General features: G+C 62.6%; 63 protein-coding genes and 2 pseudogenes (1 of these 65 running past the window's edge). 30 read left to right on the top strand and 35 right to left on the bottom strand.

The window, feature by feature from the left end; genetic code table 11:
- A protein-coding gene (locus EN885_RS05140; RefSeq protein WP_245493006.1) for an NAD(P)/FAD-dependent oxidoreductase crosses the window boundary here: on the top strand, nt 1-1,074 show its 3' portion. The gene continues 174 nt to the left of window position 1, outside the view; 1,074 of the gene's 1,248 nt are visible here — the last part of the coding sequence; its start codon lies off the left edge, out of view; the stop codon is at nt 1,072-1,074.
- A gap of 99 nt (nt 1,075-1,173) precedes the next feature.
- Here the strand turns inward: EN885_RS05140 and phbB are convergent, their stop codons facing one another.
- Together phbB and EN885_RS05130 are read right to left on the bottom strand one after the other, a co-directional pair.
- Complete coding sequence (gene phbB, locus EN885_RS05135) at nt 1,174-1,899, bottom strand: acetoacetyl-CoA reductase (RefSeq protein WP_095487354.1); 726 nt, start codon at nt 1,897-1,899, stop codon at nt 1,174-1,176.
- A gap of 204 nt (nt 1,900-2,103) precedes the next feature.
- Complete coding sequence (locus EN885_RS05130) at nt 2,104-3,288, bottom strand: acetyl-CoA C-acetyltransferase (protein ID WP_095487352.1); 1,185 nt, start codon at nt 3,286-3,288, stop codon at nt 2,104-2,106.
- 298 nt (nt 3,289-3,586) lie between these two features.
- On the opposite strand from EN885_RS05130, the gene phaR reads away from it, so the two are divergent.
- Nucleotides 3,587-4,198 (top strand): polyhydroxyalkanoate synthesis repressor PhaR, encoded by a 612-nt coding sequence (phaR, locus tag EN885_RS05125; RefSeq protein WP_095487350.1) that lies wholly within the window; start codon nt 3,587-3,589, stop codon nt 4,196-4,198.
- A 94-nt stretch (nt 4,199-4,292) separates the two neighbouring features.
- Here the strand turns inward: phaR and EN885_RS05120 are convergent, their stop codons facing one another.
- Nucleotides 4,293-4,736 carry a hypothetical protein gene (locus EN885_RS05120; RefSeq protein ID WP_127205831.1) on the bottom strand — a complete coding sequence of 148 codons (444 nt, stop codon included), beginning with the start codon at nt 4,734-4,736 and terminating at the stop codon, nt 4,293-4,295.
- Between the two features lie 172 nt (nt 4,737-4,908).
- Here EN885_RS05120 and EN885_RS05115 point away from each other — a divergent pair, with 172 nt between their 5' ends.
- From EN885_RS05115 to EN885_RS05105, 3 genes are all read left to right on the top strand, one after another.
- Nucleotides 4,909-5,493 carry a TetR/AcrR family transcriptional regulator gene (locus tag EN885_RS05115; protein WP_245493005.1) on the top strand — a complete coding sequence of 195 codons (585 nt, stop codon included), beginning with the start codon at nt 4,909-4,911 and terminating at the stop codon, nt 5,491-5,493.
- Between the two features lie 202 nt (nt 5,494-5,695).
- Nucleotides 5,696-6,478, top strand: coding sequence for a 3-hydroxybutyrate dehydrogenase (locus tag EN885_RS05110; protein ID WP_095487344.1), 783 nt, complete (start codon nt 5,696-5,698; stop codon nt 6,476-6,478).
- Nucleotides 6,479-6,525: 47 nt separating this feature from the next.
- Nucleotides 6,526-7,656: a patatin-like phospholipase family protein gene (locus EN885_RS05105; protein WP_127288401.1), complete on the top strand. Its 1,131-nt coding sequence runs from the start codon at nt 6,526-6,528 to the stop codon at nt 7,654-7,656.
- Nucleotides 7,657-7,670: 14 nt separating this feature from the next.
- On the opposite strand, the gene EN885_RS05100 is transcribed toward EN885_RS05105, so the two are convergent.
- Entirely contained in the window at nt 7,671-8,270 is a 600-nt protein-coding gene (locus tag EN885_RS05100; RefSeq protein ID WP_095487342.1) for a TetR/AcrR family transcriptional regulator, read from the bottom strand.
- Nucleotides 8,271-8,387: 117 nt separating this feature from the next.
- On the opposite strand from EN885_RS05100, the gene EN885_RS05095 reads away from it, so the two are divergent.
- The 5 genes from EN885_RS05095 to EN885_RS05075 all read left to right on the top strand — a co-directional run bounded on the left by EN885_RS05095 (nt 8,388) and on the right by EN885_RS05075 (nt 16,166).
- Complete coding sequence (locus tag EN885_RS05095) at nt 8,388-8,849, top strand: (2Fe-2S)-binding protein (RefSeq protein WP_095487340.1); 462 nt, start codon at nt 8,388-8,390, stop codon at nt 8,847-8,849.
- Nucleotides 8,850-8,851: 2 nt separating this feature from the next.
- Complete coding sequence (locus EN885_RS05090) at nt 8,852-11,125, top strand: xanthine dehydrogenase family protein molybdopterin-binding subunit (RefSeq protein WP_095487338.1); 2,274 nt, start codon at nt 8,852-8,854, stop codon at nt 11,123-11,125.
- Nucleotides 11,126-11,525: 400 nt separating this feature from the next.
- On the top strand, nt 11,526-12,707 hold the full coding sequence (locus tag EN885_RS05085) for an efflux RND transporter periplasmic adaptor subunit (protein ID WP_095487673.1): 1,182 nt from the start codon (nt 11,526-11,528) through the stop codon (nt 12,705-12,707).
- A 2-nt stretch (nt 12,708-12,709) separates the two neighbouring features.
- Complete coding sequence (locus EN885_RS05080) at nt 12,710-15,886, top strand: efflux RND transporter permease subunit (RefSeq protein ID WP_128241728.1); 3,177 nt, start codon at nt 12,710-12,712, stop codon at nt 15,884-15,886.
- A gap of 121 nt (nt 15,887-16,007) precedes the next feature.
- Nucleotides 16,008-16,166 (top strand): DUF3309 family protein, encoded by a 159-nt coding sequence (locus EN885_RS05075; RefSeq protein ID WP_077375416.1) that lies wholly within the window; start codon nt 16,008-16,010, stop codon nt 16,164-16,166.
- 70 nt (nt 16,167-16,236) lie between these two features.
- Here the strand turns inward: EN885_RS05075 and EN885_RS05070 are convergent, their stop codons facing one another.
- Entirely contained in the window at nt 16,237-17,202 is a 966-nt protein-coding gene (locus EN885_RS05070; RefSeq protein WP_095487334.1) for an NAD-dependent epimerase/dehydratase family protein, read from the bottom strand.
- 94 nt (nt 17,203-17,296) lie between these two features.
- On the opposite strand from EN885_RS05070, the gene EN885_RS05065 reads away from it, so the two are divergent.
- The gene (locus tag EN885_RS05065) at nt 17,297-18,208 is read left to right on the top strand and encodes a LysR family transcriptional regulator (protein ID WP_128241727.1); all 912 of its coding nucleotides are present in this window, start codon (nt 17,297-17,299) and stop codon (nt 18,206-18,208) included.
- Here EN885_RS05065 and EN885_RS05060 read toward each other — a convergent pair.
- The 4 genes from EN885_RS05060 to EN885_RS05045 all read right to left on the bottom strand — a co-directional run bounded on the left by EN885_RS05060 (nt 18,166) and on the right by EN885_RS05045 (nt 21,350).
- A complete protein-coding gene (locus EN885_RS05060) occupies nt 18,166-19,362 on the bottom strand; it encodes an MFS transporter (RefSeq protein WP_128241726.1) in 1,197 nt (398 codons plus the stop codon). The genes EN885_RS05065 and EN885_RS05060 overlap by 43 nt on opposite strands.
- Nucleotides 19,363-19,469: 107 nt before the next feature.
- Nucleotides 19,470-20,141 (bottom strand): DNA alkylation repair protein, encoded by a 672-nt coding sequence (locus EN885_RS05055; protein WP_127206704.1) that lies wholly within the window; start codon nt 20,139-20,141, stop codon nt 19,470-19,472.
- Between the two features lie 76 nt (nt 20,142-20,217).
- Nucleotides 20,218-20,526, bottom strand: coding sequence for a DUF1244 domain-containing protein (locus EN885_RS05050; RefSeq protein ID WP_095487328.1), 309 nt, complete (start codon nt 20,524-20,526; stop codon nt 20,218-20,220).
- Between the two features lie 26 nt (nt 20,527-20,552).
- Nucleotides 20,553-21,350: an N-formylglutamate amidohydrolase gene (locus EN885_RS05045; RefSeq protein ID WP_095487326.1), complete on the bottom strand. Its 798-nt coding sequence runs from the start codon at nt 21,348-21,350 to the stop codon at nt 20,553-20,555.
- 287 nt (nt 21,351-21,637) lie between these two features.
- Between EN885_RS05045 and EN885_RS05040 the strand changes: the two genes are divergently transcribed.
- Together EN885_RS05040 and pyk are read left to right on the top strand one after the other, a co-directional pair.
- A complete protein-coding gene (locus tag EN885_RS05040) occupies nt 21,638-22,084 on the top strand; it encodes a DUF1036 domain-containing protein (protein ID WP_245493011.1) in 447 nt (148 codons plus the stop codon).
- Nucleotides 22,081-23,517, top strand: a complete 1,437-nt coding sequence (gene pyk, locus EN885_RS05035) for a pyruvate kinase (protein ID WP_128241725.1) — start codon at nt 22,081-22,083, stop codon at nt 23,515-23,517. The genes EN885_RS05040 and pyk overlap by 4 nt, the downstream gene beginning before the upstream one ends.
- Before the next feature lie 161 nt (nt 23,518-23,678).
- Here the strand turns inward: pyk and EN885_RS34090 are convergent, their stop codons facing one another.
- The 11 genes from EN885_RS34090 to EN885_RS04980 form a co-directional block, all read right to left on the bottom strand.
- Nucleotides 23,679-23,882, bottom strand: coding sequence for a hypothetical protein (locus EN885_RS34090; protein WP_095487322.1), 204 nt, complete (start codon nt 23,880-23,882; stop codon nt 23,679-23,681).
- Between the two features lie 130 nt (nt 23,883-24,012).
- On the bottom strand, nt 24,013-24,597 hold the full coding sequence (locus EN885_RS05025; RefSeq protein WP_095487320.1) for a hypothetical protein: 585 nt from the start codon (nt 24,595-24,597) through the stop codon (nt 24,013-24,015).
- Between the two features lie 114 nt (nt 24,598-24,711).
- The gene (gene ykgO / locus EN885_RS05020) at nt 24,712-24,837 is read right to left on the bottom strand and encodes a type B 50S ribosomal protein L36 (RefSeq protein ID WP_006327841.1); all 126 of its coding nucleotides are present in this window, start codon (nt 24,835-24,837) and stop codon (nt 24,712-24,714) included.
- Between the two features lie 189 nt (nt 24,838-25,026).
- Nucleotides 25,027-26,103 carry a 5-(carboxyamino)imidazole ribonucleotide synthase gene (locus EN885_RS05015; RefSeq protein WP_095487318.1) on the bottom strand — a complete coding sequence of 359 codons (1,077 nt, stop codon included), beginning with the start codon at nt 26,101-26,103 and terminating at the stop codon, nt 25,027-25,029.
- Nucleotides 26,100-26,597 (bottom strand): 5-(carboxyamino)imidazole ribonucleotide mutase, encoded by a 498-nt coding sequence (purE, locus tag EN885_RS05010; RefSeq protein WP_095487669.1) that lies wholly within the window; start codon nt 26,595-26,597, stop codon nt 26,100-26,102. The genes EN885_RS05015 and purE overlap by 4 nt, the downstream gene beginning before the upstream one ends.
- Before the next feature lie 102 nt (nt 26,598-26,699).
- Nucleotides 26,700-27,905: an aminotransferase class V-fold PLP-dependent enzyme gene (locus EN885_RS05005; RefSeq protein WP_095487316.1), complete on the bottom strand. Its 1,206-nt coding sequence runs from the start codon at nt 27,903-27,905 to the stop codon at nt 26,700-26,702.
- Nucleotides 27,906-27,929: 24 nt separating this feature from the next.
- On the bottom strand, nt 27,930-28,391 hold the full coding sequence (locus EN885_RS05000) for a RidA family protein (RefSeq protein WP_095487314.1): 462 nt from the start codon (nt 28,389-28,391) through the stop codon (nt 27,930-27,932).
- Nucleotides 28,392-28,427: 36 nt separating this feature from the next.
- Nucleotides 28,428-29,222: an amino acid ABC transporter ATP-binding protein gene (locus tag EN885_RS04995; RefSeq protein ID WP_095487312.1), complete on the bottom strand. Its 795-nt coding sequence runs from the start codon at nt 29,220-29,222 to the stop codon at nt 28,428-28,430.
- A gap of 4 nt (nt 29,223-29,226) precedes the next feature.
- Complete coding sequence (locus EN885_RS04990) at nt 29,227-29,877, bottom strand: amino acid ABC transporter permease (RefSeq protein ID WP_128241724.1); 651 nt, start codon at nt 29,875-29,877, stop codon at nt 29,227-29,229.
- Between the two features lies 1 nt (nt 29,878).
- Nucleotides 29,879-30,544: an amino acid ABC transporter permease gene (locus tag EN885_RS04985; protein WP_095487308.1), complete on the bottom strand. Its 666-nt coding sequence runs from the start codon at nt 30,542-30,544 to the stop codon at nt 29,879-29,881.
- Nucleotides 30,545-30,621: 77 nt separating this feature from the next.
- Nucleotides 30,622-31,497, bottom strand: coding sequence for a transporter substrate-binding domain-containing protein (locus EN885_RS04980; RefSeq protein ID WP_126104582.1), 876 nt, complete (start codon nt 31,495-31,497; stop codon nt 30,622-30,624).
- Between the two features lie 125 nt (nt 31,498-31,622).
- On the opposite strand from EN885_RS04980, the gene EN885_RS04975 reads away from it, so the two are divergent.
- Entirely contained in the window at nt 31,623-32,426 is an 804-nt protein-coding gene (locus EN885_RS04975) for an IclR family transcriptional regulator (protein ID WP_095487304.1), read from the top strand.
- Between the two features lie 33 nt (nt 32,427-32,459).
- Here the strand turns inward: EN885_RS04975 and EN885_RS04970 are convergent, their stop codons facing one another.
- Nucleotides 32,460-32,663 carry a YdcH family protein gene (locus EN885_RS04970; RefSeq protein WP_023797035.1) on the bottom strand — a complete coding sequence of 68 codons (204 nt, stop codon included), beginning with the start codon at nt 32,661-32,663 and terminating at the stop codon, nt 32,460-32,462.
- 240 nt (nt 32,664-32,903) lie between these two features.
- Here EN885_RS04970 and EN885_RS04965 point away from each other — a divergent pair, with 240 nt between their 5' ends.
- The 5 genes from EN885_RS04965 to EN885_RS04945 all read left to right on the top strand — a co-directional run bounded on the left by EN885_RS04965 (nt 32,904) and on the right by EN885_RS04945 (nt 37,589).
- Nucleotides 32,904-33,083 (top strand): YdcH family protein, encoded by a 180-nt coding sequence (locus EN885_RS04965; protein ID WP_095487303.1) that lies wholly within the window; start codon nt 32,904-32,906, stop codon nt 33,081-33,083.
- A gap of 344 nt (nt 33,084-33,427) precedes the next feature.
- Entirely contained in the window at nt 33,428-34,681 is a 1,254-nt protein-coding gene (ispG, locus tag EN885_RS04960; RefSeq protein ID WP_095487301.1) for a flavodoxin-dependent (E)-4-hydroxy-3-methylbut-2-enyl-diphosphate synthase, read from the top strand.
- 4 nt (nt 34,682-34,685) lie between these two features.
- The gene (locus EN885_RS04955; RefSeq protein WP_095487299.1) at nt 34,686-35,555 is read left to right on the top strand and encodes a lytic transglycosylase domain-containing protein; all 870 of its coding nucleotides are present in this window, start codon (nt 34,686-34,688) and stop codon (nt 35,553-35,555) included.
- Nucleotides 35,556-35,646: 91 nt separating this feature from the next.
- Complete coding sequence (locus tag EN885_RS04950) at nt 35,647-36,384, top strand: class I SAM-dependent methyltransferase (RefSeq protein WP_128241723.1); 738 nt, start codon at nt 35,647-35,649, stop codon at nt 36,382-36,384.
- A gap of 275 nt (nt 36,385-36,659) precedes the next feature.
- The gene (locus EN885_RS04945) at nt 36,660-37,589 is read left to right on the top strand and encodes a LysR family transcriptional regulator (RefSeq protein ID WP_128241722.1); all 930 of its coding nucleotides are present in this window, start codon (nt 36,660-36,662) and stop codon (nt 37,587-37,589) included.
- A 7-nt stretch (nt 37,590-37,596) separates the two neighbouring features.
- Here the strand turns inward: EN885_RS04945 and EN885_RS04940 are convergent, their stop codons facing one another.
- Nucleotides 37,597-38,514, bottom strand: a complete 918-nt coding sequence (locus EN885_RS04940) for a polyprenyl synthetase family protein (RefSeq protein WP_128241721.1) — start codon at nt 38,512-38,514, stop codon at nt 37,597-37,599.
- Nucleotides 38,515-38,592: 78 nt separating this feature from the next.
- Here EN885_RS04940 and EN885_RS04935 point away from each other — a divergent pair, with 78 nt between their 5' ends.
- From EN885_RS04935 to EN885_RS04925, 3 genes are all read left to right on the top strand, one after another.
- Nucleotides 38,593-39,363, top strand: coding sequence for a transglycosylase domain-containing protein (locus tag EN885_RS04935; protein WP_127288413.1), 771 nt, complete (start codon nt 38,593-38,595; stop codon nt 39,361-39,363).
- Nucleotides 39,364-39,500: 137 nt separating this feature from the next.
- Nucleotides 39,501-39,683, top strand: a complete 183-nt coding sequence (rpmF, locus tag EN885_RS04930) for a 50S ribosomal protein L32 (protein WP_006203806.1) — start codon at nt 39,501-39,503, stop codon at nt 39,681-39,683.
- A gap of 243 nt (nt 39,684-39,926) precedes the next feature.
- Nucleotides 39,927-40,328, top strand: a complete 402-nt coding sequence (locus EN885_RS04925) for a hypothetical protein (protein WP_095487289.1) — start codon at nt 39,927-39,929, stop codon at nt 40,326-40,328.
- A gap of 14 nt (nt 40,329-40,342) precedes the next feature.
- On the opposite strand, the pseudogene EN885_RS34085 reads toward EN885_RS04925, so the two are convergent.
- The 3 genes and pseudogenes from EN885_RS34085 to EN885_RS04910 form a co-directional block, all read right to left on the bottom strand.
- Nucleotides 40,343-40,451, bottom strand: a pseudogene (locus EN885_RS34085) (heme-binding protein); the annotation flags it as partial.
- Between the two features lie 2 nt (nt 40,452-40,453).
- Nucleotides 40,454-40,687 carry a hypothetical protein gene (locus tag EN885_RS04915; RefSeq protein WP_029348749.1) on the bottom strand — a complete coding sequence of 78 codons (234 nt, stop codon included), beginning with the start codon at nt 40,685-40,687 and terminating at the stop codon, nt 40,454-40,456.
- 80 nt (nt 40,688-40,767) lie between these two features.
- Nucleotides 40,768-41,295: a helix-turn-helix domain-containing protein gene (locus tag EN885_RS04910; protein ID WP_128241720.1), complete on the bottom strand. Its 528-nt coding sequence runs from the start codon at nt 41,293-41,295 to the stop codon at nt 40,768-40,770.
- A 100-nt stretch (nt 41,296-41,395) separates the two neighbouring features.
- Here EN885_RS04910 and EN885_RS04905 point away from each other — a divergent pair, with 100 nt between their 5' ends.
- Nucleotides 41,396-42,247 (top strand): alpha/beta hydrolase, encoded by an 852-nt coding sequence (locus EN885_RS04905; RefSeq protein WP_128241719.1) that lies wholly within the window; start codon nt 41,396-41,398, stop codon nt 42,245-42,247.
- A gap of 64 nt (nt 42,248-42,311) precedes the next feature.
- Nucleotides 42,312-42,968 (top strand): glutathione S-transferase family protein, encoded by a 657-nt coding sequence (locus tag EN885_RS04900; protein WP_095487283.1) that lies wholly within the window; start codon nt 42,312-42,314, stop codon nt 42,966-42,968.
- Nucleotides 42,969-43,043: 75 nt separating this feature from the next.
- Here EN885_RS04900 and EN885_RS04895 read toward each other — a convergent pair whose 3' ends face one another.
- From EN885_RS04895 to EN885_RS04885, 3 genes are all read right to left on the bottom strand, one after another.
- Complete coding sequence (locus tag EN885_RS04895; RefSeq protein WP_095487281.1) at nt 43,044-43,319, bottom strand: metalloregulator ArsR/SmtB family transcription factor; 276 nt, start codon at nt 43,317-43,319, stop codon at nt 43,044-43,046.
- Nucleotides 43,320-43,350: 31 nt separating this feature from the next.
- The gene (locus EN885_RS04890; protein ID WP_128241718.1) at nt 43,351-44,598 is read right to left on the bottom strand and encodes an MFS transporter; all 1,248 of its coding nucleotides are present in this window, start codon (nt 44,596-44,598) and stop codon (nt 43,351-43,353) included.
- A gap of 83 nt (nt 44,599-44,681) precedes the next feature.
- A complete protein-coding gene (locus EN885_RS04885; protein WP_126104587.1) occupies nt 44,682-44,876 on the bottom strand; it encodes a DUF1192 domain-containing protein in 195 nt (64 codons plus the stop codon).
- 191 nt (nt 44,877-45,067) lie between these two features.
- Here EN885_RS04885 and EN885_RS04880 point away from each other — a divergent pair, with 191 nt between their 5' ends.
- Nucleotides 45,068-46,081: an NAD(P)H-quinone oxidoreductase gene (locus tag EN885_RS04880; RefSeq protein ID WP_126104588.1), complete on the top strand. Its 1,014-nt coding sequence runs from the start codon at nt 45,068-45,070 to the stop codon at nt 46,079-46,081.
- A gap of 132 nt (nt 46,082-46,213) precedes the next feature.
- Entirely contained in the window at nt 46,214-46,354 is a 141-nt protein-coding gene (locus EN885_RS04875; protein ID WP_095487275.1) for a DUF1127 domain-containing protein, read from the top strand.
- A 193-nt stretch (nt 46,355-46,547) separates the two neighbouring features.
- On the opposite strand, the gene EN885_RS04870 is transcribed toward EN885_RS04875, so the two are convergent.
- Together EN885_RS04870 and EN885_RS04865 are read right to left on the bottom strand one after the other, a co-directional pair.
- Nucleotides 46,548-47,165 carry a LysE family transporter gene (locus EN885_RS04870; protein WP_095487273.1) on the bottom strand — a complete coding sequence of 206 codons (618 nt, stop codon included), beginning with the start codon at nt 47,163-47,165 and terminating at the stop codon, nt 46,548-46,550.
- Between the two features lie 127 nt (nt 47,166-47,292).
- Nucleotides 47,293-48,435 (bottom strand): helix-turn-helix transcriptional regulator, encoded by a 1,143-nt coding sequence (locus EN885_RS04865; RefSeq protein WP_128241717.1) that lies wholly within the window; start codon nt 48,433-48,435, stop codon nt 47,293-47,295.
- Nucleotides 48,436-48,813: 378 nt separating this feature from the next.
- On the opposite strand from EN885_RS04865, the gene EN885_RS04860 reads away from it, so the two are divergent.
- On the top strand, nt 48,814-49,509 hold the full coding sequence (locus EN885_RS04860; RefSeq protein ID WP_127288421.1) for a DUF1013 domain-containing protein: 696 nt from the start codon (nt 48,814-48,816) through the stop codon (nt 49,507-49,509).
- A 176-nt stretch (nt 49,510-49,685) separates the two neighbouring features.
- On the opposite strand, the gene EN885_RS04855 is transcribed toward EN885_RS04860, so the two are convergent.
- From EN885_RS04855 to EN885_RS04835, 5 genes are all read right to left on the bottom strand, one after another.
- Nucleotides 49,686-50,405 (bottom strand): YafY family protein, encoded by a 720-nt coding sequence (locus EN885_RS04855; RefSeq protein ID WP_095487267.1) that lies wholly within the window; start codon nt 50,403-50,405, stop codon nt 49,686-49,688.
- 73 nt (nt 50,406-50,478) lie between these two features.
- Nucleotides 50,479-50,889: a hypothetical protein gene (locus EN885_RS04850; protein WP_095487265.1), complete on the bottom strand. Its 411-nt coding sequence runs from the start codon at nt 50,887-50,889 to the stop codon at nt 50,479-50,481.
- 7 nt (nt 50,890-50,896) lie between these two features.
- The gene (locus EN885_RS04845; protein WP_126104589.1) at nt 50,897-51,262 is read right to left on the bottom strand and encodes a VOC family protein; all 366 of its coding nucleotides are present in this window, start codon (nt 51,260-51,262) and stop codon (nt 50,897-50,899) included.
- Between the two features lie 53 nt (nt 51,263-51,315).
- On the bottom strand, nt 51,316-51,918 hold the full coding sequence (locus EN885_RS04840; RefSeq protein ID WP_128241716.1) for a DJ-1/PfpI family protein: 603 nt from the start codon (nt 51,916-51,918) through the stop codon (nt 51,316-51,318).
- Nucleotides 51,919-51,995: 77 nt separating this feature from the next.
- A complete protein-coding gene (locus EN885_RS04835; protein ID WP_126104591.1) occupies nt 51,996-52,160 on the bottom strand; it encodes a hypothetical protein in 165 nt (54 codons plus the stop codon).
- Nucleotides 52,161-52,422: 262 nt separating this feature from the next.
- Here EN885_RS04835 and EN885_RS04830 point away from each other — a divergent pair, with 262 nt between their 5' ends.
- The 3 genes and pseudogenes from EN885_RS04830 to EN885_RS33830 all read left to right on the top strand — a co-directional run.
- Entirely contained in the window at nt 52,423-53,376 is a 954-nt protein-coding gene (locus EN885_RS04830; RefSeq protein WP_128241715.1) for a ring-cleaving dioxygenase, read from the top strand.
- Between the two features lie 66 nt (nt 53,377-53,442).
- Nucleotides 53,443-53,604 carry a hypothetical protein gene (locus EN885_RS04825; protein ID WP_023797063.1) on the top strand — a complete coding sequence of 54 codons (162 nt, stop codon included), beginning with the start codon at nt 53,443-53,445 and terminating at the stop codon, nt 53,602-53,604.
- 90 nt (nt 53,605-53,694) lie between these two features.
- Nucleotides 53,695-53,816: pseudogene (locus EN885_RS33830) on the top strand (IS630 family transposase); the annotation flags it as partial.

The raw sequence follows: 53,816 nt of genomic DNA, 5'->3' as shown, positions 1-53,816 counted from the left end.
TCGCTGGAGCCTCTCGGCGTCACGCAGCGGCTGAGCGAACTTGCGCTGAAGCTGCAGAATTTCGCTATTCGCGACCGCAATCGGGCGCTGCTCAAGCTCGATTTGGGCAAGCTTCCGTCGAGGCATCCCTATTTGATGATGCTGCCTCAGAACCTGACCGAGCAGGTGTTCGCCGAACGGATTGCCGCCCTTGGCGGCGTGGTTCACCGCATGGTCGAGGCCAAGGCGGTCGTTCAGGGCGTTGACGGCGCGCGCGTGACGGTGGTCGAGAACGGCCTCGAGAAACTGATAGCGGCGCGCTATGTCGTTGGTGCCGACGGCATTCACAGCCTGGTGCGTAAGTCGACCGGCATCGAGTTCGACGGCGCGGCCTATGACGCTTCGTTCGTACTCGCCGATGTTCGTCTCGACTGGCCGGTTGGGCCGACCGAAGTGTCGCTGTTCTTTGCACCAGCCGGGCTGGTGGTGGTGGCACCGCTTCCGGACGGATCATACCGGGTCGTCGCAACCATGGATGATGCGCCGGAAAAGCCCGAGGTCGCCGACATCCAGGCGCTGCTCGACAGCCGTGGACCGACCAAAAACAGAACCCGGGTGCTCGAGCTGTCGTGGAGTTCGCGTTTTCGCGTGCATCACCGCCTGGTCCGCTCGTACCGCAAGGACCGGTTGTTCCTCATGGGTGATGCCGCGCACGTGCACAGCCCGGCGGGAGGGCAAGGCATGAACACCGGCATCATCGACGCGGTCGTGCTTGGTCAGTTGCTTGGCGACGTGGTGAACGGCGTGCGCCCGGAAGCGGAGCTCGACCTCTACGAAGCGCTGCGGCGTCCTGCGGCCCAAGAGGTGCTTGAATTGGCGGGCACGATGACCGAGATGGCGCTTACCCGCAGTCCGGTGAAGCGGTTCGTCCGCAATCTCGTGCTTTCCGTGCTGAACCTCAACCCATTCCTGAAGCGTCGCATCGCCTTGAAACTGTCAGGCCTCAGCCGGGCGCCGCTTGCCCGCCTGCCCGCACACCTTCGCGCGAGCCAGGTCCGATCGCCCAGACCAAGCCTGCAGCCGAACCAGGGCTGAAGTTTGTCGCCTGACAGCCGCGATTATCCGGGCCAGCGTCGATCTTGCCCGTACCGGCCGCTGGAGTGGCAGATCAATTATCGGCGAGGAGCCGACGCCTCAGGCGATATACTGACCGCCATTGGCTGATATGGTCGAGCCGGTGATGAAGCCGGCATCGTCGGAAGCGAGGAAGACGACGCAGCGTGCGATCTCTTCCGGTTCGCCGAGGCGGCCGACCGGGATCTGCGGAATGACACGCTCGTTGAGCACCTTTTCATCCATCGCCCTGACCATCTCGGTGGCGATGTAGCCGGGGCAGATGACATTGACGGTGATGCCGGCCCGCGCCCCTTCCTGTGCGAGCGCCTTGGTGAAGCCGATGTCGCCGGCCTTCGACGCCGAATAGTTGACCTGGCCGGCCTGTCCCTTCTGGCCGTTGATCGAGGAGATGGTGATGACGCGGCCGAACTTGCGGTCGCGCATGCCGCCCCACAGCGGGTGCGTCATGTTGAAGACGCCCGACAGGTTGGTATCGATGACCTCTTTCCACTGCTCGCGCGTCATCTTGTGGAACATGGCGTCGCGGGTGATGCCGGCATTGTTGACCAGAACGGAAACCGGGCCGAGATCGGCCTCGATCTGCTTGATGCCGGCGGCGCAGGCATCGTAGTCGGCGACCGACCATTTGTAGACCGGGATGCCGGTCATCGCGTTGAATTTTTGCGCCGCTTCGTCATTGCCGGCGTAATTCGCGGCAACCCTGTAGCCGGCGTTTTTCAGTCCGATTGAAATCGCGGCGCCAATACCGCGCGACCCGCCGGTGACGAGTGCTACCTTTGTCATGCTGTCCTCCCCTTTCTTAATTCGTGCGTGGCAGGCGGGGAACGCTCTAACGGCGATTGAGCCCCGTTCGCCACCGACTATTTCACGGCTTGCCTGGTGCATGAACCCCGAAAATCGAAATCGATTTTTCGGAAAGGATTATGCGCAAGCTCAAAGTGCTACAGCGTGCGCGTCCCAAGGGACGCGCGGCGCTGTAGCCTGTCTTCACAGCGCTTCCACGCACATAGCAACGCCCATGCCGCCGCCGATGCACAGCGTGGCGAGGCCTTTCCTGGCATTTCTGCGGCGCATCTCGTAGACCAGCGTGTTGAAGATGCGGGCCCCCGAGGCGCCGACCGGATGGCCGATGGCGATGGCGCCACCATTGACGTTGACGATGGACGGGTCCCAGCCCATGTCCTTGTTGACGGCGCAGGCCTGCGCGGCGAAGGCCTCGTTGGCCTCGACCAGGTCGAGGTCGCCGACCGACCAGCCGGCCTTGGCCAGCGCCTTGCGCGAGGCGGGGATAGGCCCGGTGCCCATGATCTGCGGGTCGACGCCCGCGGTCGCCCAGGAAACGATGCGCACAAGCGGCGTGATGCCGCGTTTTGCGGCTTCGGCTTCGGTCATCAGCACCACGGCAGCGGCGCCATCGTTGATGCCGGAAGCATTGGCTGCGGTCACGGTGCCTTCCTTGTCGAAGGCGGGCTTGAGCTTGATCATCGCCTCGATCGTGGCGCCGTGGCGGATGTATTCGTCCTGGTCGACAATGGTGTCGCCCTTCTTGCCCTTGACGGTGAAGGCAACGATCTCGTCCTTGAATTTTCCGGCCTTCTGGGCGGCCTCGGCCTTGTTCTGCGAGCCGACGGCGAATGTGTCCTGGTCGTCGCGGGTAATCTGGAACTGCCGGGCAACGTTCTCCGCCGTATTGCCCATGTGGTAGCCGTAGAAGGCATCGGTCAGGCCGTCCTTGATCATGGTGTCGATCAGCTTGAAGTCGCCCATCTTGACGCCGCTGCGCAGGTGCTGCGCATGCGGCGCCATCGACATCGATTCCTGACCGCCGGCGACGATGATTTTTGCATCTCCTATAGCGATCTGCTGCATGCCAAGCGCGATGGCGCGCAGGCCCGAGCCGCAGAGCTGATTGAGGCCCCAGGCGGTCGCTTCCTGCGGCACGCCGGCCGCCATCGCCGCCTGCCGTGCCGGGTTTTGGCCTTGAGCCGCGGTCAGGATCTGGCCGAGGATCACCTCATCGACCTCCTTGCCGTCGACGCCGGCACGGGCGAGCGCTTCCTTGACGGCGACGGCGCCCAGTTCATGGGCCGGTGTGTTGGCAAAGGCGCCGTTGAAGGAACCGACGGGCGTGCGCGCCGCACTGGCGACGACAATGGCATTGGAAGCGGGCATGTTCTTCTCCAGACTTCAGGGGTCGAATTTGAGGCGCGGTTAGGGACTTTTCTTGCCCTTTCCGTGACCCAAGTCAAACCGGAAATGGGCATGCCGCCCATGCGCGGCAAGCAGGTTGCGCGTCGCCATGGAAACAGCCCGCCCGTTGCCGCGCAGCATATTTAGGCTGCCGTGCAGCATTAATCGATCCCGCACTGCACAAACCACTTGGAATTGTGACGCTTTTGCGCATATCCTTGAAAAGCGCAATCGTTACCGGCCGCTTACTCAAGTGCGCCGGTGTCCCGGGAGGATACTGATGGCCGCGAAAGACGAACCGATTATCATCAAGAAATATGCCAATCGCCGCCTCTACAACACCGGCACCAGCACTTATGTGACGCTCGAGGATCTTGCCGACATGGTCAAGAAGGGCGAGGAGTTCACCGTCCAGGACGCCAAAACCGGCGACGACATTACCCATCCTGTGCTGACCCAGATCATCTTCGAGCTGGAGAACAAGGATGGGCAGAACATGCTGCCGATCCCGTTCCTGCGCCAGTTGATCGCCTTTTACGGCGACCAGATGCAGATGATCGTGCCGAGCTTCCTCGAGCAGTCGATGATCGCCTTCTCAAAGGAGCAAGAACGCTTCCGCGAGCAGATGAAGGGTGCCTTGGGCAAGTCGCCGCTGGACATGATGAAGATCGCCACGCCGATCAAGGCGCTGGAAGAGCAGACGCGCCGCAACATGGAGATGTTCCAGAATGCCATGCGCCTGTTCACGCCCTTCCCACCCGCAGGCTCGAATGGTTCGTCTGCGCCGCCGGCAGAGCCGGCCAGGAAAGAAGGGTCGGAAAAACCCGATGACCTTCAGGAGTTGAAGGAACAGATCGCCGCCATGCAGCGCAAGCTCGACACCATGTCGTGATCACTGGCCGGACAAGGTCCGGCCGAAACCATCCTCTGCAGCCTTGTCAGAACATCTCCGCCTCGAATGAGGCAGAGATGCCATCCGGCCCACGCTATTTCGTCGTCACGGTCACCAGGGCGGTAACGGGTTTGCCGTCCACAAGGACGGGCTTGTGATGATCATCGGCAAGCAGGATGCCGATCACGTGCTTGCCGGCGGCATCCGGGCAATGGCCGAAACGAGCCTTGATAAGATCGCCGCCAAGGTCGCTATTCATGCTGTTGTATGGCCTGCCGGGGATGTTGCAACTGTCTCCGTCGGGATCGATCTTCATATGCACGTGGCCGCATTGGCTGTTGTCGCCGCATTTGCCTGCAGGAAGCAGCGTGAGGTTGCTCCTGACGATGACGCCTATCGCCTTTTCCGCATCATTGCCGAGCTCGATGACCGAACCGGCGGCCGGCCAAACAATTTCCAGGGTAGGCCGATCTTCGGCCTGGGCAGACCCGAGCAATAAGGAGAAAGCGAGGGCAGTCGTTGCGATGATGCGATGCATGGTAACCTCCGTTGTTGTGTAATCACCGATTACATATGAATCGCTCCGGAGCAAGAAAATAATCAGTGATTACATTTTGGCCTTGTGCTATTGGAAAGGCATGACCAGCACCACGGATTCCGGCGAAGCCGCCAACCCCAAGCGCTATCATCATGGCAATCTGGTCGAGGCTTTGATCGCTGCAACCGTGGAGATCATCGAAGAGCGCGGCGCGGAGCATGTGTCTGTGCGCGAGGCCGCAAAGCGTGCCGGCGTTTCGCCCGGCGCTCCATTCCGGCATTTTCGGTCGAAAACAGCACTGCTGACCGCAGTCGCCGAACAGGCCATGAGCCGGCTGACCGAGGCCGTTGCCGATGCGCAGTCAAAAGCCGACAGTGCAGATCCCATTGCGGCCTTCGAAGCAATCGGACAAGGCTATCTGGAATGGGCGATCAGCAATCCCACGCATTTCCAGATCATCAGTTCTCGAACGCTGATTGATTTCGACGCGTCGGACAATCTTCGTGATCAGAATGAAGCCATTCGCCGGAAGATGATCGACCTGCTGACCCAGGCGCAAAAAAAGGGTCGGCTTTCCCCGGACACCGACTTCGATCATCTGGTGCTTGCCGCACGTGCCTTTGTCTATGGGTTGGCGCGCATGGCGATTGATGGCCATTTTCCGGAGTGGCATCCGTCGGAGCAGCCGTCCCTCGCCGTGCGGAGGGCCCTGCGTCTTTTCATGAGCCAGATGACCATTTCCAAAACGCGGTCTTAGGAACACCCCAAAGAGGCTCCCCGGGATCGCTGACGAAACTGTTTTCACAGGGCCTGTCAGGCGCACAACTTCGACTGAGGCCGGCCTCTTCATGACAAAAATTTCATGTCGTCGCCGATCCGTGCCGCTGTTCTTGCGCGGCACGAGACATATATGCTGCACTGCAATATGCTTCCGTTAGCACCTACCGAAGGATTCCGCCTTGCCCAGCAGAAAAACCGCCATCGTCACCGGGTCTACCTCGGGCATCGGTCTGGCCATCGCCCATGCGCTCGCGGCGGAAGGCTACAACGTCGTCGTCAATTCCTTTTCCGACACGGCCGACGACCGGGCCATCACCGATGCGATCGCCAAACATCACAAGGTGAAGGCCGCCTATATCAAGGCAGACATGTCGAAACCGGCCGAATGCCGGGCGCTGGTTGCGAAGGCAGCCGAAACATTCGGTTCGGTCGACATACTGGTCAACAATGCCGGCATCCAGCATGTCGCGCCGGTGGAAGAATTTCCGATCGAGAAGTGGGATGCCATCATCGCCATCAATTTGTCGTCGGCCTTCCACACCATCGCCGCCGCCATCCCGCTGATGAGAGAAGCCGGCGGCGGCAGGATCGTCAACATCGCCTCGGCCCACGGGCTGGTCGCCTCGCCGTTCAAGTCGGCCTATGTCGCGGCCAAGCACGGCATCATGGGGCTGACCAAGACCGTCGCTTTGGAGCTGGCGCGCGACAAGATCACCTGCAACGCCATCTGCCCCGGCTATGTGCTGACGCCGCTGGTCGAGGCGCAGATCCCCGACCAGATGAAGGCGAACAAGATGGACCGCGACACGGTGGTCCGCGAGGTCATGCTCGAAAAGCAGCCGACCAAGGAATTCGTCACGGTCGAGCAGGTTGCCGCTGCCGCGGTGTTCCTGTGCTCGGATGCGGCAGCGCAGATCAACGGCACGCATATTTCGGTCGACGGCGGCTGGACCGCCCAGTGAATTTGGGCGCGCAAAACACATCTGGCCGACAAATCAAGGGCAACGCCATGACGACAAACGGCAAGGCGGAGGAGCCTAAGAAGATCAACGTCGCGCTGCAGGGCGGCGGCTCGCACGGCGCCTTTTCCTGGGGCGTGCTCGACCGGCTGCTTGAGGACGGACGGCTCGACATCGCGGCGGTTTCGGGCACCAGCGCCGGCGCCATGAACGCGGTGGCGCTGGCCGACGGCTTCGTCCGCGGCGGCGTCGAGGGCGCGCGGCGGAAACTCGACGATTTCTGGCGCGCAGTGGCGCTGAAGGGGCGGTTCAGCCCGGTGCAACGCATGCCGTGGGACGTGGCCTGGGGCAACTGGTCGATCGAGAATACGCCCGGCTATCTCTTTTTCGACACCATGTCGCGGGTGTTCTCGCCCTATGTCGCCAACCCGCTCGGCCTCAACCCGCTGCGCGACGTGATCGAGCAGGAGATCGATTTCGGCAATGTGCGCGCCTGCAAGTCGATGGAGTTGTTCATCTCCGCGACCAATGTCGAGACAGGGCAGTTGCGCGTCTTTTCCGATGGCGAGATCGACCTCGACACGGTGATGGCGTCGGCCTGCCTGCCGCAGCTGTTCCGCGCCGTCGAGATCAAGGGCGTGCCCTACTGGGACGGCGGCTATGGCGGCAATCCGGCGCTGTTCCCGTTCTTCAAGACGGCTGCCACCGAGGATGTGCTGTTGGTGCAGATCAATCCGGTGGTCCGCGAGGGGACGCCGAAGAGCGCCAACGAAATTCAGAACCGCATCGACGAGATTACCTTCAATGCCGGGCTGCTGCGTGAATTCCGTTCGATCGCCTTCGTCAAGGAACTGATCGCCGCCGGCCGGCTGCCGCATGGCGAATACCGCGACATCCGCATGCACCGGATCGATGCCGACGAGGCGTTCAAGGACCTGTCGGCGTCGTCCAAGGTCAATGCCGAATGGGCGTTCCTGACCTATCTGCGCGACCTTGGCCGCACCGCCGCCAGCGACTGGCTGGAGGAGAATTACGACGCCGTCGGCAAGCGGCCGACGCTTGATCTCTCAGGCGAGCTCGACGACGGCTTCAAGCCGGTGCGTGGTCCGGCACCGGGCCGGCGGGTCAAGGAGTTCCTCGCGGCACGCAAGAAGCCGGAGGCGGCGCGCCGCCAAGCCTGAGGCATTTGGAGACGTCAGCCTTTTTTCAAGGCTAGATCGATCACCCTGATCAGTGCGGCCGCCGCTTGCCGCTGTTCGTCAGGATCGCTGATGCGCGTCTTCATGCCTTCCAGCCCGTCGAGCAGCATGTCGGCCAGCAATTTTGCCGACAGGCCCTTGGCGGTGAGATCGACGCCATTTTCGACGGCCTCGTCCTCGATTGCGGTTGCGACATGCTCGACAAGGCCGCCGCGCCAGCATCCGACCAGATCGGCCACGCTCGATTTCATGTCGAGGAGTTCAGCGCCGTGCGGCGAGGCGTGGACGGTGCGCATCATCGAGATCAGCGCTTCGTCGATGGCCCGCGTCATGCGCTCGGCGAAGGCGCCGTCGCCGGCAAGCGCCGCTTTCGCCTGCTCGATCGAACGGCCAAGCAGCATCATGGCGATGGCGCGGTAGATGTCGGTCTTGTTCTTGAATTGGAGATAGAGCGCCGGCCGCGACATGTCGGCGGCCCGCGCAATGTCGTCCATGGTGGTGCGGGCGAAACCATAGGCCAAAAACACCTTCATCGCGCCGTCGAGGATACGGGCGCGTTTGGGGTCTATGTCGGCGATGTCTTCGATCTCGATCATGGTGCAACTTTATCCTGCAAAAGCTCTGTTGACAAAATAACGAAATTTGTCAAGATGTTTGAGGGACGAAGCGAGCGCTTCTCCCTTGGGCTGTGGACGACAACGAAGGGTATCCCCATGCGCCTCACCGTCGACGGGCAGGCATTCGATATCAATGCCGATCCCGAAATGCCGCTGCTGTGGGCGCTGCGGGATCTCATGGGCAAGACCGGGCCGAAGTTCGGCTGCGGCATTGCCGCCTGCGGCGCCTGCACGGTGCATGTCGACGGCCAGCCCGTGCGCTCCTGTTCATTGCCGGTCGGTGAGGTCACTGGCGCGGTCATCACGATCGAAGGCATCGGCACCGAAGGCAGACTGCATCCGGTACAGCAGGCATGGCTGGAAGAGCAGGTCGCCCAGTGCGGCTACTGCCAGGCCGGCCAGATCATGAGCGCGGTGGCGCTGCTCGACGAGGTTGCCGACCCGACCGATGCCGACATCGACAATGCCATGGGCGGCAATCTCTGCCGCTGCGGCACCTACCCGAAGATCCGCGCGGCGATCAGACGAGCGGTCGTCCTCAAGACGGCGGGGATCTGACCATGGCCAGTGTCGGAAAGATCGCCCGCCGCACGTTTCTCATCGGCGCGGCTGCCATCGCAGGCGGCGTCGCCGTCGGCTACTATTACTACCGCAAACCCTATCCGAATCCGCTGGAAGGCGATCTCGTCGCTGATGAAGCGACCTTCAATCCCTATGTGAAGATCGGCGCCGACAACACCATCACCATCGTCGCGCCGCGCGCCGAGATGGGCCAGGGCATCTCGACGACGCTCGCCGCCATGGTTGCCGAAGAGCTCGATGTCGGGCTCGACCAGGTCAAGGTCGAGCACGGCCCGGCCTCCTACGCCTATTACAACTCAGCGATCCTGGAAGAGGGCGGTCCGTTCGCCTTCTTCGACGAAAGCATGACCGCGGAAGTAGTGCGCGCCGGCATGGGCGTGGTCGGAAAATTCCTCGCCCTCCAAGGCACCGGCGGCTCGGCCTCGACGCGCGACGCTTTCCTGAAGATGCGGCAGGCAGGTGCCGCCGCGCGGCAGATGCTGATTGCAGCGGCCGCGCAAAAGCTCGACATAGCTGCCGCCGATCTGGAAACGGCGAATGGCTCGATCCTGCACAAGGCGTCGGGCAAGTCGGTGACCTATGGCGCTGTCGCCGCGACCGCTGCGACGATGGCGCCGCCTGCGGATGTCCGGCTCAAGGACAAAGCTGACTGGAAACTGCTCGGCAAACCGCAAAAACGCATCGACATGCCGGCCAAGGTCACCGGGGCGCCGATCTTCGGCATCGACGTGACGTTGCCGGACATGCTGTACGGGACGATCAAGATGAGCCCGCGCTTCTGGGCCAAGCCGGTCAAGGCGGACCTCTCCAAGGCCGGCAAAATGCCGGGCGTGATCAAGATCGTGCCGATCGAAACGAATTACGGCCACGGCTTCGGCATTATCGCCGAAAACACCTGGGCGGCATTCAAGGCGGCGGAGGCGATCGACGCCGAATGGGCCGATCCCGAATATCCGTTGGACAGCGCCGCCATTTCCGAGGTGCTGAAGCAGGCGCTCAGCACCAAAGGCTCGGTGATGCGCGACGATGGCGATGTCGATACCGCCTTCGCCGACGCGCCGCGCGAAAAGATCGTCGAGGCCGACTATACGGTGCCCTATCTGGCACATGCGACGATGGAGCCGATGAACGCCACGGCGCGGTTGAAGGACGGCGTCCTCGACATCTGGTGCGGCAATCAGGCGCCGACCTTGGTGCGCCAGCTTTGCGCCAGTGTTGTCGGCATCGAGCAGGACAAGGTCAACGTCCACACCACATTCATGGGTGGCGGCTTCGGTCGACGTGTCGAGGTGGATTATGCGCTCTGTGCCGCGCTGATGGCGAAGGAGACCGCAGGCCGGCCGATCAAGGTGATCTGGACGCGCGAGGAGGACATGCGCCACGACGCGTACCGGCCAGCCGCGATCGGCAAATTCCAGGCGCGGCTTGGCGGCGACGGCATGCCGGTCGCCGTCGACATGACAATCGCCTCGCCATCGCTGATAGCCAGCACCTTGCGCCGGCTGTTTCCCTCGATATCGCCGCTCGGCCCCGACAAGTCGATCGTCGACGGAGCCCATAACCAGCCCTATACGATCCCGAACTACCGGGTGACTGGCGTCGCCGCACCCGTCTCCATCCCTGTCGGCTCCTGGCGATCGGTCGGCAGTTCAATCAACGGTTTCTTCCATGAAGGATTTCTGGACGAGATCGCCGTCGCCGGGAAAACCGATCCAGTCGAATTGCGCAAGAAGCTGATGGCTGCCTATCCGGCAGCGGTGAAGGTGGTCGAGAAGGTCGCCGAATTGGCAAAATGGGGTGAGGCGCTGCCCGCCGGCAAGGCCAAGGGCATGGCGTTCACGCTGTCCTTCGGCAGTTGGGTCGGCGAGATTGTCCAGGTCGCCGACACGCCAGCCGGAATCCGCATTGAGAAGGTGTGGATCGCCGCCGATGTCGGCACCGCACTCGATCCTGGCATCATCGAGGCGCAGCTCATCTCCGCCGCCATCTATGGCCTGTCGGCGGCGATGGCTCAGGAAATCAGCTTTGCCGACGGCATGGTCGAACAGTCGAATTTTCACGACTACGATGCCATGCGCATCTCCCAGTGTCCGGCGTTCGAAGTCGCAATACTGGAGAATTTTCACAAGATGGGCGGCGTCGGCGAGGTCGGCACGCCGCCGGCGGCACCGGCACTCGCCAACGCCATCTTCGCACTGACCGGCAAGCGCATCCGGACACTGCCCATGTCGAGGGAGGTGACCTTCGCATGAAACTGGTTTCCACCATGCTGACAGCTGCTGCCACGCTGTTTCGATGGCGCCTTTCCCAACGGCACCGGAAAGCCGAACACAGAACCGATGATGGTCGACGCAACCAAGGGTTTGCCCGAGGAATGCGGTCTACACGGTACTCTTGCATCCGCGTTGCGCCGAGTGCGATGTCGCAGACGAACGGCCGCGCTTGTCCGGCGCGCCTCATGGCGGCGAGCGCGTCCTGCCCAGCGAAGTAATAACCCATCAACTTTTCTGACTATATTGCGGTGCAACTTTGATGTAGAAGCTCGTTCGCCGATCACGGCAAGTTGAACACGGCCTTGCGCGCACCCATATCGGCGACGCGCCGAGTTAGAAGACGCGGCCTGGCCGATTCCCGCGCACTGGAAAAACGATGATGCCGAAATACAGGTTTCACAAGCTTGCAGCCATTGTTGTGCTTGTCGGGTTCGCTGCCTGGATGGTGACGGGCGAGTTCTCGTCCGTCGGGAGCGCGTCTGCCGACAACAAGCCCAAGGCAGGCGAAGTCGAGCAGCCAAACACGGCTGACGCGGGTAAGCCCAAGCCCACTGAGGCAGAACAGCCAAAGGCAGCCTTACGCACCGTCGCGGTCATAACCCCGCCGCGGCGCACCTATGCGCGCGCCATCCGGATTTCCGGACTGACCGAAGCCGATAAGCGCGCGGTCCTGGCGACGCGTGTCGCCGGCGTCATCGACAAGCTGCCGGTCAAGCAGGGACAGCGCGTCAAGACCGGCGACCTCGTGCTGATGTTGGCAGCCGAGGAAAAGCTTTCGGCGGTCAGCAACGCCAAGCAGCTTTTGGTTCAGCGTCAGGCCGAACTCGATGCAGCGTTGCGGCTGATGAAAACCGGCAATCTGCCCAAGCTGCAGCTCGACACGGCCCGCTCCAACCTTACGCTGGCCCAGTCGCACCTGGAAGCCGCGCAGGCCGAGCTCGACCGCAACGAGGTGAAGGCGCCGTTCGACGGCGTCATCGACCGGGTGCCGGTGGAGCTTGGCAGTTCCGTGATGCAGGGCGGTGAGGTGGCGACCATTCTGAAGCTCGATCCGGTAATTGCCCGCGGCGAAGTCAGCGAACGCGATCTCGGCTTTCTGAAGAATGGCGACAAGGCAAATGTACGGTTGGTCAGCGGCCAGAATGTCGAAGGGACCGTGCGCTACATCAGCCGCGACGCCTCCTCCGCCACCCGCACCTTCCGCGTCGAGATCGCAATCCCTAATCCCGAAGGCACCATCCCAGCCGGGATGACGGCCGAGATCGCGCTGAGCGCGCAACCGACCGACGCCGTCATGCTGCCGCGATCGGTGGTCACGCTCGGCGACAAGGGCGATCTCGGCATTCGCGCCGTCGATAAGGACGACAAAGTCGTGTTCTTCCCGATCGACCTCGTCGACGACACGCCAACCGGCCTGGTGCTCGGTGGCATCCCTGCCGATGCGCGCGTCATCGTCGCCGGCCAGGAACTGGTGAAGGAAGGCGAAGTTATCAAGCCGGTCGAGGCCGATCAGGCGACCATTCAGAAGCTGTTGGGCGAAGCGACGGCCGGGACGCAATAATCATGGATATCGTCAAGCTCGCAATCAACAATGCCCGGCTGACCATTTCGGTCCTGATCTTCCTCATCCTTGCGGGTGCGGTCGCATATCAGTCGACGCCGAAGGAAGCGGAACCCGACGTTCCGATTCCGATGATGTATGTCAGCCTGATCTATCAGGGCATCTCGCCTGAGGATTCGGAACGCCTTCTGCTGCGGCCGATGGAAGCCAAGCTGAAGAGCCTCAAGGGTCTCAAGGAGATGCGCTCGGCCGCCTTCCAGGGCGGCGGCTATGTGCTGGTCGAATTCCATCCGCAGACGGATCTGGCGACGGCGTTGCAGGACACACGCAGCAAGGTCCAGGACGGTAAGGCCGACCTGCCGCAGGCAGCCGAGGAGCCTGTGGTTACCGAAGTCAACATCTCCGAGTTCCCCGTCATGGTCGTGACGCTGTCGGGCGAGGTGCCCGAGCGCGTGCTCACGACGGCGGCGCGCGAGTTGCGCGACCGCATCGAGGAGGTGCCCGGCGTGCTGGAAGGCACGCTGCAAGGTGCCCGCGACGACCTCGTCGAAGTCGTCATCGATCCGATGAAACTATCTTCCTACGGGCTTCAGCTCGAGCAGCTGATCGGTGCGGTCGGCGATTCCAACAGTCTTGTCGCTGCCGGCAACATCGAAGGGTCCGAAGGCAAATACGCGATCAAGGTGCCTTCGCTGATCGAGACGCCGGAGGACGTGGCGGCGCTTCCGATCGTCGCCGGCCCCAATGCCGTGGTGCAGGCCAAGGATATCGCCACCGTCCGCTCCACCTTCAAGGACGCCGAGACGGTGACCCGTCTCGACGGTAAGCCGGCGATCGCCATCGAGGTGAAGAAGCGCATCGGCTCCAACCTGATCGACACGATTGCCAAGGTCAGGGAGGTGTCCGACGCCTTCATAAAGACCATGCCGGCAGGCATGCATGTCACCTACACGCAGGACAAGTCGGTCTTCGTCAACCAGTTGCTCGGCGATCTGCAGAACCACGTCGTGATCGCCGTGATCCTGGTGTTCATCGTCATTCTCTACGCGCTGTCGGGCCGGGCCTCGGTGCTGATTGGCCTCGCCATTCCATCGTCTTTCCTGATCGGCATCCTGCTGTTGGCCATGATGGGCTACACGATCAACATGATCGTGCTGTTCAGCCTCATCCTGGCGGTCGGCATGCTGGTCGACGATGCCATTATCGTCACCGAATTCGCCGAGCGGCGCATGAGCGAAGGCATGCCGAAGGCAGAGGCCTTCGAGCTTGCCGCCAAGCGCATGGCCGGTCCGGTCATCGCCGCGACGATGACGCGCATCGCCGCCTTTTCGCCTCTGCTGTTCTGGCCAGGCATCATCGGCGACTTCATGAAATACATGCCGATCACGCTGATTGTCACGCTTTCGGCCTCGATGCTCTATGCGCTGGTCTTTGCGCCGACGCTGGGCGCCTTGTTCGCCAAGGCGCCGCCCCATGACGAGGACGACAACCGTGATGGCTGGTACATGGCCGTGGTCAAGCAGGCGGTGCGCTTTCCCGTCACCGTGCTTCTGCTCACCGTCGCGCTTTTGTTCGGTGTCGGCTTTGCCTATTCGAAATACGGCGCAGGCGTCGAGTTCTTCCCGAATGTCGAGCCTGACTACGGCCTGCTCTATGTGCACGCCCGCGGCAACCTTTCGCTCGCCGAAATGGATGCCTCCACAAAGATCGCCGAGGACCGGCTTCTCGGCTGGCCAGGCGTGAAGTCGGTCTATACCCGTGTCGGCAAGACGCAAGGCGGTGGCCAGGACATACCTGAAGACGTGGTCGGCGTGATCCAATACGAATTCGTCGACTGGCGCGAGCGCAAATCGGCGAATGCGATCCTGGACGAACTGCGCGGCGTCATGGCCGGCATTCCCGGCGTCGACGTCGAGGTTCGCGTGCCCGAGGCCGGCCCGCCCACCGGCAAGCCGATCCAGATCAGGCTTTCGGCCGTCGATCCGAAAGATCTCGACGACAAGGCGCGCGCGGTCGCCGCCCGCATTGCCAAGGTGTCCGGTGTGATTGACATTTCCGACGGCCTGCCGCCGCCCGGCGTCGACTGGGCGCTTGAGGTCGATCGCGCCAAGGCGGCACAATACGGCATCAGCCCGACCTCGGTCGGAACGGTGGTGCAATTGGTGACGAATGGGCTGAAGCTCAGTGAATACCGGCCAGCCGGGGCGGATGACGCCGTCGACATCAGGCTGCGCCTGCCGGAAGACCGGCGCACACTGTCGGCGCTCGACGATCTCAGGGTGCAGACCTCGCAAGGCTCGGTGCCGATCTCGAATTTCGTCGTGCGCAAGCCGGAGCCGACCGTCGGCATCCTCAACCGCATCGACGGCGCGCGCACGGTGGTCATCCAGGCCAATGTCGCCGCCGGCGAACAGGTCGCTGCTGTCCAGCAGCAGGTCACCCAGGCCGTCGCCGACATGGACCTCGGCAGCGGCATACGCTGGAAGCTCGCAGGCTCGAACGAGGACAGCGCGGAGGCCAGCGCCTTCCTCAGCAAAGCTTTCGGCGCCGCGATCTTCCTGATCTTCATCGTGCTTCTGGCGCAGTTCAACAAGTTCACCAGCGTCTGGCTGGTGCTGTCCTGCGTGGTCATGGCGACAATCGGCGTGTTCCTGGGACTTCTGATAACAGGGGAGACCTTCGGCATCGTCATGTCGGGCATCGGCGTCATCGCGCTGGCCGGCGTGGTGGTGAACAACAACATCGTGCTGATCGACACCTATGACCGGCTGCGGGAAGAGGGCTGGGATAAGGTCGAAGCGGTTCTGCAGACGTGCCGCGAACGCGCGCGCCCCGTCGTGCTGACCGCCGTGTCGGCGATCCTCGGCGTGCTGCCGATCGCCTTCGGCCTCGGCCTCGAAATCTTCCATCACGAGACGACGATCAACGCGCCGTCGACGCAATGGTGGATTTCACTGTCCTCGGCGATCGTCTTCGGCCTGTCCTTCGCCACCGTGCTGACGCTGGTGGTGACGCCGTCGATGCTGATGGTGTTCACCCGGGCCAAGGTCAAGCCCGGCGCACGGCGCGGCTGGCTCAGCCGCTTGTTCGGGCGCGGCAAGGGTGCGATCTCGCCGGAGGAGTCGACACCAGAGCTGGACGCCGAACCGGCGATCGCCTTCCCGAAGGCCGCCGAATAGGCCGATTTTGCTTGGAGTGCCGCGCGTCCATTGGACGCTCAAAGAAGAGGCCGCTCGGGAACAACCGGGCGGCCTTTAGCATTGTAGCGGTATAGTAGCACCTCATGGCGAGGAATCTCTCATGACGCTCAGCACCATTCTCATCATTATTTTGATCCTCATCCTGATCGGCGCAGTGCCGACGTGGCCGCATTCGCGATCCTGGGGCTATGGCCCTTCCGGTATCGTCGGCGTCATTCTGATCGTGCTGCTGGTGCTGCTGTTGATGGGCAGGATCTGAAGCCTTGTGCGTACGGCAAGCCGCGGAGGCCTATCGGCCGCCGCTGCTTCTCCTGATCAGGCATCTTCTGTCAGGCGGCGATCCGGTTGCCTCCTGCACCGGCGGTTGGAATGCCGATGTCGTTCAGGGCATCCGCGATGGCTTTATCCAGCTCCGTATGCGGGATCGTGCCAATGATGCCTTCCAGCCTTGCCGAGGTTAGCTGGTGTGGCTCGAAGCGGAGATAGGACATCGAGACGAGCTCGCGCCACATCGCCACGAACGGGCTGCCGGCGCGCAGCACCCACCACGGCATCGACGTTAGTTTCAGCGTGCGCCCCAGGGCCTGTTCCGCGGCCGCTTTGATCTCCAGATCGGTGACGGCGTGGCCCGGAAAGTTCAGCGCCTCGTAGGAGCCGAGCTTGTTGAGGTTTTCGGTCAATCCGACGAAAGCCTTGGCCAGGTCTGGCAGATAGGCCCATTCATGCACGAGATCGGCCGGTCCGGGGGCCGTATAGACACCCTTGTCCATCTTGGCGGCCACAATCAAATCGAACCACGAGCCGGTGCCGGTGCCACCAAAAAAGTCGCCGGCGCGCAGCAGAATGGTCCGCACGCGGCCCGCTTCAGCCTCGCGGCGAAAGAGGCCTTCCATGGCGACGCGGATGCGGCCCTTTTCGGTCGTCGGGAGAAATGGCGTGTCTTCGGTGATCACCGCCGGCATCGGCGAGCCGTAATTGTAAACGTTGCCTGGAGCGAGGTGCAATGCGTCGTTCGCCCGGCACGCGGCCATGACGTTCTCCGCCATCGGCAGGCACTTGCCCCAGTCGGTGTAGATCGGGTTGAGGCCGTTGAAGATGATGTCGACGCCTTCGGTGGCGCGGATAAGCGCTTCGCGATCAAGGCCATCGCCGGCGACGGCCGTGGCGCCGGTGAGCTCTGCCGGTATCCTGCCGCTGCGGGTGATGGCGCGGACATCGTAGCCAGCGTCGATAAAGGCCTTGGCCACCACGCGGCCGAGCCGGCCATTGGCACCCAGAATTGCGATCTTGGTCATTTTTCGTCTCCGTGTTTGCGTTACGTTCACAATATGATCTGCTCGCAAACGAATGGAAATTGACTGAATTTGGAGATCTGATATTCAGTTCTGAATGGAAATCGACTGGAACCTAATCAAGAGTTTCGTCACCGTGGCGGAAACCGGCAGCCTGTCTGCTGCCGCGCGCAAGCTGGCTGCAAGCCAGCCGACGCTCGGCCGCCATATCGCCGAGCTGGAGCAGGCGCTCGGCGTCACCCTGTTCCGGCGCGGGCGGCGCGGCTATGCGCTGACCGAAGCCGGTAGCACGCTCTATGAACGCGGCCGAGCGGTAAGCGAGCAGGCGAGCGCCTTTTCGCTTTTGGCACTGGGATCGGTCGAGGCGATCGAGGGCACGGTGCGGATTGCCGCCAGCGAGGTGGTGGCGGCCTATGTCCTGCCCGAGATGACGGCGCGGCTGGGTGCCGAGGAGCCCTGCATCGAGGTCGAGATTGTCGCGTCGAACCAGGTTGAGAACCTTTTGCGCCGCGATGCCGATATCGCCATCCGCATGGTCAAGCCGGCGCAGAACGAGCTGGTGGCGCGCAAGGTGACCGACATTCCGCTCCGCGCCTGCGCGGCAAAATCCTATCTCGACCGACGCGGTCGTCCGCTCAAGCCCGGCGATCTCGTCGGCCACGAGCTGATCGGCTTCGACCGCAGCGACGAGATCATTCGCGGCTTTGCGCAGTTTGGCGTCCCGCTCACCCGCAATGCCTTCCGCTTCAGGACCGACAACCAGATTGTGCTGTGGGAGGCGGTGCGGGCGGGAAACGGTATCGGTTTTGGCCAAGAACCGCTGGCCGACCGCGATCCGTTGGTGGAGACATTGCTGCCGGGCCTCGCGCTGCCGACGCTGCCGGTATGGCTAGCCATGCACCGCGACGTGCGCACCAGCGTGCGCATCCGCCGTGTCGCGGATTTTCTTTATGAGGAGTTGAAGCGCTATTCGGCTGGTGCTGCGTCGGGAGCGAATTCGGCGCGGTGAGCGAGCCCGGCCATCAAAAATACGACGACCAGCAGCCCCGACAAAGCGACGAAGATCGGACCGAAGCTTGAGTGCTCGGCGATGAAGCCGATTGCCGACGGCGCCACCAGAATGCCGGAATAGCCCATTGTGGTGACGACGCTCATGCCGGTGCCGGACGACATGCCTTCCTGGTTGCCGCCGGCCGAAAACAGGATCGGCACCATATTGGCGATGCCGAAGCCGCAGAAGGCAAAAGCCGCGATGGCGAGCCAGGGCGAGGGCGCCAGCCCGGCCACCAGCATGCCGGCAGCGGCGATAAGGGCCGAAACGCGCAGTGTCGTCACCGCACCGAAGCGGTTGCGGACGCCGTCGCCAAAGAAACGCATCACGGCCATGATGCCGGAAAAGGCCGCGTAGGCAAGGCCAGCGATGGCAAGATCGGCGCCGAGTTCCTGCTGCAGATACAGCGCCGCCCAGTCGAGCACCGCGCCCTCGGAGATCATCGTCATCAGCGCCATCAGCCCGACCAGATAGACCAGCGGATTTCCAGGCAGGGCAAATTTGCGCTGCCCGGTGCCCCTTGATGGTCCTCGGAGCGGCTTGTCCTCGGCGATCAGATAGCGGACTGCCACTGCAATCAGGGCGAAAGCGAACGCCGTCACTACGATCGCATGGGCGAGATGACCATAGTTCTGGATGGCGAACCCGCCGAGAGCGCCGCCGGCGAAACCGCCAAGGCTCCAGAAGCCGTGGGAGGACGACATGATGGCGCGGGACAACCGCCGTTCCACCACCACCGCATTGGCATTCATGGCGACATCCATGCCGCCGATCGAACCGCCGAAGATGAACATGGCGATGGCCGCAAGCGGCACATTGGGCGCGAGCGCCACAACCAGCAGGCCGAAGCTTCCGATGAGACCGAACCAGCGCAGCACGGTGCGCGACCCATGCCTGGAGATCAGGTGGCCGCACCAGGTCATCGCCGTGACCGCGCCGGCGCCGAACAGCAGGATCAACAGGCCGAGCGTGAACTTCGAGATGTCGAGCCGGGTCAGGAACACCGGGATCTGCGGCGCCCAGGCGCCGGTCAGAAAGCCGTTGGCCAGGAACATGGCCGCCACGGCCCATCGTCCACGAATGGCGGTCTGCATGATTTTTTGCGCGTGCATCGCGTAGAATCCGGTCTGAAAATGGCCTCGCGAGGCAAATTAGATCGATTCAATTTCCAGTCAAGCGCTCAGGGCTGAAAGTGCTTGGGCCAAGCCAAAAGCTTCCTTCATGGACCTCTCGTTCCCTCGCGTCGGCGAACCATCTCGGCGATCCACATCGGTGCGTAAGGTGGCGTGCAGCCGGGTGATGCAGGATAGTCGATGAAGACAGCGAGCCGTTCGCCAATCCCGATTGCTCGCGTTCGAAGTTTCGGGTGGTGAATGCCGATCTCGGCGAGGCAGTGGTTCATTGCCCATTGTTTCTGAGCAGGCGCCTTCCTCAGCTCCTTCTCAATCTGGTCGAGCAGGGCATCGAGATCGAGGCCCTCGGCGTTCCTGACGACCCTTTCGGTCGTCAGGCTCCAGCCTGCGCGACCGACAAGGTCGTCGCCGTCCTTCCAGCCCAGACGAAGTTCTTCGGCGTGGCGACCGGGCTTCACCACGTTCACGATGAACCAATCGAGCAGCTTGGGAGAGCGGATGTCGCTTATCATCGTGTCGAGCTCGGCCGCAGAGAAGGCCTTCGGCCTGCACACCAGGGTCGCGACAAGGCGCGCGGCGGTATCGCCTGTAGCCCAGAGCTGAAGTGCGAGGTCATGCTGGGTCTTCAATCGCTTGGCGAGAGCGCGAAGATGGGTGAGGTTCACACCGTGATCGTCGCCACGGCGTTCATTGGCCTCGCGCATCTTCGGATCTTCGAGCGCGGCGAGCTCGCGCAAGACGTCCTTGACTGTTGACATGATGCTCTCCTCCCTTCGCAGCGTTCCTCTCGCTTTGCGCTGACCGGCTCGGGCCGAACTCGGTCGTTCAGCGATCCTAATGATCTCTGGGGCGTCTTGCCTCGAACTCCGCCTTCTTGGCATCGGAGGCGTCAAGCTGGTTGAGCGTCTGCCATTCGGCATAGGGCATGCCGTAGATGATCTCGCGCGACTGGTCCTTGCTGAGATCGACGCCCTCGGCCTCGGCGGCGTCGCGATACCAGTTGGAGAGGCAGTTGCGGCAGAAGCCAGCGAGGTTCATCAGGTCGATGTTCTGCACGTCCGTGCGTTCGCGCAGATGCGCAACCAGCCGGCGGAAGGCGGCGGCTTCGAAATCGCGTTTTTGCTCGTCGCTGAGTTCGGTCATGTGTTCTTGGCCTCCTCGGGCTCTCCTTACAGCGGCCCGGTGCGCGAGCCGAATCGTTTGACCTGATGTATATCGGGACGGCTGTTTATCGCGTCAACGATCGGCGCCAGCCGTTCGGCCCAGGCGCCTGCATTCTTCCGATCGGCGATCAGATCCTGGCGGATTTCGATCAGCGCATGAGCAAAGCCGTTGACGATGGCATGCCTGAACATGGTGTCGCCACGTAGCGCGCCGTCATAAGGCTCGTTATCGCCGACGACGAGGTCTTTGTCGGCGGCCAGCATATCGATCAGCGGTCGCGCCACTCGGTCGTCGCGATCCCACAAGATACCGACATGCCAGGGGCGCACGAAGCCCTGCATGAACTGGGTGAAGGAATGTACCGAAAAGATGAAGGGCGCACTCGCGGAAGCCTGGGCCACCGAGGCGATCATTGCGCCGACCGCATCGTGATAGGGCCGGTAGAAGCGATCGATCCGCCTTTCACGTTCTTCCGGGGCGAGCGGATAATTTCCCGAAATGACGGTGCCGTCATAGAGTTGGCGGATCAGCGTAGGATCGTCCTCGCCGCGATTGGGGTCGATCAGAAGCCGCGAAAAGTTGGCGAGCACCGCCGGCACGCCGAGCAAAACGGCCAGCTCGCGCGTCACTGTCTCGACACCGATGTCGTAGGCGATATGGCGGTCGAATTCCGCCGCCGGCAGGCCGAGGCTGCCATAGTCCTCCGGCAGGTCGCGACGAGCGTGATCGGCCAGGAGCACGATGCCTCTCTTACGGTCGCCTTCGACGATGTCGAAAGGCGCGAAAACTGTGGATCGGGTCATTGGCGGGAAATGGTCTGTTCGCTGGCTTCCGGGGAGGGTGGTATCGTCATTCCACGAAGAGGACGCGTGCGCAATGCCGTCGTTTGGCCACGGTTTCTACGGAAATCTGGCGGAAGGTGACAGACCATGCGCCGGAGCCTTTCTAAATCGATTGGAATTGAGCAAAAGGGCGCGTTGACATGCGCCCGGACTTTTCCGAAAAGGGGCGTTGAGAGATGCAAATGTGGTTCTTGAAGGGTTTCAGGATGGGTTCCGCCGGCAAGTCGCGCGTGCGCTACGGCTTCGCCATGCCGCTCCTGACCCTTGCCGTGGGCCTCGCCGCGATGGTTGCTGCCTCGCCCGCGCGCGCCGATTTCCGTGTCTGCAACGCCACGCAGAATCTGGTCGGCGTCGGCATCGGCTATCGCGCCAAGGCTGGCTGGATCACCGAGGGCTGGTGGCATATCGAGGGATCGAGCTGCAAGACGTTGATCGAAGGGCCGCTGTCATCAAGGTTTTACTATCTTTATGCAGAAGACGCCGAGCGTGGCGGGCGCTGGGATGGCCCGATGAACATGTGCGTGGCTGAAAAAGAGTTCAAGATCGCCGGCGTTGCCGATTGCGTCGCTCGGGGCTTCCAGCGCGCCGGATTCCAGGAATATGACACGGGCGAGCAGGCAAGCTGGATGGTCCAGCTGACCGATGACCCCGCAACGGGGGGCGCTCCAGCCGCCCCGGGAACAAACAGTCAATGAGACGCAGCCGCAAGGTCAAGATACTCGCCACCATCGGTCCGGCCTCCTCCTCCGAGGACATGCTGAAGAAGCTCTTCGAAGCCGGCGCCGACGTGTTTCGCATCAATATGAGCCACACCGATCATGAATTGATGCGCACACTTGTCGGTCGCATCCGCAACGTCGAGAAAGCGGTCGGCCGGCCGATCGGCATTCTCGCCGACCTGCAGGGGCCCAAGCTGCGGGTCGGCAAATTCGCCAACGGCAAGGAGGCGCTGACATTCGGCCAGACGTTCACGCTCGACGACAATCCCGAGCCCGGCAATTCGACCAGGGTCTATCTGCCCCACCCCGAAATCCTGAGATCGGTCGAGGCCGGTCACCGCCTTTTGATCGATGACGGCAAGCTCGAGCTGAAGGCGGTGAGAAGCGACGGCAAGGCGATCGTCTGCACCGTCGTCGCCGGCACCACCATCTCCGACAAGAAGGGCGTCAGCCTGCCCGACACCGACCTACCGGTCGGCGCGCTGACCGAAAAGGACCGCAGGGACCTGGATGCGGTGCTGGCCACCGGCGTCGACTGGGTGGCGCTGTCGTTCGTGCAGCGTCCGGAGGATCTGGCGGAAGCGCGCAAGATCGCGCGCGGCCGGGCACTCATCATGGCCAAGATCGAAAAGCCGCAAGCCGTCGCCCGGCTGGCCGAGATCATCGAACTTTCGGACGCACTGATGGTTGCTCGCGGCGATCTCGGCGTTGAAATGCCGCTCGAAGCCGTGCCCGGCATCCAGAAGCAGATCACCCGCGCCGCGCGCCGCGCCGGCAAGCCGGTGGTGATCGCCACGCAGATGCTGGAATCGATGATCACCGCGCCAGTGCCGACCCGCGCCGAAGTGTCGGACGTCTCGATCGCCGTGTTCGAAGGCGCCGACGCCATCATGCTTTCGGCCGAATCCGCGGCCGGCTCCTACCCGGTCGAGGCGGTGGCGATGATGAACCGCATCGCCAGCAAGGTCGAAACCGACCCGACCTATGCCGGCATCATCAATGCACAGCGCTCGGAGCCTGAAGCGACCGGCGCCGACGCCATCTCGCTCGCCGCCCGCGAAATCGCCGAGACGCTGAAACTGTCGGCGATCATCAGCTATACGGCGTCGGGCACGACCGGCCTGCGCGCCGCGCGCGAGCGGCCGCAGGTGCCGATCGTCGCGCTGTCGCCGATTGTCAACACGGCGCGGCGGCTGTCGCTTTTGTGGGGCACGCATTGTGTCGTCTCGCCCGATGCCATCGACCTCGACGACATGGTCGACCGCGCTTGCCGCATCGCTTTGGACGAAGGGTTCGGCAAGCCGGGCGACCGGGTCATCATCACGGCCGGCGTGCCGCTGAGGACGCCGGGCTCCACCAACATGCTGCGCATCGCCTATGTCGGTTCAGACGCCCAGATCAGGCGCTAGAGCAAATCACCCAAAGATGCGCAGCGATTTGGGTAAAAACAAAGACTTAAAGCGCGTCGCAAGAATCCAATCAAACGCGACGGCTTTAGGCCGCTCACGCCGAATTCACCAAGCTGAAGCCTCGCCTCGATGGGACTGGGAGCGTAGCGACTTATTGCCGATCAAGAAGGTGAGGCGACGGCGAGCACGATCGCGATTATCAGCAAGAGCGGTCCCATCCATTTGAAATGGCTGGGAAGGCGTGCCAGCCAAGTCTGTTGTCCGGTTTGGGGTTGGTTCGGCAGCTGAAAGAACCCGTAGCCGACGCCCGACATCCATAGACCGGCGCAAAACATTATGAATTCGTCGATGTAAGCTGCGATCATGATTGCCGAACCGCTCCAACCCTAGACAGGAAACCACACCTCGCGCTCACCGACAAGCAGCACTGCAAGAACGGCAGCAATGTTGAAATTGCCGTGGAGCGTCGCAGCCAGGCGCACTGGTCCACCGGCATCAAATCCCTTCGCCGGCAAGTTCTTCCGAAAGCGTGCCGACCTGATCCTGGGCGCTGCGCAGCATCGGATAGATGCTGAGCACGCGCTGCCAGGCTTCCAGCGCCGATTCCTTGTGGCCGGTTACGGCCATGATCTGTGCCAGGCCGGACAGCGCGCCGAAATGGCGCGGCTCGAGCTGCAGCGTGCGGTCGATGTCCGCCATCGATTTCCCAAAATTATTCATCATGAAATGTACGGTGGCGCGCCGGTTCCAGCCTTCCGCATAGGCCGGTTGCAAGGTCACCACCTGGTCGAGGAAGTCGAGCGCCACGTCGAACTTTTTCTCTTCGACCGCCTTTTGCGACCATTGCATCATCAGGTCGATCGAGGCGCTGCCGGATTGCACCCACTCGTTCGAGATGCGCGCGGCGATGCGCTCTGCGGCTTTTTCGTTGCGCTCGCGCTTCAGGTCGACAAACAGCTGGTCGAGCCTTGCCTCCCTGGTCGTGGCAATCGGAGGGGCGACCGTGTCCTCCGCTTGAGCCGGAGGTACGGCGGAGCCGAAAAGAAAAAGCGCCGCGAAGAATGCAAAACGAATCCGCATGGCCGAGAATCTAACCCCGGACGGCAGATCGTCAAACTGAATTTAGCGTGAGAGGGCCGGGAGGCCAGCAATTACATCATGCAAGCGTGGAGGCAGGCCTCCACGCGAAAAGACTCAGCCCTGGCGCGCCTTGTAGCGCGGAGCGGTCTTGTTGATGATGTACACGCGGCCCTTGCGGCGAACCAGCTGGTTGTCGCGGTGACGCGCCTTGAGCGCCTTGAGCGAATTCTTGATCTTCATGGTCTTGCCCGTCGGTCTGGGCCCGCTTGGGCCGAATTATTAAGGCGCGCTCGGAAAGCGCGCCTCTCAACTTGTGCGTGGCTCATAAACGAGGAGCCTTGCCCGTGTCAACCGCAGCATGCTTCATGGTGCGGCGGATTTTGAGTTTCTGCTCTATCGACGGCGTTAGAGCGGCGCCGTCCAATAGCCTCAGCGGCGACGGCTCATTCGCGTAAAATGGCCCATTTTGCGGCCGGGACGCGCCTCGGCCTTGCCATAGAGATGCAGCATCAGGTCAGGCTCGGCGAGCAGCGCTGGGACGCGCAGGATGTCGTCGCCGATCAGGTTTTCCATGACGCAGTCAAAATGGCGGCCGGGATTTCCCAAGGGCAGGCCGGCGACAGCACGAATATGCTGCTCAAACTGCGAGACGATGCAGGCGGCTTCCGTCCAGTGGCCGGAATTGTGAACACGCGGCGCGATCTCATTGGCCAGCAGCGCGCCGTCGGCAAGGACAAAGAACTCGATGCCGATGACGCCGACATAGTCGAGTGCGGCAAGTATCTCTGCTGCTGCTGCCTGCGCCGCAGCGGCGGTTTCGGAGCCTATCCTGGCTGGCAAGGTCGAGCTGTGCAGGATGCCGTCGCGGTGGACGTTTTCTGCCGGGTCGTAGGCTGCGAGCGAACCGTCTATGCCGCGCGCCGCGATCACCGAAATCTCGCGTTCGAAGGCGACGAAGGATTCGAGGATCAACGGCACGTTGCCCATCGCCTCGCAGGTGCCGGCAAAGCCGCCCGTTTCCATGTTGCGGAAGACACGCTGGCCCTTGCCGTCATAGCCCATGCGCCGCGTCTTCAATATGCCGCTGCCGTCGAACTTTTTCAGGGCCGCCGTCAATTCGTCGTCATTGTCGACGGGACAGAAATCCGCGGTGGGAATGCCGATGCCGTTGAGGAATTTCTTCTCTGCCACCCGGTCCTGCGCCACTTCCAGTGCGCGCGCCGGCGGATAGACCGGGACCGTGACGGCAAGCGCGCTGGCGGCCATGACCGGAACGTTCTCGAACTCGTAGGTGACGACGGCGCTGACTGCAGCCAGTTCGGCGAGCGCTGCCGTATCGTCGTAGGCAGCGGTGATCTGCCGGTTTGCGACCTGTGCCGCCGGGCAATCCGGCTGCGGTTCCAGCACGACCGTGCGGTAGCCGAGGCGGGCCGATGCCATGGCCAGCATGCGGCCGAGCTGGCCGCCGCCGATGATGCCGATGGTCGATCCCGCGGGCAGGCTCATGGCGTGTCCGTCGGCTCGGCGGCGACCTTGGCGGTCTGGGCGGCGCGCCAGGCGTCGAGCCGGGCAGCGAGCTTTTCGTCGGTCAGCGCCAGCACGGCAGCGGCCAGAAGGGCGGCATTGGTGGCGCCCGCCTTGCCGATGGCCAGCGTGCCGACCGGAATGCCGGCCGGCATCTGCACGATGGAGAGCAGCGAGTCCTGTCCGGAAAGCGCCTTCGATTCCACCGGTACGCCAAAAACGGGGAGCGGCGTCATTGCCGCCGTCATGCCGGGCAGGTGCGCCGCACCGCCGGCGCCGGCGATGATCACCCGAAGACCGGCCGCCTTGGCGCCCTTGGCGAAGTCATAGAGCCGGTCGGGGGTGCGATGGGCCGAGACGATCAGCCGCTTGTGCGGGATGCCCAGCGCCTCCAGCGTTTCGGCGGCGTGGCGCATCGTCGCCCAGTCGGACTGGCTGCCCATGATGATGGCGACGTCGGCGCGTTGATCGTCCAAGCTTCTGCTCCCGGCGGCAAAGGCGCGCATTAGCGGAATTCGGGATCGACGGCAAGGATGCGATGCCTCTACGCCCATTCGGGCGCATGGCGCCATCGTCACCTAATCCGGCCAGCGCAACGCGCCGGCGGTGTCCTTGCGAGCCGGCTTCATCGCATCCGCCGGGCGGTCGGTTGCGTTCAGCACAGCCTGCAGGCGTTCGGCGACGATCTCCGCCTCGCCGGGATGGAGATTGCACGGGTCGAGGAAGAAGTGACCGCGCTCGACCTCGTGGTTGCGCACGATAATAGGAGGCGAGCCTGCCGCCAGCGCCGAGGCAAGGCCGGCGGCGCTGAACCTGCTCTCAGGCGTAACAAACACCTGCAGGCGGTCGAGCGGATTGTCGGTCGGATCGGGAATAATATGCGCGGCGATGCCGGGCAGGCCCTGCAATGCCTCCTCCCACAGATGCAAGGCCGCATCCTCCCGCTTGCGGATGCCGGCGTGATCGCGACGCTCCCAGGCCTCCAGCGCGGCCATGGTGCCGGCGATGCTTTCCTTGCCGACCTTCATCGCCCGCGCAACGCCGCGATTCTGGAGATAGGCAGCACGCACCAGATCCTTGCGCCCCGTCACGATGCCGCTAGTCGGTCCCGAGAGGAATTTGTGCCCGCTATAGACGACGATGTCGGCGCCGCGTGCGAAAAAGCCGCGCAGGTCGTATTCCGAGGCGGCGTCGACGATCACCGGGACGCCCTTGGCGTGGCAGATCTCGCAGAATTCCTCGAGCGAGAGCATGCCGTATTGCACTGTGTGATGCGCAACGACATAGAGGCCGGCCGCGGTGCGGTCGCGGATCGCCTCGCGCACATGATAATCCTGCGTCACGCTGACCGTGCCGGCCGGTACGGCCTTGGCCCCGGCAAGCCGGATCGACTGGTCGATCGGCGCGCCGTAATTGACGATGTGGCCGAGCTGGACGATGACCTCCGACTTGAGGCCCTCGGTATCGTCCGGCAGCCGCTCGATCGCCAGAAGGTTGGTGCCGGTCATCGTGCCGGCAATCGCCATGGTGATGCCGCTGGCGCAGCAAGCCGTGACGAAGCCGGCCTCGCCCCCTGTGAGGCGCGCGACGATCGTGCTTGCGGCGCGTTGCAGATCGTCCATCTCCACCCACTGCGACGCGATTTCCGACATCGCGGCGATCGCTTCCGGGACGATGATCGAGGCACCGAGCGCCGTCATCGTGCCGGAAACGTTGATGATCGGGCGAAGGCCGAGTCGTTGACGAATTGTCGTGTTGGAGCCGTTTTCGGAATAGGTTTTCATCTCTAGAGGTCCCGTTGGTAGACGTCAGGCGGCGGTCTCGACGACCGCCTCGATTTCGACCGTGATGTTTCCCGGCAAAGAGCCAACACCGATCGCCGAGCGGGCGTGCCCGCCGATACTATCGAAGACTTCGGCGAAAAGATCGGAGCAGCCGTTGACCACCTTCGGATGGTCGCTGAAGGTCGGGATCGCGTTGACGAAACCCAGCAGCTTGACGACGCGCACGATGCGGCCGAGGTCGCCCGCTGCGGCATGCATGACAGCGAGCAGGTTCAGGCCGGTGAGACGGGCATGTCCATAAGCCTCCTCCACCGTGACGTCCTCGCCCACCTTGCCGGTGCAAAGCGTGCCATCGGCGCGCAATGGCCCCTGGCCGGAGAGGAAGATCAGCCGTCCGCTCTCGGCGTGGGTGACGAAATTGGCGATCGGCTTCGGCGGCTCGGGCAGCGTCAGGCCCAGTTCGGCGAGCCGGATGTAAGGCGACATGAAAAGGCTCCTTGCGACAGCTTTCGCCGTCCGATGTCAGAAATGCGAGGCGCGGAACCGCGCCAGAAAGCTGCGAAGACGTTCGTTGTCGATGTCCGCGCCCAGAATCTCGGCTGGCGGGCCTGCGGCGCTGACACCGCCATCCGCCATGAAGACGATGCGGCTCGAGGCGTCGCGCGCAAAGGCCATCTCGTGTGTGACCATCACCATGGTCATGCCGTCCTCCGCCAAGCTGCGTACCACCTCGAGCACCTCGCCGACGAGTTCCGGATCGAGCGCCGAGGTTATCTCGTCGAGAAGCAGGATTTTTGGCTCCATCGCCACCGCGCGGGCAATGCCGACACGCTGCTGCTGGCCGCCGGAAAGCTCGGCGGGCAGGCTGTCTGCCTTGTGGGCGAGGCCGACCCGGCCGAGCCAGTGCTCCGCAATCTGGCGGGCTTCGGCGCTGCTTTTGCCGCGCACCTTGCGCAGGCCAAGCATGATGTTGCCGGCCGCCGTCAGATGCGGGAACAGATTGAAACTCTGGAACACCATTCCGGTCTCGGCCCGCATCTTCGCCAGGTCGCGCTCACTGCGGCGCTGGCGTGTTCCCGTCTCGCGGAAGCCAACCTCCTTTCCGTCGATGCGGATGGAGCCGCTATCGTAGCTCTCGAGAAAGTTGACGCAGCGCAGCAGCGTGGTCTTACCACTGCCGGAAGGCCCGATGACAGTCACCACCTCGCCGCGTGTCACCTTTAGGCTGACGGAGCGCAGGACCTCGACGGATCCAAAGGATTTGGAAACGTCGCGGATATCGAGAAGCGCCGGATTGGCGGGCGGGGCGATGGACATCTTGCTATTCCCGGATGAAGGAGAAACGCCGCTCCAGCCGTCGGCTGGCCAGGGAGAGGGCGTAATTGACGGCGAAGTAGATGACTGCGCCGAGGATGTAGAGCGGCATCGCCTCGTAGGTGCGGCCGATGACCTGGTTGATGGCGTGCATCAGGTCGGTGATGCCCAGCAGCGAGACCAGCGCGCTGCCCTTTACCGCATCGGTGACGCCATTGATCCATGGCGGCAGGAAGCGCCTGAACGCTTGCGGAAAGATGACGTAGGCCAGTCGCTGGCGAAAGGTCAGCCCGGTCGCCATCGCCGCCTCGGACTGCCCCTTCGGTATGGAACCGACCGCGCCGCGCAGATATTCGATGACCTGGGCCGTCTTGAACAGGGTGAGCGCCAGCACGGCGGCCCAGAAGGACTCCAGATGGATGCCGATGGCAGGCAGGCCGTAATAGACGAAGAAGATGAGCACCAGGATCGGAATGCCGCGTATGGTGTCGCTGAAAATGCGCACCACCCAGCGCAGCGGCGTAGGGCCGTAGACAAGGCCGACGCCCATCATCACGCCGGCGACGAGCGACAACACCACGACAAGCAGCGACACCCACAGTGTCACGGCAAAACCCTGGGCTAGGAAGGGCAAGGCATAGGCGATCTGGCCAAGCATGTTAGTGGGCCGCCCTGAACCGGCGCTCGACAAGCCGAAGCGCATAGAGAAGCGCGTAGCCGGTCAAGAGGTACATCGCCGTCACCACAAGGTAGACCTCGACGATCCGGAAGGTGTTGAAGTTGATCCATTGGGCGCCGTAGGTGAGCTCGGGCACCGAAATGACCGAGGCGACGGACGTGTCCTTGAAGAGCGATATGAACGTGTTGGAAAGCGCGGGCAGCGTTATCCGCAGCATCGTCGGTAGGCGCACATGGAGCAGCCGCTGCCAGGGCGTCAGGCCGATCGCCTTGCCAGCGTCGATCTGTCCGCGCGGCACGGCTTCGAGCCCCGAGCGAAACACCTCGACCAGATACGCGCCGCTATAGAGCGACAGTGTCGCGACAAACGAGGTCTGGGCGCTGTAGGCGAGATCGACCACGGTCGGCAGGCCGTAGAAAACGAGATAGACAAGCAGGATCAGCGGCACGTTGCGGATGAATTCGACATAGGCGGCGATTATGGACCGGACGACGCGCCCGGCCGAGACGTACCAGACCGCCAGAACGAGCCCGATGACGATGCCGATGGCTATGGAGATCACGGCGAGCTCGAGACTGAGCAGCAGGCCGCCCCACAGCTTGTCGAAATGCCGCCAGATCAGGTTGAAATTGAGGGCGTAGCCCATGCGTCTGCCTCAGTGCCGAGGGCCGTCGAGGAGAAGGAGGCGGAAGGGCGCCGATTGCTGCCCTTCCGCCAGCTGCATCAGATGACCGGAAAACCGGGATGCCGGGCCGGCGGCTCCAGCCCGAAATAGTCCTTGAACGCCGCGTCGTAGAGCGCCGTTTCATGACCGAACATTGCCGTCGCGAAGGATGCGTTGACGAAGGTCAGCCAGTCGAGATCGCCTTGCCTCAGCGCCGCGCCGTAAAGCATGCTGAACCAGCTTTTGCCGGCATCGAAGTAGCGGTCCGGGTTGCGTGAGGCGAGCCAGCGCACCGTGGAAAGATCGACGGCGGCCGCGTCGACGCGCTTCGACTCGAGTGCCTGCAGCACGTTGGCCTGGGTGTCTATCTGCATCACCTGCGACTCCGGCAGGACAATGTGCACATTTGCCTCGGCATCGACATTCTGCAGGATGGAAATACGCGTTGCCGAACCGCCGGCAAGCAGCTTGTCGAAGGTCTTGTTCTCGGCGGTCGGAAGGGTCAGCAGAGCGATGCCTTCGACGTAATAGGGCCGCGAGAAGTTGATCAGCTGCGAGCGCTGGGCGGTCATGGTCATGAACTGGATCGAGATGTCGACCTTGTTGGTGGTCACATTCGGAATGCGCTGGGCCGGATCCTGCATGACGAAATCGACCATGGTCGGATCGTCGAAAAGCCCCTTGGCAAGAATGCGCCCCATGGTGATGTCCATGCCGACGAGTTCGCCGGCATCGTTCTCGAAGTGCCAGGGTGCGTTGGTGCTGCCGGTGCCGACGATCAGCTTGCCGCGATCGAGAACAGTACGCAGCAGGCTGTCCGGCGCCGCTTGCGCCGCCGCCTTCTGAACATCGACCGTTGCTGCTGCGCCCATCACTCCGGCCGTTGCAAGCCCGGCCATTTTCAGAAATTCACGTCTTTTGGATGTGTCGTTCACGGCGACCTCCTTCGTGTTGTGTTCCCCTTTGGATGAGCAAATGCGTCGTTGCAATGAACGTGATTGTCCCTTACAAGAGACGCATGTACTCTATACAAGACAGATACTAACATCAGGAGCCGGTAATGCAAGATGGCAATGCCTTGGCAGTTCGACCGGACGCCGGCCTGGACGAAGACAGGGCATCGGGCTCTCGCGAGAAGGGTCTCAACCGGGTGCTCCAGATCCTGGAGTTTCTCCACACGACCCAGCGTGCGATCGGGATTGGCGATCTCGCCAAGGCAGTGAATGCGCCTCGCTCGACGACCTACACGCTTGTGCGCTCGCTGGTCGATGCGGGCCTGCTGGAAATGGCCGGCGACGGCAATCGCGTCTATTTCGGAAAAAAGCTTTACCTCTACGGAATGGACTATGTGCGCGGCAACGACCTGCTCAGGAGAGGGCGGCAGGAGGTCGACAATCTGTCGCGCGAGACAGGCGAGACCTCTGAATTGTGCATGCTGCAAAGCGGCCGCTACACAATCGTCCATTCAAGTCCGGGCACCAGGCCGTTCCGGATCAGCTCGGCCACAGGTCTGCAGATCCCGCTTCCCTGGACCGCTTCGGGGCGGTTGCTTCTCGCCGGTTTCGAAAGGGCCGTGATCGAAGACATGGTGTCCGAAGACGATCTCGTCCTGCCAGACGGCCGCAGATTGCTGCTCGACGACTTCATAGAAGATATCGCCGTGGCTGGCGGTGTCGGCTACTGCGTGACCTCGGGTCTTGTCGACGCCTACACAAAATGCCTTGCCGCGCCGGTCTTTTCAGCGCCCGGCAAGGTCGAGGCGACGATATGCCTTGTGGTTCCCATCGACACTTCCGGAGAAAAGACCGACGATCTCATCGCCATGCTGCGCGAACGCGCTGCGAGGCTTTCGATCACAGGATGAGCAGGTTTGCCGAGTCGCCAAGTGGGAATTCGCTCACGCGATGATGTCGGGGATGATCCGGTCTTCCAGCGCCATCAGCCGGTCTTTCAGGAATAGTTTTTTCTTCTTCATGCGCTGGATCTGCAGCGGGTCGCAGCCCATGGCGATCATCGCGTTGATGGCCGCGTCGAAATCGGCGTGCTCTTGCTTCAGCCGAGAATATTCGAGGCGGATATCGGCCTGTTCCTGTTCGGACATTATCTACCGTCTGCACGTCTGCGGCGCCCAAAAATGGGCCTGATTGGGCGGGGCCGGGGGCTCTCTTGCACCGGCGCGCAGCCAATATCACATTTCACATTGTCGTGGAATGCTACCACGCAGCATTCGACATCGCTGCCCGATGGTGGCACACTGTCATTATGCCGTCACAGAAGCGAGCCTGCGGTGGACACGCCTTGACGGCTGCAATCGAGGAAACCATGAAAGGGAGAACCAATCATGTCTCTTGCATCCCATCTTGATGAGTTGCAGCGGAAACACGGCGACATCGAACGCGAAATCGATGACGCGATGAATCATCCATCAGTGGATGACCTCGAAATCGTGAATCTCAAGCGGCGCAAGCTGGCACTCAAGGACGAGATTGAAAAACTGAAAGCGAAACCGACCACGCATTGACGCTTTTCCTCGAATAGCTGCGCCGGTTTCGGCGCACGAGCATCTTTCCGGTGGCGGCCATGCCGCCGGAGCGCTGCTTCACACGACTCGGAGATGGTTCCGGCCGCCAGCGGCACGGATACGATGGGCTGTTTGTCTCCTCTCCCGTTATCGATTTGGTAGGTCTGCCTGCCTGTCGCCATTGACAAGCCATCTTTGCTCCTCCACCTCATGCCCGGACCTTCTACAGCGCCGCGCGCCCTTTCGGGCGCGCAAAGGACACTGTATTTTGATTTTTGCGCGTGATCCTTTCCGGAAACCGATTCCGGGATTCGGGGTGACGCGCTAACAAAGGGCAGCCGGCCATGACCGGATATTTTTCCTCTCCCTTCCCGCGCCGCACGTCGGTCGGTGTCGATGTCGGCGGCGTGATGGTCGGCGGGGGTGCCCCTGTCGTCGTTCAGTCGATGACCAACACCGACACCGCCGATGTCGACCAGACAGTCGCTCAAGTTGCGGCGCTGCATCGTGCCGGCTCCGAGATCGTGCGCATCACCGTCGACCGCGACGAGAGCGCTGCCGCCGTGCCCGCCATCCGCGAGCGGCTCGAACGGCTCGGCATCAACGTGCCGCTGGTCGGCGATTTCCACTATATCGGCCACAAGCTGCTCGCCGACCATCCGGCTTGCGCCGAGGCGTTAGCCAAGTACCGCATCAATCCCGGCAATGTCGGCTTCAAGGACAAGAAGGACCGGCAGTTCACTGATATCGTCGAGATGGCGATCCGGCACGACAAGCCGGTGCGCATCGGCGTCAATTGGGGGTCGCTCGACCAGGAGCTTCTGACCCGGCTGATGGACGACAACCAGCGCCAAGGCTTTCCGCTGACCGCGCAGGAAGTGACGCGCGAGGCGATCGTGCAGTCGGCGATCCTTTCGGCCGAAATGGCCGAGGAGATCGGTCTTGGCCGCGAGAAAATCATTCTGTCGGCCAAGGTTAGCGGTGTGCAGGACCTGATCGCCGTTTATACCGAGCTTGCCACCCGCTCCAACCACGCGCTGCATCTTGGCCTCACCGAGGCCGGCATGGGTTCAAAAGGCATCGTCGCCTCGTCCGCAGCGATGGGCATCCTTCTCCAGCAAGGCATTGGCGACACGATCCGCATCTCGCTGACACCGGAGCCGAATGGCGACCGCACCCGGGAGGTGCAGGTATCGCAAGAACTCCTGCAGACCATGGGGTTCCGGCAGTTCGTGCCGATCGTCGCCGCCTGCCCCGGCTGCGGCCGCACGACCTCTACCGTGTTCCAGGAACTCGCCCAGAACATCCAGGCGGATCTGCGCAAGAACATGCCGGTGTGGCGTGAAAAATATCCCGGCGTCGAGAACCTCAAGGTCGCGGTGATGGGCTGCATCGTCAACGGTCCAGGTGAATCCAAGCATGCCGATATCGGCATTTCTCTGCCCGGTACCGGCGAGACGCCGACGGCGCCGGTATTCGTCGACGGCAGGAAGGCGGCGACGCTGCGCGGCCCGTCGATTGCTGCGGACTTCGAGAAAATGGTCGCCGACTATATCGAGCAGCGGTTTGGGCAACTTGGCAAGGCCGCGGCGGAGTAGATCTATGCGGCTCCCTTGGGCGACGCCGGTCTTGCTTGGTGGGTTTGTCTTGCTTTGTGGGCTGGGCTGGGTGACAGCCGTCCAGGCCGATCCGCCGCGCCCCGCCAAACAACGACTGCTCGACCGGGTTTGCAACCTGATCGAGGCTCATGCGGACCAAAACGGCCTGCCCAAGGACTTCTTTGCCCGGTTGATCTGGAAGGAAAGCCGCTTCGATCCCAGTGCGGTCAGCCCGGTCGGCGCCGAAGGCATTGCCCAGTTCATGCCGGGTACAGCCAAGATACGCGGCCTCGCCAATTCCTTCGATATCGAGCAGGCCATCCCGGCCTCGGCAAAATATCTCGCCGAAATGAAAACCGGCTTCGGCAATCTCGGCTTGGCCGCCGCCGCCTACAATGCCGGTGAAAGCCGGGTGTCGCGCTGGCTGAGTTCTGGCGGTTTCCTGCCGATGGAGACCGAAAGCTACGTTCTGGACATCATGGGCGAGCCAGCCGACAGGTTCACCGACACCGCCTATGCCGGCACCATCCGGCCGCTCGATAAGAAAGCGAGCTTCGCGGTCGCCTGCCGCAAGCTGCCGGTCATCAAGTCCCAAACCGTGGCCATGGCGTCGATCAACATCAAGCCGTGGGGCGTGCAGGTGGCCGGCAATTTCCGCCGCGCCGCGGCGCTCAGTCAATGGAATGGTGTGAAGCGCCGGTTTCCGGCCTTGCTTAAGGGCCAAAATCCGGTGGTCAGCCGGGTGCGCTCGCCGATCGGCAGGCGCGGCATCTATGCGGTCCGGATCGGCGCCGACTCCAAAGCCAAGGCCGACAACATTTGCCAGAAACTGCAAAGCGTCGGCGGTGCATGCATTGTGGTGCGGAACCGGTGATGGGTACCGACCGATTTGCCCGACAAACCATCGAAGCTGCGCTTTGACTCCACGAATTCTGCTGCTCCACGGCTCCAACTCCAGGCCTTCCATGACCGACCGTCTCTACAGCGATCCCGACCTCGCCCAGTTCTACGATATCGAGAACGAAGGCGGCGTCGACTTCGACTATTGCGTCGGCTTTGCCAAGGGTGCCGGATCGGTTCTCGACCTCGGCTGCGGCACCGGGCAATTGGCCGCCGCGCTCGCCGATCGGCGTAATGTGACCGGTGTCGATCCGGCGCCGGCGATGCTCGACATCGCGCGCCGCCGAGCCGGCGGGCAGAGGGTCGACTGGGTCGAGGCCGATGCGCGAACCGTCCGGCTCGGACGATGCTTCGATCTGGTTCTTTTGACCGGGCACGCCTTTCAGGTGTTTCTGACGCCGAAAGATCGAGAGGCGGTGCTTGCCACGATCGCTGCTCATCTGACTCCCGATGGGCGCTTCATCTTCGACACGCGAAATCCAGCCACCGAGGAATGGCTCGAGTGGACGCCGGAAAGGTCCGAACGGGACCTGAGTCATCCCGGATTGAGCACCGTAAGAGCGTGGAACGATTTCCGGCGCGATCCCGCTACCGGTGTCGTCACCTACTCGACCCATTATGAAATCCCCGACAGCGGGCGGGTGCTCAGCGCCGAATCGAAAATAGCCTTCCCGACAAAGGAAAGCCTTGCGGGGATGATGGACCAGAGCGGGCTGGTCGTCGAAGAATGGCTCGGCAACTGGCAGGGCGAGCCGTATGGCCCGGCCTCGCCGGAAATCATCCCGATTGGCCGGTTGCGCTAGCCCGGACGTTGCTTCGCTCTGGGCGTTTTCCCATCTTTTGCGGTGACCGGTTGAGCACGCGGATAATCCGGAGACACCACCGCCCGATTGCGGCGCTGCGCTGACGACGTGCCCACCGATGCAGCTCGTGACCATCGCGCAGGTTTGGCTGTTCTGAACGCATCGCACTCTCCTCACCAGCATTTCGATGCTGAGGAGGGAATCATATTATGTATCGCAAATACTGATAATTGGTGATAATTTCCGTTCATCTGTGACGAATTGGAATAGATATCATGGACCGACAGGAAACGATGGGTGTGTTCCTGTCAGTTGTCGAGGAAGGCGACTTCTCGGCAGCGGCACGCCGGGTGCGGATGACCCCATCGGCCGTCAGCAAAATCATCGGTCGCCTTGAGTCCCGCCTTGGCGTGCGCTTGTTGCAACGCTCGACGCGGCGCATCAGCTTGACAGCGGAAGGCAGCAGCTATGCCGATAGCGCTCGCCGGATCCTGAACGACATCAAAGAGGCTGAAATCGCGATTCAACCCGGCGCAGAACCGCGCGGCCGGCTGCGCGTCAGTCTTCCGAGCGCCTTCGGCCATCGTCTAATCGTGCCGATGCTACCGGCTTTCATCGATCGCTACCCGGCCATTGAGCTCGAGCTGATGTTCACAGATGCGATTGTCGACCTGTTGGCTGAGGAAACGGACGTCGCCGTGCGCGTTGCCGCCCAGAGCGATTCCAGGCTGGTGATGCGGCGGCTGGCGCCCAATCACCGTGTCATTTGCGCGTCAGCTCAGTATCTCGAAAAACACGGCATACCGATGACGCCAGGCGACCTTCAACATCATACTTGCCTCGGCATCACATCACGCGGCGGCCTTAACATCTGGGAATTCGATGGCCCGGACGGTCCGCAAAGCATGCGTATCCGCAGCCCGATAGAGGCCAACAGCACGGAAGCCCTGCGTCGGCTGGCGCTCGCCGGTGTCGGCATCATCCGCATGTCGGAGATATTGGTCGGACCGGATATCAGGATAGGCAGGCTGACCGCACTGCTTACCGGATACAATCATCACGACGGACCGCCAATCTGCGCTGTTTATCCGCCTGGCCGGATCCTGTCGCCGCGTGTCCGCGTGTTCGTGGATTTCCTGGCCGAACAGTTCACCAATCCTCCTTGGCTACGCAGCGCGCCACAAGACGTCGGGAATACAGTTTAGAGCAGCGTCAGCTGTTGCGGGTCGCCACGAATGTCGCCGCTTGCTTCAGAAGCACGGCGGCTTCGCCATAGGGATCGAGCAGCGCGTGGGCCTGGTCGACGAGGCCTTGAAGCTGGTCCTGCGCCCAGTTCGCGCCGTGCAGCGCCACCAGCGTCGCCTTGCCGGCTGCTGCATCCTTGCCGGTCGCCTTGCCCATCTGGTGCGCGTCCGCCGTCAGGTCGAGCAAATCGTCGGCAAGTTGAAAGGCAAGCCCGATCGCCGAGCCGAACTCGGCCAGCCTTTCGCGGTCGACCGGTGGCGCGCCGGCAATGATTGCGCCCGCCTCGCAGGCGAAGCGCATCAGCGCGCCGGTCTTCATCGCCTGAAGCCGGATGATGCCGGCTTCGTCCGGCCCGATGCGCTCGGCCTCAAGGTCGAGCATCTGGCCGCCGACCATGCCGCCGGCTCCGGCGGCGCGGGCCAGCGCCAGCACCAGCGCCGCCCTTCGCTCGGCCGGTAGCATCGTCGCTTCGTCGGCAATGATGTCGAAGGCGAGCGCCAGCAAGGCGTCGCCGGCGAGGATGGCGGTCGCCTCATCGAAGGCCTTGTGCACGGTCGGCTGGCCACGGCGCAAATCGTCATCGTCCATGGCCGGCAGATCGTCATGGATCAGCGAATAGCAATGCACGCATTCGAGCGCCGCCGCCACGCGCAGCGCCGCCTCGCTGTCGGCGGAAAACAGCGCGGCGCTTTCCATCACCAGGAAGGGGCGCAGGCGCTTGCCGCCGTTCAGCACGCCATGACGCATCGCCGCCATCAGACGTTGCGGCCGCGCGATCTCGCCTGAAAGCGGGCGGCCGTCGAGGAGACGCCTGAGCAGCGCCTCGATCGGACCTGCGCGCGCGAGAAGCGCTGCCTCGAACGGAATTTGATCGTCTTTCGTCATCGCCGGGACCGGTAGCCGACACTCAGACGTTGCGCAAGAAGCCAAGCGCCATTATGCCGGGGCAGGGAGCAGCATGGATTGGGCGGCTTGGCGGAACCGATCGTCGATCACGAAACCGAAGGGTTGGACATGGTGAGGCCGAAACGCGGCAACCGCATCGGTCTCAAACGCTGGCCCCGGCTCTGGGTCCGGCGCGGCATCACCGTCGCCGTCGTGCTGGCGCTGATGCCGGTGGTGTTGACGTTTCTGTATCTGCCGCCGTTCGTGCATCCGGTGTCGACATTGATGCTGAAGGATCTGGCGACGTTTTCCGGCTATGACCGGCGCTGGGTCTCGATCGACGATGTGGCGCCGGCGCTGGCGAATTCGGTCATCATGTCGGAGGACGGGCAGTTCTGTTTCCATCGCGGCATCGACCTTGGCGAGTTGAGGGGCGTCGTCGACGACGCGCTGGCCGGCGAGATGACGCGCGGCGCATCGACCATCACCATGCAGACCGTGAAGAATCTCTATCTGTGGTCGCGGCCGCTGGGCTCGGTCCGGAAAGTCGTCGAGCTGCCGCTGTCTGTCTATTTTGACATGGTGATGTCGAAACGGCGCATCATGGAAATCTATCTCAATATCGCCGAATGGGGGCCGGGCATCTATGGCATCGAGGCCGCCGCCCAGCACCATTTCGGGGTTTCGGCAAAACGATTGTCGCGTCGCCAGGCGGCACTGCTTGCCGTCACCTTGCCGAACCCGATCGCGCGCAACCCGGCGAAGCCCGGACCGGGGCTGAGGCGGCTGGCTGCGCTGATCGAGCGGCGCGCAGGCCGGTCCGGCGCCTATATCGGCTGCCTGCGATAGCTTAAAAAAATTCGCGACGGCGCTGGCCAAAACGGCGCAGGGCGTGTATAGGCACCCGACTTTCTCAGATTCCGGCCCTGACGCGGCCCTTTCACGAGGGCAGCCGGGGCGTTTTGACCATGTAGTGGAGCATATCCATGGCCGTACCGAAACGAAAAACCTCTCCGTCGAAGCGCGGCATGCGCCGTTCGGCCGACGCATTGAAGGCCCCGACCTATGTCGAGGACAAGAATTCCGGCGAGATGCGCCGCCCGCACCATATCGACCTGAAGACCGGCATGTATCGCGGTCGCCAGGTTCTGGAGCCGAAGGAAAGCTGAGACAGCTTTCGACGGTTTGTGACTACCGAAGGACCGGCCATCGCGCCGGTCTTTTGCATTTTGGCGCTGAGGATCGCTCACCGAACCAATTTCAGCCATCCAGCAACCGTTTAGGATGTCAGCCGGGCCGGCTGACATTGTTATTTCGCACCGTCTTTGTCCGTGTTCGCGGTCGCATACGAAAATTCTTGACGGCGAACGCCGGGCGCATACTACAGAGGGCAGTCCAACCGGAGCCGCCTGATGTTCGGTGCCATCCCGCTGCTGATCGTGCCCTTCGTCCTCTATAATCTCGGGCTTCTGGGAATATTCGGCGGTGGCGACGACCCCTGGGCAAGCGAACTGGTCTCGATCCGCATGATGTCGGGCGGGGTGTTCTCGCTGACGCTCGGCGATCTGATCGTGCTGATCGGGCTAATCCTCTTCTTCGTCGAAATCGTGAAATCGACGCGCACGACGAGCGCCTCGATCATGGACCACCTGCTGTCGACCTTCGTCTTCGTGGCGTTCCTGGTCGAGTTCCTGCTGGTGAAGGGCGCGGCGCACTCGGTTTTCTTCACGCTGATGGTCATCGCGCTGGTCGACGTTCTCGCCGGCTTCTCGGTGTCGATGCGAGCGGCCACCCGCGACATAAACATGAACTAGACTTGAGGCCGGCCTTAGCCGGAGGCGGCGGTGAAGCCTGCCGCCTCGATACCGGCGATGGCCGCCGCTTCATCATTGCCGGAAATGCCGGCAGCGCCGACGACGGCGCCGGTCGCGAACCAGCTCTATTTTTTCTTGGCGCGCGCCGGCTTCTTCACCGGAGCAGCCGGCGCATTGGCGAGGTCTTCGGCTTCCTTGGCGAGGCGCAGCGCCCGCAGTTTGTTGGTCTTAATCTGGCGGGCGTCGCTCTCGGCGACATATTCCGCCATCGCCTTCTGACGAACCGTGGCTGCCTCTTCCTGCTTTTTGAAACGCAAATCAGCCCGCGCGCGGGCAGTATCCTTAGAGTTCTCAACCAAGGGCTTTTCCAATCCCGTAAATTATAGTTTTCAATGCCTTTAATAGCAGAGCCGGCCTGCGATGGGGAAAAATAAGTTGGTCAGGCGCGGGGATCGCAGCCGGTGCCCGACGCCTTTCGGGCGACAACCGCCTTGTATCCAGCCTGCAAGGTCGCACGCACGGTGGCGTCCGGCGGCGTGTCGGAAGGTGTGCCCAGATGTTCGTGGCGCAGCTCGTCCATGAACTTCTCCCACATAGGCGGGCCACCCTTTTCCAGAAGCTCGGCGCGGATCGAGAGTTCTTCGCTGACCGGCAGCCAGACGCGACCCCAGGCGCCGAGATGCGCCAGGATCGGCACCAGCGTTATCGCCATTTCGGTCAGGGAGTAGATCGCCTTCTGCTTGTGGGTGGGATCGTCGGCCCTGGTCAGCATGCCGAGCTCCATCAGCCGCTTCAGCCGATCGGCGAGGATGTTGGAAGCGATGCCTTCCAGCGACCCGTTGAGCAGCTCGCGAAAATGGCGTTTGCCGCCGAAAATCATGTCGCGAAGGATGATCAGGCTCCACCGGTCGCCAAACACTTCAAGCGACAGGTTGATCGGGCACCCAGACCGGCGATCGATGCTCATGCGATTCTCCGACAGAAACCGGTTGCATTATCATATCGGTTTTATTATTGTGCAACTGATTGCAAAATGCAATCGGTTTTGCAAAAAGGAGACGGCGATCATGATGAAGGCCGCGGAACCCGAAATCGCATCCCAGACGTTTGGCGATCCCGCGCATCCACCGATACTGCTGATCATGGGCGCCATGGCTTCGATGCTCTGGTGGCCGGAGGCGTTTTGCCGGAAACTGGCCGGCAAGGGTCTGTTCGTGATCCGCTATGACAATCGCGATACCGGCCGTTCGACCAAATATGCACCGGGCGAACCGCCTTACACATTCGACGACATGGCGGACGACGCTATCCGCGTGCTCGACGGTTACTGCATCGCGAAAGCGCATGTGGTCGGCATGTCGATGGGCGGCATGATCGCGCAGCTTGTGGCGCTGAAGCATCCATCGCGGGTCATCTCGCTTACGGCGATCAGCACTTCTCCCGTGGGAACCGACACGTCGCATCTGCCTGGGATGACCGAGGTCTATAGGAAACATTCGGCCGAAGGCGCTGATGTCGATTGGTCGGACCGTGACCAGGTGGTCGACTTCATCGTCAAGGACGCGCACGCGATCGCCGGCACCGCGCATCCCTTCGACGAGAAGCGGATGAGGGCGTTTGTCGAACAGGATTACGACCGATCCGGCGGCTTCTTGAGCGCGACCAATCATTTCATGCTCAAGAGCAGCGAGGATCGGGGCGGCGAGGACGGGAAGGGCCGCCTGCACGAATTGAAGGTTCCGCTCCTCGTGATCCACGGCACCGATGATCCGATCTTTCCGATCGAGCATGGCGCCGCTCTTGCCGAAGCAGTTGCCGGCGCGAAGCTTGTCCGTATCGAAGGCGGTGGCCACGAACTGCATCCCGACGATTGGGCCGTGATCGTCGATGCCATCGTCACCCATACCCATGCCAGGTAGGTAGCAGGCCGAACCTCGATACCGCCCGTCCGCGAGGCGAACCACCAAAGGAACGAACAAAACAATGTCCCTGACGATGCATCTTCATCCGCTGGCGTCCTTCTGCTGGAAGCCGCTGATCGCGCTCTATGAGAACGGCACGCTGTTCACGTCGGTCGTCGTCGATCTCGGCAATGAACAGTCGCGCGCGGCGTTCCTGAAATTGTCGCCGGCCGGCAAGATGCCGGTGCTGCGCGATGAAGCGCTGGACCAGACTGTGCCGGAATCGACGATCGTCATCGAATATCTCAACGCGCATTATCCCGGACCGGTCGAGCTGATCCCTGCCGATATCGATCTCGCCCGCCAGACCCGCCTCGCCGACCGATTTTATGACTTCTACGTGCAGCACCCGATGCAGAAGATCGTCGGCGACCGCCTGCGGCCGGAAGGCATGACCGATCCGTTCGGCGTCGAGGAGGCGCGCGCCCAGCTGCGCAGCGCCTACGCCATCATCGAGCAGGACATGCAGTCGCGGACATGGGGCATGGGCGAAGCCTTCACCCTGGCCGACTGCGCCGCCGCCCCGGCATTGTTCTATGCCAACAAGGTCGAGCCGTTCGGCGACAGATATCCCGCGGTGAGGCGCTACCACGACCGGCTGCTGCGGCGGCCGTCTGTCGCCCGCGTGATCGAGGAAGCGCAGCCCTATTTTAAGCTCTTCCCCTATAACAACGGTTAGGCCCGATGCTGCACGATCCCGCCCAACGACGCCCCTGGCGCTTCGCTGGCCAAGACGTGACGGCGCATCTCCGGGTCAACCCAGCTGCTCTGCGTCCCAGAACTGGTCGAGCCAGATGTTGAGCTTCAGGAAGCCGGCACTGCTGACCGTGTAGACACGCCTTGTCCCTTCCGGCTTGGCATTGACCAGCCCGGCGTCGAGCAGCACCTTCAGATGCTGCGAAACAGCCGGGCGCGAGACCGGCAACCCGGCGGCAAGTTCGTTGACGGTCTTCGGGCCGCGCCGGAGCTCTTCCAAGAGATAGCGCCGGTTGGGATCGGCAATCGCCATAAAGGCGTCAGAAAACATCATGCCTTATTTGTGAGGCAAAGTTTTCCAAATCTCAACCGTTGGTTTCAGGCTTTCTGCGCGGATCGAGCCGCAGTGCCTCCGGCGTGATCGAGCGCTCGGCCGGTTGTGTCTTGAAGGCGTCGCGGTCTTCGATCGGCACCGGCGCGCGCCGGCTGATGCGCAGCAGCGTATAGCCCGCCAGGCAAAGATGCGCGAAGGCAGTCGCAAGGAACAGGGCTTCCGGCCGCATCCAGCCCATCAGGCCGGCGGCCAGCAGCGGCCCGATCATTGTGCCGAAACCATAGAGCAGCAGCAGCCCGCCCGACACTTTGACGAAATCCTCGGCCCGGGCGTGATCGTTGGCATGGGCCACGGCGATCGAATACAGCGTGTAGGCAAAGGCGCCGTAGGCGGCAGTGCAGACGATGACGAAGACGCCGGAGCGCGGCTCGAACAGGAAGACCGCGACGGCGAACAGTGCCGCGCCGAAGGCCAAGCCCGCAAGCACAAAGCGGCGGTCGGTCTTGTCGGAAAGACGCCCGGCCGGAAGTTGCATGGCTGCGCCGGCGACGACCACCAGGCTCATCATCAGCGCAATCTCGGCCGTGGAAATGCCGATGCGGGCGCCATAGACGGCGCCGAGCGTGCCCCAGGCGCCGTTGGCGATGCCGATCAAGACGCAGGCGATCGCCGACACCGGCGAATTGGCATAGAGCCCATTGACGTCGAGCGAGACGTCCTGCAGCGGCTTGGGGTGTGACGCCGTCGACACCGCGGTCGGGATGAGCGACAGGCAGAACAGAATGCCGGTGATCATGAACAGCGAGGCCGACTTCACGTCGCCGCCAGCAACGATCATCTGGCCGCCCATGATCGAGGCATAGGTGACCATCATGTAGAGGCCAAAGACGGCGCCGCGGTTCTCGTTGGTAGACTTCTCGTTCAGCCAGCTTTCGATGACCATGAAGGCGCCGGCCATGGTGAAACCGGTGAAGGCGCGCAGCAGGATCCAAAAATATTCGTCGATGATCAGGCCGGTGAGCAGTGCGACGATGGCTCCCGATGCCGCAAAGGCGCCGAAAGCGCGTACGTGACCGGCGCGACGCACGATGCGCGGCGCAAAGAAGCAGCCGGTGACGAAGCCGCCGGCCCAGGCCGTGCCCATCAGGCCGAGCGATGCGGTCGAGAAACCCTCCAACTGGCCGCGCAGCGGCAATAGCAGCCCGTGCAATCCGGTCGCCGCCAGCAGGAAAGCGGTGCCGCGAAGCAGCGAGAGGATCGGTCGGTAGCTTGCAAACATTTAGCTGATCCGGCTGGAATTAGGGAGGATCTGAAGACAGTCGCATTCGGGCTTTTCGGCGGCGGGCGCTTCGGCTCTGGAGACTATCCGCGGCGGAACAGCGCCTCGGCCGCTGATTTGGTGGTGCCCTTGGACTTGAGCTCGGCTTCCAACCGGGCGATCTCGTCGCGCAGGATGCCGATCCGCTCGGACAGTTCGTCGACCGAAAGCAGCGACAGATCCTGACCGATCTCGTGCGGGCGCGCTTTCTTTTTGGGTTCGTCGTCGAAGATCGCCATCGTCGCTCCTCCCTGATGCGCAAAAATTAGACTGCTACAGCATCCATAGCGCGTCCAATCGGACGCCCGGCGCTGCAGTGGCCATTTGCCTGATTTGGCAATCAGCATACATAGGGCAGGGGCATGGATGCAAATAGTCGGCAAGAAACTGGCCGCTGGCAAGAAACTGGCGAAGCGAGACGGGAAAATTCATGGCGAATGGACAGAACAGAATTCCAGCGACGATGATCGCCATTGCGATCTCGGAACCCGGCGGACCACGGGTGCTGAAACCCGAAACGCGCGACGTGCCGGTGCCGGGTCCCGGCGAAATCCTGATCCGGGTGCGCGCCGCCGGCATCAACCGGCCGGATGTGCAGCAACGCAAGGGCGTCTACCCACCGCCGCCCGGTGCGTCGGACCTGCCGGGTCTCGAAGCGTCGGGCGAAGTTGCAGCCCTTGGCGATGAGATATCGCGCTGGCGCGTCGGCGATCGGGTCTGCGCGCTGACGCCCGGCGGCGCCTATGCCGAATATGTCAAGGTCCATGCCGGCAGCGTGCTGCCGCTGCCCGCAGGCTTCACCCACACCGAAGCGGCGGCAGTGCCGGAAAACTACTTCACTGTCTGGCATAATGTCTTCGAGCGCGGCGGCCTTAAGAGCGGCGAGACACTGCTCGTGCATGGCGGCTCGTCGGGGATCGGCACCACGGCGATCCAGCTCGCCTCGGCCTTCGGCGCCTATGTCATCACCACTGCCGGCAACCAGGAAAAGTGCGACGCCTGTCTGAAGCTCGGCGCCGACCGGGCGATCAACTACCGCGAGGAGGATTTCGTCGCAGCGGTTAAGGACGCGACCGACGGCCGCGGCGCCAACGTCATCCTCGACATGGTCGGCGGCGACTATGTGGCGCGAAACTACGAGGCCGCGGCGGTGGAAGGACGCATCGTCCAGATCGCCACGCAGACCGGGGCGACAGCCAGCGCCGATTTCTCGAAGATGATGGTCAAGCGGCTCACCCACACCGGCTCGACGCTGCGGCCGCGCACCGTCGAGTTCAAGGCGGCAATCGCCGCGGCGCTGGAGGCGCAGGTGTGGCCGCTGCTCGGCACCCGCAAGGTGGCACCGGTGATGGATATGATCTTCCCACTCAAGGAAGCGTGGCGGGCGCATGAGCGGATGGAGGAGGGCGAGCATATCGGCAAGATCGTGCTCGACGTCGGCTGACGGGCGGTAAACAAGCTGAACAAAAGCTTAATTGTGCAATGCAACAAACGCATTGCGGCCATGCAAAAGCGTCTGTTCAACTTTTCATCAACGATGCCTATTTGAGCGGCATCGAAACGATGGAGGACTACCATGAACCCGATCCGTGCTTTCCGTAACTGGCGCATGTACAATGAAACCGTGCGCGAACTGAACCGCTTGAACGCCCGTCAGCTCAACGACCTCGGCATCAACCGTGCCGACATTGAGAGGATCGCCCGCAAGGCGCTTTGATCTCGAGTGTAATCTCGCCCGAAAGCATCAAGCCGCCTTTTTGTGCAGCGGCGTTTCGGTCCGAGATCATGCTTTAGAAGCCAGAGCCGCAACAGACGGGTTTTCCCGTCGCCGGTTCCGAGCCCGCTGGACCCTGTCTGGCGGGTTTTGTCGTTTGAACTCTGTGTAACAGCGGCGGCTGCGCGTATCTTTCTCAATAACCAAGTGCGGCAAAGCCGAGCGCCACCAGGGCCCCTCCCAGCACGATGTCCGCATGCTTTCGGAAACGACTGTAAAATCGCCGTGTGGCCGGTTGGGAGATGGAAAGGCCGAGAAGACCAAACCAGGCGATCGCAATGGCAAACACCAATGCGACCACGGACAGGTGAGTTGCCCCGCGAGCATTTAAATTCAGCGTCGAGGATGCGAAAAACAGCGCGGTGGCAGGATTTGCCGCTGCCGTGATAAATCCCAGCCGGAAGTATCGAACGATTGGAACCGGCTTCGGCGCGTTGGCGCCAGCCTTGATCGACAGCGCCCGCCGCATCGAATTCCAGCCGATGAAGACCAGCATTGCGCCGTAAAGGCTGGCGGCCATCTGGTGTGCGATGCCCCCCGGCGGCAGCGCGCTGGCTCCCGTTGCGACGATCGCCGCCAGCGAACTCGCGCCAAGGGCAATACCGGCGGCAGCCGAAAGCGCCGTGGCGCGCGAAGCGGTTAGCCCGGCCTGCGCGACGACAGCGAAGTTGGCGCCCGGCAGCATTGCCAATAGCGCATAGGAAATGGCGAACGGAAACAACCCCGCCGCGACAGCGTGCCCGGTTTCCAACATCGATCAGCCCACATCGGCGGCGTCAGCTCTCCCAAGGGCAGATCGCCGCTACCGAAGCGAAATGTGGATGAAACACTTCCCCTCTAACAGTCGGCAAATGCCGACATGAGGACGTTTTGTTGGTGGGTTACGGGCCGCGCCCGCTGAGCGGCTCCGTGTTCTTGAGCAATGCAACCAACTCGCTCTGCTGATGGGTGCGGGTTTTGGAGAAGATCCGTTCCAGATAAGTGCGGCAGGTCTTCACGGTTATGTTCGAATTCGCCGCGGTTTCCTTCAGCGACCGCCCCGATGCCAAGGCTGTTGCAAGCTTCGCCTCAGCCGCCGTCAGATCGAACAGGTAGCGGATATGGGTCTCGAAACTGTCGGGAATGCGCCGGGCGACCTCCGTGACCATGATCACCGCGCAACGCTCCGACGCCAGGCCATAGGCGCGGGCGTCGACGAATGGGGCAACCGTCAGCACCAACCGTGTCAGGTCAAATCGCTCGCGGTCCGATGGCACCAGCAGCGTTCCTCCGGTCCCGAGCATGGCGCCGCCATGGAGCGAGCAGGCATTCGCGACCAGCCGCTGAAGCTGCTGCGCATCCCTGAGATTGGAGGCGACGATCGTGCCGCCATTCAGTGCCAGAGGGCTGTCGGGCCGTGCCAGCATTGCCTCGGCGGCCTCGTTCATTTGGGCGACACGCTGAAAGCCGTCCACCAGAAACACGCCGAAGGGCAGATGCGAGAAGGCCGATGCCAGCGCCGACGTGTTCTCCAACTGCCGGCCGATCTCCCCAGCGCGCAGCATATGCGGCACGATCTTCTGCAGCAGATCGATGTCGTCGGCACCGAATGCGCCCTGCTTCGAGCCGCGATGGATATCGAAAAACCAATAGGAGCCGTTGGAAGCCAGAAGATTGGAGGCGAGCCCGTGATGCATGTCGCGCGGCCTCATCCAGTCTTGCCAGAGTTCGCGGCGACGGAACGCCGCCACGTCTCCAGCTATCCGCGTCCGATCATAGATTTTGCCCACCGGCAGCGCTGCCGCGACCGTGCTGATGGGGTCACGCATGTGTGCCGCTGCCGCCTCGGGAGAACACAGCCCCGGGTCATCGACAGTCCCGACCGCGCTGAACGCCTGCTGATCGAGCCGCGCGATACAGCTTCGCGATGCCTTGAACAGATCGCGCAGCCCCACGACCACATCAGGCCAGCGCTCCTGATCATAGGCGGCCTCGTAGATCTGACCAACAACGGTGGAAACTGAATGGATGGTCACGTCAGCCATGATGATGGCCTTCCGTTGCTGCGCACATTTGGCTGATGAAGCCTAGCACACGGAAGCTCTCGCGCAAGTTGCATCGCCGCTGAATCAGGCGATGCTGCCCTCAATCCCACCTCGCCGATGGCGGGCTGAACCTGAGCAGGACTACTCTTCTGGCGCTCGGCCAAGCCATAACCTGCGGAGCCGAAACGCCGATGCACGGCGCCGAAGCTGAAGGGCTGCCTTGACAGGTTCGATATCTCCCGCCGTCCTCGCCGCCACGCGCCAAAAACGTTGCGAAATGGCGAGAGAGCGGTTATACAGACCGCGAATTTCCCATTTTGGTGGCTCTAAAACCACCGCCCGCGCGGGAACGCGGGCGAACGAGAAGGATATTTTGCAATGGCCAATACGCTGCTGATGCCCAAGGCGACCGCCGTCTGGCTGGTCGACAATACCGCGCTGTCCTTCGAGCAGATCGCGCAGTTCTGCTCGCTGCATCCGCTCGAGGTCAAGGCGATCGCCGATGGCGAATCGGCGCAAGGCATCAAGGGCATGGACCCGATCATGACTGGCCAGCTGACCCGCGACGAGATCGCACGCGCCGAGAAGGATGCGAACCATCGGCTGAAGCTGTCCGACCCCAAGGTGCGGGTGCCGGAATCCAAGCGCAAGGGTCCGCGCTACACGCCACTGTCGAAGCGCCAGGACCGGCCCAACGCCATCCTCTGGCTGGTGCGCAACCATCCCGAGTTGAAGGACGCGCAGATCGCGCGCCTCGTCGGTACCACCAAGTCGACGATCGACCAAATTCGTGACAGGAAGCACTGGAACTCGGCCAATCTGCAGCCGATGGATCCGGTGACGCTGGGTCTCGCCTCGCAGATCGACCTCGACATGGAAGTCAACCGCGCCTCGCGTGGCCGCGAGCAGGCACAGCCAGCCGGCGACACGCTGCTGCCGGCGGCATTGACCGAGCGGCTGGTGCCGGCGCCGGAGAAGCCAAAGGACGAGGATGCAGAACTCGACGCCAACGCCGTCTTCGCCAAGCTTTCGGCGCTGAAGTCGAAGGACGAGGATACCGACGACGAGGCTTGAGGAACGGCGCCCTTTCCTTCTCCCCTTTGTGGGAGAAGGTGGCCGAGCGAAGCTCGGTCGGATGAGGGGTGCTGGACGGATCGCGGCGTTGGAGTTTCTTCCAACACCCCTCATCCGTCTTGGCGCTGCGCGCCAATCCACCTTCTCCCACAAGGGGAGAAGGAAAGGCGCCGCGCCTAAGTTCGCGCGGCTCGGTCCGGTGCCATGCCGTAATCCTCGCTGCGCTCAACCGCACGATAGAAATCTGCGAGCTGCTTGCCGCGCTCCGGCTTGAAGACGCGGCCGGCTATGACCACCGAAGCGATGCGATCGATACGGAAAGCGCGGAAATCGTCGCGCATCTCGCACCATGCGACCAGCGTCCACACCTTGCCCCAGAACCATAGGCCTAGCGGCCTGATGTCGCGCGCGGTGCTGCGGCCGGCCTCGTCGGAATAGTCGATGGTCAGCACCTGGCGTTTTTCCACCGCGCGCTCGATCAGGTCGATTGCCTCGCGGGCGGCGTCGCTCACCACCCACATCGGCGTGTGGATCTCGGTGCGGGCGATGCGGTCCTTCTCGGCGTCGGGCAGCACGGCGCCGATCTTGACCAGCGCCTCGTCGGCGGCCCGCGCCATGGCAGCGCCGCCAAACGCGCGCACCATGCGGGCGCCGGCGACCAGCGCGACGATCTCATCACGCGTGAACATCAGCGGCGGAAGGTCGAAACCCTCCCTCATCATGTAGCCGACGCCGGCCTCGCCGTCGATCGGCACACCAGTCGATTGCAGGTCGGCGATGTCGCGGTAGATGGTCCGCTCGGAAACCTCGAGCCACGTGCCCAGCTTCTGGGCGGTGACCAAACGGCCACCGCGCAGATGCTGCACGATCTGGAAGAGCCTGTCGGCGCGGCGCATCGTATGGTCCCTCGGTGTTGTTTCTATGCATGTCGTGGTCCCAAAACCGGTTCCCACTTTTGGGCGACATGCATTATGGTTCGAGCCCTTCGCGCTTGCGCTGCGCGGCGACGAATGCCGCGCCGAAGGACAATTTCCCTGTTGTCGGCGTCTTTGCATCCAGCACCCGCCAGAACGGCGCGATGTCGCTCAGCGGCATGCCGCGTTCCAAATCCTCGTTGGCGGCCTCGGCGACAGTGCGCAGATGATAGCCGATAGTGACCGGACATGTCACTTCGGCACCGTGCTCGATGGCGAGCGCGGTGCGCAATGCACGGACGTCCATGTCCACGCCCTTGGGGATGGAGCGGATGAAATCATCGACCTGCCGTGCCGTCGGCACCAGCATCGGCTGGCCCTCGACGACGTCGCCAACAGTGCGCGGCGTCGGCTTGATACCGTTGATGCCCGGTGCGTTCAGCCTGTCGTTCCAGCTTTTTGCCATGCGGCACCTAGACGAAGAGCCCAAAGCTGTTGCCGTCCGGGTCGAGGCAATAGGCGAATGTGCCGGCCGGAATGGAGATCGCCGGCGAGACGACCTGGCCGCCGTTCTGCCTCACCCGTTCCATGGCATCTTCGATCGGTGCGGCAACCGACAGATGGATGGTCGGGCCGGTTCCCGGTGCCGCGGGTTTTCCGGGGTAGACGTGACCGGATGCCATTCGGTCCTGCGTGGCGAACATGGCCAGTGGGTTCGGGCCGCTCTCCTCCAGAGCGAGATCGTTCTGAAGCACCGATCCATAAAAGGCGCGCGCCCGATCCATGTCGGTGACGGGGATCTCGAACCATGCCGAGGCTTTTGCAGGGATGAAGGCCATGTCAGTCTCCTGATACTGTCGCACTATTGCACGCCGCTCCTGACACCATACTGTCAGGAGACTTCAGCATGTTCCCCTTCGGCATACTCCCTGGCGAACAGCGTGCGCATCTGCGCGAGGTCGCTTGTTCTCTGGGGATAGAGCGTCTTCAAATAGGCAAGAGCGAAGGTGCCGGGAGCCGAACCCGGCGCGGACACGATGCGGCCGTCGGCGACGGCATAGGGCACGTCCTGATAGTTCTGGGCGCCGGGGTAAGCCGGTTCCTTTTCATTGATCCAGTCACGACCATTGCTGGTGTGTTTGGCCTTGTCGAACAGGCCGGCACGCGCCAACGCCAATGTGCCGGCGCAGATGCCGCCGATCCCGCCGCCGCGTGCCGCAATTGCCGTCAGCAGTCCGGAGATATCAGGCGGTGCATCGACCCATAGGTCGGAGCCGATGACCGCGACGGCGTCGAGATCGGTGTTTTCATCAACCTCGGTGGAGCGATCGGGCGTCAGCATAAATCCGCTGGCCGAGGTCACCGGCTTGCCGTTCGGCGTCAGCGACACCGCGCGTGCGCCGAACCATTCGACCGCCGAAGCCGCCAGCAGGCCGTATTCCCAGTCGGCGAAGCGATCGATGAAAACGACGCCGATGGTTTTCTGTTCGGACATTTCCTGCTCCGTCCTTCGGCCCGCCGGATCTATATCTGGGCGCCTTGGCGTCCGCATCCAGCCGCTGCCGCGAAAAATCACCCGCGACCGTGGCGGCCTTCGTAATTATCCGGCCAACCGATGTCCTTGCGGATGCTCTGCGGCAAGCCATTCATGAAACGCCGGGTGCGGATCTCGTTGCGCATCGTCCGGATCTTGCCGACATAGCGCTGCACGCTGTGCAGAATGGTAAAACCGTTCATGGCTGGTCTCCTCTCTTTCGATGGAGACACTATCGCACACCCCTCCTGACAGCAGTCTGTCAGGAGGCTGAGCGGTCTTTGGCGAGCGTGCCAGGTTTTGCCGGTTCCGATCCCGCCTGCACGAGAGAAGCAGGCTTTTTTGTCGCTCTGCCGGGGTTGAGTCGTTTAGCTTTCAACGACGGACGGTTGGAATTCGCAGCAGCGATAGGGCCGGCGTTCTGATATTGAGGGAGAAAATTCCTCGGAGATCAGGGAGATGACCATGAGCCTGCAACTGACAGGAATTCACCATCTGACCGCAATCACGGCCAATGCGCCGGGAAACCTTCGTTTCTACACCGGCACTTTGGGGCTGCGGCTGGTCAAGAAGACGGTCAATCAGGACGACACGTCAGCCTATCACCTCTTCTATGCCGATGCAGAGGCGACGCCTGGCACTGACATCACCTTCTTCGACTGGCCGGTCGGACGCGAACGGCGCGGCACCAACAGCATCGTGCGGACGAGCCTGAGGGTCGCCAGCCCCGAAAGTCTTGCCTGGTGGAAGGATCGCCTGGCCGGCGAGGCCGTCGCGACGGGAGAGATCGGCGACATCGGCGGCTATCCGTCGCTGGATTTCGAAGATCCAGAGGGCCAGCGCCTGCGCCTCGTCAGCGATGGCGGCAAGGGCGACAGCCATCCCTGGTCTCAAAGCCCAGTCCCAGTCGAGCACCAGATACGCGGGCTCGGGCCTATCGTCATCAGCGTTCCCGACATCACCAACACCGAGGCCGTGCTGACCCGGGTGATGAACATGCGCAAGGCGCGTGATTATGCGTCGCCAGATGGCGAGGGTCTGGTTCATGTCTTCGAAATGGGAGCAGGCGGGCCGGCGGCGGAGCTTCATGTCGCGGTGCAGCCGGGTCTTGCGCCGGCACGTCAAGGCGCCGGGGCGGTCCACCACGTCGCGTTCAGGGCGCCCGACCAGGAGACCTTGCATCAATGGACGGCGCGGCTGGCCGAGTTCCGTCTGCCGTCAAGCGGTGAGGTCGAACGATACTACTTCCGCTCGCTCTATTTCCGCGAGCCGAACGGCATATTCTTCGAGATTGCCACCGACGGCCCCGGGTTCACCGCCGACGAGCCGCTGGAAACGCTGGGCGAAAGGCTGGCCTTGCCGCCGTTCCTCGAACCGAACCGGGCTGCGATCGAGGCCGGCCTCAAGCCGCTGGCATAGCAACTCTATCGCGAGCGAGCGAAAGGAGCGCTTTGACAGCCGCTTGTGATGCTGGTCAAAGGCGGCATGTCGAAACTCCTCGCGCTCGTCATCGTCGCCATGATGGTCATCCAGCTGATCAAGCCGCTCGGCTGGCCGGGGCTGAAGCGGCGCAGCGATTTCTGGAAACTGGCGGTGCTGGCGATGGCGGCGATTTCGATCACAGCGGCGCTGGGGCATTGGACCTAGAGCGGTTCACGGCTTGATGGAATCGAAGGGGATTCCAGATTTGTGGGTTTTGTGATTCAAGATGCTGGCTGGAGTGGAGGCCAGAATCTGATGACTCGACCCCTTTCCAATGATCTTCGCGAGCGGGTGGTGGCGGCGGTTTTGAGTGGTGAAAGCCGCCGGTCTGCCGCCAAACGGTTCGGCATTTCGGCTTCGGCGGCGGTGAAGCTGTT

The sequence above is a fragment of the Mesorhizobium sp. M6A.T.Cr.TU.014.01.1.1 genome, from assembly GCF_004022765.1.
Lineage (GTDB): Bacteria > Pseudomonadota > Alphaproteobacteria > Rhizobiales > Rhizobiaceae > Mesorhizobium > Mesorhizobium mediterraneum.
The sequence above is the reverse complement of the archived record's forward strand: the minus strand, read 5'-3'. Positions and strand labels throughout refer to the sequence as shown.

Coding starts and splice junctions, on each gene's coding strand:
- EN885_RS05075 (WP_077375416.1), top strand. CDS start 16,008: ATGACGCTCAGCACCATTCTCATCATTATTTTGATCCTCATCCTGATC.
- EN885_RS04870 (WP_095487273.1), bottom strand. CDS start 47,165: ATGTTGGAAACCGGGCACGCTGTCGCGGCGGGGTTGTTTCCGTTCGCC.
- EN885_RS04875 (WP_095487275.1), top strand. CDS start 46,214: ATGAACCCGATCCGTGCTTTCCGTAACTGGCGCATGTACAATGAAACC.
- EN885_RS04955 (WP_095487299.1), top strand. CDS start 34,686: ATGCGGCTCCCTTGGGCGACGCCGGTCTTGCTTGGTGGGTTTGTCTTG.
- EN885_RS34090 (WP_095487322.1), bottom strand. CDS start 23,882: ATGATCGCAGCTTACATCGACGAATTCATAATGTTTTGCGCCGGTCTA.
- EN885_RS05070 (WP_095487334.1), bottom strand. CDS start 17,202: ATGACCAAGATCGCAATTCTGGGTGCCAATGGCCGGCTCGGCCGCGTG.
- phaR (WP_095487350.1), top strand. CDS start 3,587: ATGGCCGCGAAAGACGAACCGATTATCATCAAGAAATATGCCAATCGC.
- EN885_RS05040 (WP_245493011.1), top strand. CDS start 21,638: ATGCCGCTCCTGACCCTTGCCGTGGGCCTCGCCGCGATGGTTGCTGCC.
- EN885_RS05090 (WP_095487338.1), top strand. CDS start 8,852: ATGGCCAGTGTCGGAAAGATCGCCCGCCGCACGTTTCTCATCGGCGCG.
- EN885_RS04970 (WP_023797035.1), bottom strand. CDS start 32,663: ATGTCCGAACAGGAACAGGCCGATATCCGCCTCGAATATTCTCGGCTG.
- EN885_RS04905 (WP_128241719.1), top strand. CDS start 41,396: ATGATGAAGGCCGCGGAACCCGAAATCGCATCCCAGACGTTTGGCGAT.
- EN885_RS05000 (WP_095487314.1), bottom strand. CDS start 28,391: ATGTCGCCTTACATCCGGCTCGCCGAACTGGGCCTGACGCTGCCCGAG.
- EN885_RS04910 (WP_128241720.1), bottom strand. CDS start 41,295: ATGAGCATCGATCGCCGGTCTGGGTGCCCGATCAACCTGTCGCTTGAA.
- EN885_RS04945 (WP_128241722.1), top strand. CDS start 36,660: ATGGACCGACAGGAAACGATGGGTGTGTTCCTGTCAGTTGTCGAGGAA.
- EN885_RS04850 (WP_095487265.1), bottom strand. CDS start 50,889: ATGGCAAAAAGCTGGAACGACAGGCTGAACGCACCGGGCATCAACGGT.
- EN885_RS04985 (WP_095487308.1), bottom strand. CDS start 30,544: ATGGGCTACGCCCTCAATTTCAACCTGATCTGGCGGCATTTCGACAAG.
- EN885_RS04855 (WP_095487267.1), bottom strand. CDS start 50,405: ATGCGCCGCGCCGACAGGCTCTTCCAGATCGTGCAGCATCTGCGCGGT.
- phbB (WP_095487354.1), bottom strand. CDS start 1,899: ATGACAAAGGTAGCACTCGTCACCGGCGGGTCGCGCGGTATTGGCGCC.
- EN885_RS05005 (WP_095487316.1), bottom strand. CDS start 27,905: ATGAAAACCTATTCCGAAAACGGCTCCAACACGACAATTCGTCAACGA.
- EN885_RS04860 (WP_127288421.1), top strand. CDS start 48,814: ATGGCCAATACGCTGCTGATGCCCAAGGCGACCGCCGTCTGGCTGGTC.
- EN885_RS05130 (WP_095487352.1), bottom strand. CDS start 3,288: ATGCCCGCTTCCAATGCCATTGTCGTCGCCAGTGCGGCGCGCACGCCC.
- ispG (WP_095487301.1), top strand. CDS start 33,428: ATGACCGGATATTTTTCCTCTCCCTTCCCGCGCCGCACGTCGGTCGGT.
- EN885_RS05015 (WP_095487318.1), bottom strand. CDS start 26,103: ATGAGCCTGCCCGCGGGATCGACCATCGGCATCATCGGCGGCGGCCAG.
- EN885_RS05080 (WP_128241728.1), top strand. CDS start 12,710: ATGGATATCGTCAAGCTCGCAATCAACAATGCCCGGCTGACCATTTCG.
- EN885_RS04845 (WP_126104589.1), bottom strand. CDS start 51,262: ATGGCCTTCATCCCTGCAAAAGCCTCGGCATGGTTCGAGATCCCCGTC.
- EN885_RS05060 (WP_128241726.1), bottom strand. CDS start 19,362: ATGCACGCGCAAAAAATCATGCAGACCGCCATTCGTGGACGATGGGCC.
- ykgO (WP_006327841.1), bottom strand. CDS start 24,837: ATGAAGATCAAGAATTCGCTCAAGGCGCTCAAGGCGCGTCACCGCGAC.
- EN885_RS05065 (WP_128241727.1), top strand. CDS start 17,297: ATGGAAATCGACTGGAACCTAATCAAGAGTTTCGTCACCGTGGCGGAA.
- EN885_RS05095 (WP_095487340.1), top strand. CDS start 8,388: ATGCGCCTCACCGTCGACGGGCAGGCATTCGATATCAATGCCGATCCC.
- EN885_RS05025 (WP_095487320.1), bottom strand. CDS start 24,597: ATGCGGATTCGTTTTGCATTCTTCGCGGCGCTTTTTCTTTTCGGCTCC.
- EN885_RS05100 (WP_095487342.1), bottom strand. CDS start 8,270: ATGATCGAGATCGAAGACATCGCCGACATAGACCCCAAACGCGCCCGT.
- EN885_RS04900 (WP_095487283.1), top strand. CDS start 42,312: ATGTCCCTGACGATGCATCTTCATCCGCTGGCGTCCTTCTGCTGGAAG.
- EN885_RS04890 (WP_128241718.1), bottom strand. CDS start 44,598: ATGTTTGCAAGCTACCGACCGATCCTCTCGCTGCTTCGCGGCACCGCT.
- rpmF (WP_006203806.1), top strand. CDS start 39,501: ATGGCCGTACCGAAACGAAAAACCTCTCCGTCGAAGCGCGGCATGCGC.
- EN885_RS04865 (WP_128241717.1), bottom strand. CDS start 48,435: ATGGCTGACGTGACCATCCATTCAGTTTCCACCGTTGTTGGTCAGATC.
- EN885_RS04950 (WP_128241723.1), top strand. CDS start 35,647: ATGACCGACCGTCTCTACAGCGATCCCGACCTCGCCCAGTTCTACGAT.
- EN885_RS04885 (WP_126104587.1), bottom strand. CDS start 44,876: ATGGCGATCTTCGACGACGAACCCAAAAAGAAAGCGCGCCCGCACGAG.
- EN885_RS05105 (WP_127288401.1), top strand. CDS start 6,526: ATGACGACAAACGGCAAGGCGGAGGAGCCTAAGAAGATCAACGTCGCG.
- EN885_RS04995 (WP_095487312.1), bottom strand. CDS start 29,222: ATGTCCATCGCCCCGCCCGCCAATCCGGCGCTTCTCGATATCCGCGAC.
- EN885_RS04880 (WP_126104588.1), top strand. CDS start 45,068: ATGGCGAATGGACAGAACAGAATTCCAGCGACGATGATCGCCATTGCG.
- EN885_RS05085 (WP_095487673.1), top strand. CDS start 11,526: ATGCCGAAATACAGGTTTCACAAGCTTGCAGCCATTGTTGTGCTTGTC.
- EN885_RS04940 (WP_128241721.1), bottom strand. CDS start 38,514: ATGACGAAAGACGATCAAATTCCGTTCGAGGCAGCGCTTCTCGCGCGC.
- EN885_RS04825 (WP_023797063.1), top strand. CDS start 53,443: ATGTCGAAACTCCTCGCGCTCGTCATCGTCGCCATGATGGTCATCCAG.
- EN885_RS05120 (WP_127205831.1), bottom strand. CDS start 4,736: ATGCATCGCATCATCGCAACGACTGCCCTCGCTTTCTCCTTATTGCTC.
- EN885_RS04830 (WP_128241715.1), top strand. CDS start 52,423: ATGAGCCTGCAACTGACAGGAATTCACCATCTGACCGCAATCACGGCC.
- EN885_RS04965 (WP_095487303.1), top strand. CDS start 32,904: ATGTCTCTTGCATCCCATCTTGATGAGTTGCAGCGGAAACACGGCGAC.
- pyk (WP_128241725.1), top strand. CDS start 22,081: ATGAGACGCAGCCGCAAGGTCAAGATACTCGCCACCATCGGTCCGGCC.
- EN885_RS04975 (WP_095487304.1), top strand. CDS start 31,623: ATGCAAGATGGCAATGCCTTGGCAGTTCGACCGGACGCCGGCCTGGAC.
- EN885_RS04895 (WP_095487281.1), bottom strand. CDS start 43,319: ATGATGTTTTCTGACGCCTTTATGGCGATTGCCGATCCCAACCGGCGC.
- EN885_RS05055 (WP_127206704.1), bottom strand. CDS start 20,141: ATGTCAACAGTCAAGGACGTCTTGCGCGAGCTCGCCGCGCTCGAAGAT.
- EN885_RS05050 (WP_095487328.1), bottom strand. CDS start 20,526: ATGACCGAACTCAGCGACGAGCAAAAACGCGATTTCGAAGCCGCCGCC.
- EN885_RS04840 (WP_128241716.1), bottom strand. CDS start 51,918: ATGTCCGAACAGAAAACCATCGGCGTCGTTTTCATCGATCGCTTCGCC.
- EN885_RS05045 (WP_095487326.1), bottom strand. CDS start 21,350: ATGACCCGATCCACAGTTTTCGCGCCTTTCGACATCGTCGAAGGCGAC.
- EN885_RS04990 (WP_128241724.1), bottom strand. CDS start 29,877: ATGCTTGGCCAGATCGCCTATGCCTTGCCCTTCCTAGCCCAGGGTTTT.
- EN885_RS04835 (WP_126104591.1), bottom strand. CDS start 52,160: ATGAACGGTTTTACCATTCTGCACAGCGTGCAGCGCTATGTCGGCAAG.
- EN885_RS04925 (WP_095487289.1), top strand. CDS start 39,927: ATGTTCGGTGCCATCCCGCTGCTGATCGTGCCCTTCGTCCTCTATAAT.